This is a genomic window from Kitasatospora sp. NPDC059146 (assembly GCF_042786665.1).
Lineage (GTDB): Bacteria > Actinomycetota > Actinomycetes > Streptomycetales > Streptomycetaceae > Kitasatospora.
Genome location: NZ_JBHZCY010000045.1, coordinates 1 through 55,681 on the forward strand (window position 1 = coordinate 1; position 55,681 = coordinate 55,681).

General features: G+C 73.3%; 52 protein-coding genes, 4 pseudogenes and 1 riboswitch (1 of these 57 cut by a window edge). Of the genes and pseudogenes, 32 read left to right on the top strand and 24 right to left on the bottom strand.

Annotation, left to right across the window (positions count from 1 at the left end; translation table 11 throughout):
- The 12 genes and pseudogenes from ACFXPX_RS20325 to ACFXPX_RS20380 all read left to right on the top strand — a co-directional run.
- On the top strand, positions 1-196 hold a 196-nt coding region (locus ACFXPX_RS20325; RefSeq protein WP_380642585.1), incomplete at its 5' end, for a hypothetical protein.
- 42 nt (positions 197-238) lie between these two features.
- Entirely contained in the window at positions 239-739 is a 501-nt protein-coding gene (locus ACFXPX_RS20330; protein WP_380587992.1) for a hypothetical protein, read from the top strand.
- Entirely contained in the window at positions 736-1,503 is a 768-nt protein-coding gene (locus tag ACFXPX_RS20335) for an NUDIX hydrolase (RefSeq protein ID WP_380528820.1), read from the top strand. Before ACFXPX_RS20330 ends, ACFXPX_RS20335 begins: the two co-directional genes overlap by 4 nt.
- Positions 1,496-2,299 carry a 2-keto-4-pentenoate hydratase gene (locus ACFXPX_RS20340; protein ID WP_380587995.1) on the top strand — a complete coding sequence of 268 codons (804 nt, stop codon included), beginning with the start codon at positions 1,496-1,498 and terminating at the stop codon, positions 2,297-2,299. The genes ACFXPX_RS20335 and ACFXPX_RS20340 overlap by 8 nt, the downstream gene beginning before the upstream one ends.
- Positions 2,300-2,342: 43 nt before the next feature.
- Positions 2,343-3,227 (top strand): acetylating acetaldehyde dehydrogenase, encoded by an 885-nt coding sequence (locus ACFXPX_RS20345; RefSeq protein WP_380642587.1) that lies wholly within the window; start codon positions 2,343-2,345, stop codon positions 3,225-3,227.
- 8 nt (positions 3,228-3,235) lie between these two features.
- Positions 3,236-4,225, top strand: a pseudogene (gene dmpG / locus ACFXPX_RS20350) (4-hydroxy-2-oxovalerate aldolase); the annotation flags it as partial.
- Between the two features lie 63 nt (positions 4,226-4,288).
- Complete coding sequence (locus ACFXPX_RS20355; protein ID WP_380642648.1) at positions 4,289-4,492, top strand: acyl carrier protein; 204 nt, start codon at positions 4,289-4,291, stop codon at positions 4,490-4,492.
- A gap of 8 nt (positions 4,493-4,500) precedes the next feature.
- A complete protein-coding gene (locus ACFXPX_RS20360) occupies positions 4,501-5,361 on the top strand; it encodes an HpcH/HpaI aldolase/citrate lyase family protein (protein WP_380642589.1) in 861 nt (286 codons plus the stop codon).
- Entirely contained in the window at positions 5,358-5,891 is a 534-nt protein-coding gene (locus ACFXPX_RS20365; RefSeq protein ID WP_380528828.1) for a MaoC family dehydratase, read from the top strand. The genes ACFXPX_RS20360 and ACFXPX_RS20365 overlap by 4 nt, the downstream gene beginning before the upstream one ends.
- Positions 5,892-5,902: 11 nt before the next feature.
- Complete coding sequence (gene eis / locus ACFXPX_RS20370) at positions 5,903-7,075, top strand: enhanced intracellular survival protein Eis (RefSeq protein WP_380642591.1); 1,173 nt, start codon at positions 5,903-5,905, stop codon at positions 7,073-7,075.
- Positions 7,076-7,235: 160 nt separating this feature from the next.
- The gene (locus tag ACFXPX_RS20375; protein ID WP_380642593.1) at positions 7,236-8,180 is read left to right on the top strand and encodes a phosphotransferase family protein; all 945 of its coding nucleotides are present in this window, start codon (positions 7,236-7,238) and stop codon (positions 8,178-8,180) included.
- A 147-nt stretch (positions 8,181-8,327) separates the two neighbouring features.
- Positions 8,328-8,465: a hypothetical protein gene (locus ACFXPX_RS20380; protein ID WP_380642595.1), complete on the top strand. Its 138-nt coding sequence runs from the start codon at positions 8,328-8,330 to the stop codon at positions 8,463-8,465.
- A gap of 13 nt (positions 8,466-8,478) precedes the next feature.
- Here the strand turns inward: ACFXPX_RS20380 and ACFXPX_RS20385 are convergent, their stop codons facing one another.
- Positions 8,479-8,997, bottom strand: coding sequence for an NUDIX domain-containing protein (locus ACFXPX_RS20385; protein WP_380642597.1), 519 nt, complete (start codon positions 8,995-8,997; stop codon positions 8,479-8,481).
- Positions 8,998-9,115: 118 nt separating this feature from the next.
- Between ACFXPX_RS20385 and manB the strand changes: the two are divergent.
- From manB to ACFXPX_RS20400, 3 genes and pseudogenes are all read left to right on the top strand, one after another.
- Positions 9,116-9,415: pseudogene (manB, locus tag ACFXPX_RS20390) on the top strand (phosphomannomutase/phosphoglucomutase); the annotation flags it as partial.
- A gap of 319 nt (positions 9,416-9,734) precedes the next feature.
- Positions 9,735-10,256: a hypothetical protein gene (locus ACFXPX_RS20395; RefSeq protein WP_380642650.1), complete on the top strand. Its 522-nt coding sequence runs from the start codon at positions 9,735-9,737 to the stop codon at positions 10,254-10,256.
- A gap of 318 nt (positions 10,257-10,574) precedes the next feature.
- Positions 10,575-10,754, top strand: coding sequence for a hypothetical protein (locus ACFXPX_RS20400; RefSeq protein ID WP_380528832.1), 180 nt, complete (start codon positions 10,575-10,577; stop codon positions 10,752-10,754).
- Positions 10,755-11,054: 300 nt separating this feature from the next.
- On the opposite strand, the gene ACFXPX_RS20405 is transcribed toward ACFXPX_RS20400, so the two are convergent.
- The 7 genes and pseudogenes from ACFXPX_RS20405 to ACFXPX_RS20435 form a co-directional block, all read right to left on the bottom strand.
- A complete protein-coding gene (locus ACFXPX_RS20405) occupies positions 11,055-11,510 on the bottom strand; it encodes a hypothetical protein (protein WP_380642599.1) in 456 nt (151 codons plus the stop codon).
- Positions 11,511-11,567: 57 nt separating this feature from the next.
- Positions 11,568-11,711: pseudogene (locus tag ACFXPX_RS20410) on the bottom strand (AAA family ATPase); the annotation flags it as partial.
- Positions 11,712-11,882: 171 nt separating this feature from the next.
- The gene (locus tag ACFXPX_RS20415) at positions 11,883-12,146 is read right to left on the bottom strand and encodes a histone-like nucleoid-structuring protein Lsr2 (RefSeq protein ID WP_380642652.1); all 264 of its coding nucleotides are present in this window, start codon (positions 12,144-12,146) and stop codon (positions 11,883-11,885) included.
- Positions 12,120-12,644 (bottom strand): annotated as a pseudogene (locus ACFXPX_RS20420) (SMI1/KNR4 family protein); the annotation flags it as partial. The gene ACFXPX_RS20415 and the pseudogene ACFXPX_RS20420, both read right to left, overlap by 27 nt.
- A gap of 59 nt (positions 12,645-12,703) precedes the next feature.
- Positions 12,704-14,170, bottom strand: a complete 1,467-nt coding sequence (gene dacB / locus ACFXPX_RS20425) for a D-alanyl-D-alanine carboxypeptidase/D-alanyl-D-alanine-endopeptidase (protein ID WP_380642601.1) — start codon at positions 14,168-14,170, stop codon at positions 12,704-12,706.
- Positions 14,171-14,450: 280 nt separating this feature from the next.
- Positions 14,451-15,791: an FtsX-like permease family protein gene (locus ACFXPX_RS20430; RefSeq protein ID WP_380528837.1), complete on the bottom strand. Its 1,341-nt coding sequence runs from the start codon at positions 15,789-15,791 to the stop codon at positions 14,451-14,453.
- Positions 15,788-16,543, bottom strand: coding sequence for an ABC transporter ATP-binding protein (locus ACFXPX_RS20435; RefSeq protein ID WP_380642602.1), 756 nt, complete (start codon positions 16,541-16,543; stop codon positions 15,788-15,790). Before ACFXPX_RS20435 ends, ACFXPX_RS20430 begins: the two co-directional genes overlap by 4 nt.
- 303 nt (positions 16,544-16,846) lie before the next feature.
- Here ACFXPX_RS20435 and ACFXPX_RS20440 point away from each other — a divergent pair, with 303 nt between their 5' ends.
- Together ACFXPX_RS20440 and ACFXPX_RS20445 are read left to right on the top strand one after the other, a co-directional pair.
- Complete coding sequence (locus ACFXPX_RS20440) at positions 16,847-17,857, top strand: sensor histidine kinase (protein ID WP_380642604.1); 1,011 nt, start codon at positions 16,847-16,849, stop codon at positions 17,855-17,857.
- Between the two features lie 49 nt (positions 17,858-17,906).
- Entirely contained in the window at positions 17,907-18,572 is a 666-nt protein-coding gene (locus ACFXPX_RS20445; RefSeq protein WP_380588021.1) for a response regulator, read from the top strand.
- A gap of 70 nt (positions 18,573-18,642) precedes the next feature.
- Here ACFXPX_RS20445 and ACFXPX_RS20450 read toward each other — a convergent pair whose 3' ends face one another.
- Entirely contained in the window at positions 18,643-19,572 is a 930-nt protein-coding gene (locus ACFXPX_RS20450; protein ID WP_380642606.1) for a universal stress protein, read from the bottom strand.
- Between the two features lie 113 nt (positions 19,573-19,685).
- Positions 19,686-20,180, bottom strand: coding sequence for a MerR family transcriptional regulator (locus tag ACFXPX_RS20455; protein ID WP_380528845.1), 495 nt, complete (start codon positions 20,178-20,180; stop codon positions 19,686-19,688).
- Positions 20,181-20,451: 271 nt separating this feature from the next.
- Here ACFXPX_RS20455 and ACFXPX_RS20460 point away from each other — a divergent pair, with 271 nt between their 5' ends.
- Positions 20,452-21,597 carry an MFS transporter gene (locus ACFXPX_RS20460; protein WP_380642608.1) on the top strand — a complete coding sequence of 382 codons (1,146 nt, stop codon included), beginning with the start codon at positions 20,452-20,454 and terminating at the stop codon, positions 21,595-21,597.
- A gap of 165 nt (positions 21,598-21,762) precedes the next feature.
- Positions 21,763-22,224: a carboxymuconolactone decarboxylase family protein gene (locus ACFXPX_RS20465; protein WP_380528877.1), complete on the top strand. Its 462-nt coding sequence runs from the start codon at positions 21,763-21,765 to the stop codon at positions 22,222-22,224.
- Between the two features lie 89 nt (positions 22,225-22,313).
- Here the strand turns inward: ACFXPX_RS20465 and ACFXPX_RS20470 are convergent, their stop codons facing one another.
- The gene (locus ACFXPX_RS20470) at positions 22,314-22,985 is read right to left on the bottom strand and encodes a TetR/AcrR family transcriptional regulator (RefSeq protein WP_380588033.1); all 672 of its coding nucleotides are present in this window, start codon (positions 22,983-22,985) and stop codon (positions 22,314-22,316) included.
- A gap of 91 nt (positions 22,986-23,076) precedes the next feature.
- Between ACFXPX_RS20470 and ACFXPX_RS20475 the strand changes: the two genes are divergently transcribed.
- Positions 23,077-24,573, top strand: a complete 1,497-nt coding sequence (locus ACFXPX_RS20475; RefSeq protein WP_380642610.1) for an MFS transporter — start codon at positions 23,077-23,079, stop codon at positions 24,571-24,573.
- A complete protein-coding gene (locus ACFXPX_RS20480) occupies positions 24,570-24,983 on the top strand; it encodes a cupin domain-containing protein (RefSeq protein WP_380642612.1) in 414 nt (137 codons plus the stop codon). Before ACFXPX_RS20475 ends, ACFXPX_RS20480 begins: the two co-directional genes overlap by 4 nt.
- 134 nt (positions 24,984-25,117) lie before the next feature.
- Here the strand turns inward: ACFXPX_RS20480 and ACFXPX_RS20485 are convergent, their stop codons facing one another.
- Positions 25,118-26,167 carry a hypothetical protein gene (locus tag ACFXPX_RS20485; RefSeq protein ID WP_380642614.1) on the bottom strand — a complete coding sequence of 350 codons (1,050 nt, stop codon included), beginning with the start codon at positions 26,165-26,167 and terminating at the stop codon, positions 25,118-25,120.
- 224 nt (positions 26,168-26,391) lie between these two features.
- Here ACFXPX_RS20485 and ACFXPX_RS20490 point away from each other — a divergent pair, with 224 nt between their 5' ends.
- Positions 26,392-26,901 (top strand): hypothetical protein, encoded by a 510-nt coding sequence (locus ACFXPX_RS20490; RefSeq protein WP_380642616.1) that lies wholly within the window; start codon positions 26,392-26,394, stop codon positions 26,899-26,901.
- On the top strand, positions 26,898-27,647 hold the full coding sequence (locus tag ACFXPX_RS20495) for a helix-turn-helix domain-containing protein (protein ID WP_380642618.1): 750 nt from the start codon (positions 26,898-26,900) through the stop codon (positions 27,645-27,647). Before ACFXPX_RS20490 ends, ACFXPX_RS20495 begins: the two co-directional genes overlap by 4 nt.
- An 11-nt stretch (positions 27,648-27,658) precedes the next feature.
- On the opposite strand, the gene ACFXPX_RS20500 is transcribed toward ACFXPX_RS20495, so the two are convergent.
- The 5 genes from ACFXPX_RS20500 to ACFXPX_RS20520 form a co-directional block, all read right to left on the bottom strand.
- A complete protein-coding gene (locus tag ACFXPX_RS20500) occupies positions 27,659-28,354 on the bottom strand; it encodes a class I SAM-dependent methyltransferase (RefSeq protein WP_380642620.1) in 696 nt (231 codons plus the stop codon).
- Between the two features lie 89 nt (positions 28,355-28,443).
- Positions 28,444-28,704 (bottom strand): GlsB/YeaQ/YmgE family stress response membrane protein, encoded by a 261-nt coding sequence (locus tag ACFXPX_RS20505; protein WP_380528859.1) that lies wholly within the window; start codon positions 28,702-28,704, stop codon positions 28,444-28,446.
- 296 nt (positions 28,705-29,000) lie between these two features.
- Positions 29,001-29,936, bottom strand: coding sequence for a GDSL-type esterase/lipase family protein (locus ACFXPX_RS20510; protein ID WP_380642622.1), 936 nt, complete (start codon positions 29,934-29,936; stop codon positions 29,001-29,003).
- 106 nt (positions 29,937-30,042) lie between these two features.
- A complete protein-coding gene (locus ACFXPX_RS20515; protein WP_380642624.1) occupies positions 30,043-31,878 on the bottom strand; it encodes an FAD-dependent oxidoreductase in 1,836 nt (611 codons plus the stop codon).
- Between the two features lie 99 nt (positions 31,879-31,977).
- Complete coding sequence (locus ACFXPX_RS20520) at positions 31,978-32,916, bottom strand: helix-turn-helix transcriptional regulator (RefSeq protein ID WP_380588050.1); 939 nt, start codon at positions 32,914-32,916, stop codon at positions 31,978-31,980.
- A gap of 249 nt (positions 32,917-33,165) precedes the next feature.
- On the opposite strand from ACFXPX_RS20520, the gene ACFXPX_RS20525 reads away from it, so the two are divergent.
- From ACFXPX_RS20525 to ACFXPX_RS20540, 4 genes are all read left to right on the top strand, one after another.
- Entirely contained in the window at positions 33,166-33,780 is a 615-nt protein-coding gene (locus ACFXPX_RS20525) for a hypothetical protein (RefSeq protein WP_380642626.1), read from the top strand.
- A 95-nt stretch (positions 33,781-33,875) separates the two neighbouring features.
- Positions 33,876-34,136, top strand: coding sequence for a hypothetical protein (locus ACFXPX_RS20530; RefSeq protein WP_380588056.1), 261 nt, complete (start codon positions 33,876-33,878; stop codon positions 34,134-34,136).
- 235 nt (positions 34,137-34,371) lie between these two features.
- A complete protein-coding gene (locus ACFXPX_RS20535) occupies positions 34,372-34,776 on the top strand; it encodes an SsgA family sporulation/cell division regulator (protein WP_380529835.1) in 405 nt (134 codons plus the stop codon).
- 133 nt (positions 34,777-34,909) lie between these two features.
- Entirely contained in the window at positions 34,910-35,152 is a 243-nt protein-coding gene (locus ACFXPX_RS20540; RefSeq protein ID WP_380529833.1) for a hypothetical protein, read from the top strand.
- Between the two features lie 81 nt (positions 35,153-35,233).
- Here the strand turns inward: ACFXPX_RS20540 and ACFXPX_RS20545 are convergent, their stop codons facing one another.
- On the bottom strand, positions 35,234-36,775 hold the full coding sequence (locus ACFXPX_RS20545; RefSeq protein ID WP_380529831.1) for a threonine/serine exporter family protein: 1,542 nt from the start codon (positions 36,773-36,775) through the stop codon (positions 35,234-35,236).
- A gap of 221 nt (positions 36,776-36,996) precedes the next feature.
- Here ACFXPX_RS20545 and ACFXPX_RS20550 point away from each other — a divergent pair, with 221 nt between their 5' ends.
- From ACFXPX_RS20550 to metE, 4 genes are all read left to right on the top strand, one after another.
- A complete protein-coding gene (locus ACFXPX_RS20550; protein ID WP_380529829.1) occupies positions 36,997-37,167 on the top strand; it encodes a hydrophobic protein in 171 nt (56 codons plus the stop codon).
- A gap of 442 nt (positions 37,168-37,609) precedes the next feature.
- Positions 37,610-41,002, top strand: coding sequence for a HAMP domain-containing protein (locus tag ACFXPX_RS20555; protein ID WP_380529828.1), 3,393 nt, complete (start codon positions 37,610-37,612; stop codon positions 41,000-41,002).
- Between the two features lie 56 nt (positions 41,003-41,058).
- Complete coding sequence (locus ACFXPX_RS20560) at positions 41,059-43,623, top strand: SpoIIE family protein phosphatase (protein WP_380642628.1); 2,565 nt, start codon at positions 41,059-41,061, stop codon at positions 43,621-43,623.
- A 171-nt stretch (positions 43,624-43,794) separates the two neighbouring features.
- Positions 43,795-43,964, top strand: a riboswitch (cobalamin riboswitch).
- 177 nt (positions 43,965-44,141) lie between these two features.
- Positions 44,142-46,457, top strand: coding sequence for a 5-methyltetrahydropteroyltriglutamate--homocysteine S-methyltransferase (gene metE, locus ACFXPX_RS20565; protein ID WP_380642630.1), 2,316 nt, complete (start codon positions 44,142-44,144; stop codon positions 46,455-46,457).
- Positions 46,458-46,553: 96 nt separating this feature from the next.
- Here metE and ACFXPX_RS20570 read toward each other — a convergent pair whose 3' ends face one another.
- The 6 genes from ACFXPX_RS20570 to aceA form a co-directional block, all read right to left on the bottom strand.
- Positions 46,554-47,282 (bottom strand): hypothetical protein, encoded by a 729-nt coding sequence (locus ACFXPX_RS20570; RefSeq protein ID WP_380642654.1) that lies wholly within the window; start codon positions 47,280-47,282, stop codon positions 46,554-46,556.
- Between the two features lie 20 nt (positions 47,283-47,302).
- Positions 47,303-47,662, bottom strand: a complete 360-nt coding sequence (locus ACFXPX_RS20575; RefSeq protein ID WP_380529820.1) for a hypothetical protein — start codon at positions 47,660-47,662, stop codon at positions 47,303-47,305.
- Positions 47,659-49,857 (bottom strand): glycoside hydrolase domain-containing protein, encoded by a 2,199-nt coding sequence (locus tag ACFXPX_RS20580; protein ID WP_380642632.1) that lies wholly within the window; start codon positions 49,855-49,857, stop codon positions 47,659-47,661. Before ACFXPX_RS20580 ends, ACFXPX_RS20575 begins: the two co-directional genes overlap by 4 nt.
- A 290-nt stretch (positions 49,858-50,147) precedes the next feature.
- Positions 50,148-51,059, bottom strand: a complete 912-nt coding sequence (locus tag ACFXPX_RS20585) for a 3-hydroxybutyryl-CoA dehydrogenase (protein ID WP_380642634.1) — start codon at positions 51,057-51,059, stop codon at positions 50,148-50,150.
- A gap of 27 nt (positions 51,060-51,086) precedes the next feature.
- Positions 51,087-52,697, bottom strand: coding sequence for a malate synthase A (aceB, locus tag ACFXPX_RS20590; RefSeq protein WP_380642636.1), 1,611 nt, complete (start codon positions 52,695-52,697; stop codon positions 51,087-51,089).
- A gap of 202 nt (positions 52,698-52,899) precedes the next feature.
- The gene (aceA, locus tag ACFXPX_RS20595) at positions 52,900-54,195 is read right to left on the bottom strand and encodes an isocitrate lyase (protein WP_380588083.1); all 1,296 of its coding nucleotides are present in this window, start codon (positions 54,193-54,195) and stop codon (positions 52,900-52,902) included.
- Positions 54,196-54,554: 359 nt separating this feature from the next.
- On the opposite strand from aceA, the gene ACFXPX_RS20600 reads away from it, so the two are divergent.
- Positions 54,555-55,681: the 5' portion of a short-chain fatty acyl-CoA regulator family protein gene (locus ACFXPX_RS20600; protein WP_380642638.1), read on the top strand. The gene runs 265 nt beyond the window's last position; only the first 1,127 of its 1,392 coding nucleotides appear in the window; the start codon lies at positions 54,555-54,557; its stop codon lies beyond the right edge, outside the window.

Below are 55,681 nucleotides of genomic sequence, written 5' to 3' on the forward strand. Positions count from 1 at the left end.
CGGCAAGGTGGTGTGGGCCGAACTCGACCTGCCCGATGCGGCGCGGCCCGTCCCCGCATCGGTCGCGGGTAGGCAGGTCGAGTCGCAGGTCGTGGTGGGGTGCACCGGCGCCGCCGTGCGGGTTGGGCGGCACCGGTCCGCTGCTGGTGTGCGGCCCGGTCGGCAGTCGGAGCTCGACCGGATACCGGCGGCGTAACCACCCCATCCGCCCATCGACTTCGTACCGGAGGACTGCGCCGTGAGCGTCGGACCGCGCACCAGAACGCTGACCAGGATCACCAGTGAGGGCCGCAGGTACGAGGTCGCGTCCGCCTACGCGGCCCTGACCCAGGTCTGCGCCGACACCGGCGACAACCCCGCCCAGGCCGAGCTGGTCGGCGAACACCCGCACCACACCTGGTGGTTGCCCGCCTCGAACGCGCTCGCCCTCGTGGATGCCGACGCGGACGAGGCAGGGGCCCTGCTGCGCGGCGCCCGGCTGCTCCACGAGCACCGGGTCGCCGCCGTGGCCCCGTACTACGACCAGGTCCGGATCGCCCTCGGACGCGCGGTCACCTTCTGGCGCAGCCCCGGGCACCCACTGCGCGACGTCGCCGCGAGCGCGCGGCTCACCGAAACCCGTGCCGGCCGCCGGTCACCACCTCAGGAGGCCGGCACCACCACCTTCCGATCCGCAACGATGTTGGACAGGAGCATGGCCTTGATGCCCCAGAACACCCGAAGGGACAAACCGAGTTGAACACCTACTCCACCATCCCCGCCGGCGTCCGGCCCGTCCGGGTCCTCGACGCCGCCGCCCTCCTGCTCGTAGAGGCCCCCGTCCCCGCGCTGGCCGCCGAACACCAGGCGGCCGTGGACCGCGTCTGGGAGAAGGCGGTGAGCGCACAGCCCTCGCTGTTCGACGGTCCGGCCGTGGTGTGCACGGCCCTGGAAGCGGACGGTCCCGCGGTGCGGCTGTCCTGGGCGCGGACCACCTACCGGCGCTTCGCGTTGCGGCGGGTGCCCGGCGCCCCGCTCGTCTCGTCGGTGTTCGTGACCGTGGCCCAGCCCGTTCAGGACGGCCGGATCGTCGTCGGGCGGATGTCCGCCTCGACCGCCGCACCGGGGCGCTGGCAGCTGCCGGGCGGCAACGTCGAACCCCCGCTCCAGGACCGGGTCCTGGACGAGGGCGAGCTGCGGCGCCAGGCCGCGAAGGAGCTCGCCGAGGAAGTCGGTTTCGACACGGCTCCGGACGGGCTCGTGCGACTGGCGGTCACCGTCGGGGAGCACGGCAACGTCGGCGTGCACTACCTCGCGCCGCCGCTGCCCGAGCAGGGTCTCCTCGGCGGGTACGCCACCCTGGTAGACGCCGAGGTCGCGCAGGGCCGCGCCGCCGAGCTGGACCAGCTCGCCCTGCTGGCCTGTCCCGGCGACCTGGCCCGGCTTGACGGGGAGCACGTCGACTACCTGGCGCCCCTGCTGGAGCACTACGCCGTCCAGCGGTCCGGGAGGACCGATGAGTGAGCCCGGCCCGGCCAGCGCGACCACCACGGAGGAGGCGGCGGCGCGTGAACTGCGTGCCGCCGAGCTCTCCGTTTTTCCGACCTTCCCGATGGCCCGGCAGCTCCCTGGCCTGACGCTGGAAACGGCGTACCGCATCCAGCAGCACGGCACGGCCCTGCGGACCGCCGCCGGTGGCAGGCCGGTCGGGCACAAGATCGGCCTGACCTCGGTCGCCATGCAGCAGCAGATGGGCGTCAGCGAGCCCGACTCCGGCGTCCTGCTCGCCGACATGGAAGTCGCCTGTGGGGGCGGACTCTCCACCACGCGGCTGATCGCCCCCCGCGTCGAAGCGGAGATCGCCTTCCGGCTCGGCACCGACCTCACCGGGGACGACATCGGCCTCGGCGCCGCCCAGGCCGCGGTGTCCGAGGTGTTCCTGGCCCTGGAGGTCATCGACACCCGCTACGGCGACTGGCGGATCGGCCTCGAGGACAGCGTCGCCGACAACGCCTCCGCCGCCCGCTTCGTTCTCGGGCCCGCGTCGCCCGCCGAAGACCTGCCGGACCTCGGCGCCGCTCTCGTCGAGGTCCGCGTCGACGGCGAGCACGCCGCGGCCGGCCACGGCCGCGACGTCCTCGGGGACCCGCTCCGCCCCCTGCTGTGGCTCGCCCGGCGCCTGGCCACCCTCGGAGGCGCCCTGCGCGCCGGGGACGTGGTCCTGCCCGGCTCGGTGCACGCCAGCATCCCCCTCACCGCCGCGACGACGGTCAGCGCCTCCTGCGCCGGCCTTGCCCCGGTCTGCTTCCGGGCGTTGTGACGCCCGCGATCCCGTCCACCCTCGTTCTCCTCTGGGGAGAAGCATGTCCGAGCACCCCGTGCTGAACGTCGCCGTCCTCGGGGCCGGTCTCATCGGCGTCGACCTGCTGCACAAGATCCACCGGTCTCCGTACCTGGACTGCGGCCTCGTCGTCGGCCGCAGCCCGAGCATCGGGCTGGCGCGGGCCGCCGAGATGGGCCTTGCCACCACGGACGGCGGCGCGGCGGCCCTGCTGGACTCCGGGAAGACCTTCGACCTGGTCTTCGACGCGTCCAACGCCGACTCCCACGCCGAGTACTGGCGGCTGCTGGAGCCCACCGGGGCCGTGTGCATCGACCTCACCCCGCACAACAGCAGCACCCCGGCGGTGCCCACCGTCAACGGTGCCCAGGCACTGACCGACCGGCACATCAGCCTGATCAGCTGCGGTGGCCAGGCGGCCGTCCCCGTCCTGCACGCCCTCGCCCGGCACCGGACGCCCGCCTTCGTGGAGGTGGTGTGCACCGGCGCCAGCCGCAGCGCGGGGCGCGCGACCCGCCTGAACCTGGACGAGTACATCGCGACCACGCAGGACGCCGTGCGCGCCTTCACCGGGACACCGGAGGCGAAGGTGATGGTCAACGTCACCCCCGCCCTGCCGCCGCCGCCGTTCCGCGTCCACATGACGGTCCTGGCCCCGGACGTCGACCCGCACGTGGTGCGCGACCTCGTCGAGGCCGCCGCCGCCCAGGTACGCCGGTTCGCGCCCGGCTACCGGGTGACCGACTTCGAGGCGACCCGCGAGAGCATCGGCGTCACCGTCGAGGTGTCCGCGAGCGGCGGCCGCCTGCCCGAGCACGCCGGGAACCTCGACATCATCAACGCCGCGGCAATCCATCTGGCCGACCTGCGCGCCACCTCCCTGCTCACGGAAGGAACCCGAGCATGACCACGTCCATGCCCGCCGTGCTGGTCCACGACCCGACCCTGCGCGACGGCCACCACGCCGTCGGGCACCAGCTCGACGCCGACCAGCTGCGCGACTACGCGGCGGCCGCCGACCGGGCCGGCGTGCCCGTGGTCGAGGTCGGCCACGGCAACGGTCTCGGCGCCTCCTCGCTCCAGATCGGCCGCGCCAAACTCACCGACTCCCAGATGCTGGCCGCCGTCCGTGAGGCCCTGACCCGCGCCCGGATGGGCGTGTTCATGGGCCCCGGCTGGGGCACCAGCGACGACCTGCGCGGCGCGTTGCGGCATGGCGCGCAGGTGTTCCGGATCGCCGCGCACTGCACCGAGGCCGACGTCACCGAACGCCACCTCGGCTTCGTCGCCGAACACGGAGGCGAAGGCCAGGGCGTCCTGATGATGAGCCACATGGCCAGCCCCGGCCGGCTCGCCGAGCAGTGCGCCCTGATGGCCAGCTTCGGCGCGACTGCGGTGGGGATCTTCGACTCCGCCGGGTACTTCCTGCCCGAGGACGTCGCGGCGCGGATCACCGCGATCACCGAGGCCGTCGACGTGCCGGTGATCTTCCTCGGGCACAACAACCTCGGCATGGCCGTCGCCAATTCGGTCGCCGCCGTGAAGGCCGGCGCCCGAATCATCGACGCCTGCGCGCGGGGTTTCGGTGCCGGGGCCGGCAACACCCAGCTGGAAGTCCTCGTCGCCGTCCTCGAACGCCTGGGCCACCCCACCGGCATCGACGTGAAGAAGGTCCTGGCCGCAGCCGACGTCGCCGAGCACCGGTTGATGAGCGCCCCGCCCTACACCGACTCGGTCGCCGTGATGAGCGGCCGCGCCGGAGTGTTCTCCGGATTCAAGAACAGCGTCCTCAAGGTCGCGGCCGCCGAGGGCGTCGACCCCGGCGACCTGTTCGACGAACTCGGCCGGCGCCACGTGATCGCCGGTCAGGAAGACCTCATCCCCCAAGCCGCCCGCCGCGTGAAGGAGCAGACCGTGAACGAGAACCCCGCCGCCCCCGTGATCGACCCCGACCTCGAAGACCTCCTGGTGTGCGAGCTGCGGGTCAACCCCGACGCGCTGGCCGCCGACGCCACCCTTGCGGCGATCGGCCTGGACTCCCTGTCCGTCATCGAGCTGGCCGTGATGCTCTCGGAGAACCTGGGCACCAAGGTCACCGAGGACGAGATCACCGACGCCCGCACGCTCGTCGGCCTCGTGCAGCTGGTCGCGTCCAAGCGCCAGGGCCGGTGACCGCGGCCATGAGCACTCTGCTCCTGCGGTCCACCTGGGCCTGGATCAGCGTCCCGGCGCCGGCCGTCAACCGGTACGACACCGCGAAGACCAGCGGCGCCCACGTCGCCCTGGTCGACCTCGAGGACTCCGTCGCCCCCGCCAAGAAGCAGCACGCCCGCACGATCGCCGAGCGGTTCTTCGACAACCAGGCCACGAGCCCGTGCCTGCTCGGCGTGCGGATGAACGCCCCCGTGCTCCTCGACGGGATCAAGGACCTGGCCGCCATGTCCGGCTGGGGCGCCAAGCCCGCCGTCGTGCTCGTGCCGAAGGTCGAGTCCGCGCGGGACATCGAGCTGGTGGCCGGCGTCCTGGACACCGCCGACTACCGGCCCTTCCTGTTCGCGCTGATCGAGACGCCCCGCGCCATCGAGAAGCTCCCCTCGATCGTGAGGGCGCCCAGGATCTCCGGGCTGGTGTTCGGCACCGCGGACTACGCCGCCGCCCTCGGCTGCGGGATGGGCTGGGAGCCGATGCTCCACGCCCGCTCCGTCGTCGCCAACAGCGCGGCCTCCGCCGGCCTGGCCGCGATCGACTCGCCCTACTTCCAGATGGACGACCCGGACGGCCTGCGGGTGGAAGCCGAACGCGCCAAGGCGCTCGGCTTCCACGGCAAGGGCGCCATCCACACCGGGCAGCTCCCGGTCATCACCGAGCTGTTCACGCCCTCGCAGGAGGAGATCGCCCACGCCCGCGCGGTCGTCGCCGCCGCCCAGGACAGCGGCAACAACATCACCTCCGTCGGCGGCCAGATGGTCGGCCGCCCGTTCTTCACCATGGCCCGCTCCGTCCTGGAGGCGGCCGGCACCCGAGAGGAGTCGTCCCGGTGAGCACCGCCTCCCTGCCGCCCGGCTACCGCGAGATCGACGCCCACCGCATCCGCGAGGTCGTCGGCCCCGGCTACCACGACCTCACCGAAGGCCTCGTCATCGAGCACCGGCCCGGCCGCACCATCACCGACACCGACAACACGCTGATCACCTCGCTGTCCGGGAACACCGCACCGATCCACCTGGACGCCCACTACGCCGCCAAGACCCCGTGGGGCCGGATCCTGGTGTGCAGTGGCGTCACGCTCACCTACGTGGCCGGGATGACGGTGCGGGCGGTCAGCGGCCTGACCCCGGCCAACCTCGGCCTGGACGACGTGCGCTTCGAGAACCCCGTCTTCGTCGGCGACACCCTCTACGCCGAGACCGAGGTGATCGGCCGCCGCCTGTCCGAGAGCCGCCCAGGCGAGGGCATCGTGACCTGCCGCACCTTGGGTCTCAACCAGGACGGCAAGCGGGTCGTCGCCTTCACCCGGACCTTCCTCGTGCCCACCGACCCGGACGCCGTCCGTGGCCCGGCCAACTACTAGGAGGCGCCGCCATGGAGGACGACATCGCCTTCGTGCAGGCCGACGACGACCTCACCCAGGAGTACGACGAGCTGGCCGCCCGCTCCTTCGGTCACCCGGTCGGCGACATCACCCACCTGCGCGGCCACGCCGACGTCCGTGTCGCCGTGCGCGCCGGCCGGGTCGTCGCGGGAGGCCTGGGCATCCTCACCTCCCAGTTCTTCGGCGGCACCGCGGTGCCCACCGCGTGCCTGGCCGTCGGGAGCGTGGCCCCGGAGGAACGCGGCGCCCGCCTCGCGGCCCGCATGGTCCACGAGCGGCTGCGGCCCCTGCGCGAGCGCGGCGCCGTGATCTCCACCATCTCCACGATCTCCAACGGCTACGCGCGCCGCATGGGTTGGGAGGCTCCCGTCCCGGTGTTCGGCTGGGCGGTCAGCTCCGACGACCTCAAGCGCTCCTTCCCCACCGGGGACCTCGACATCGAGCACGGCCTCACCAAGGACGCCCTCGACCTCCAGCAGGAACTCGCCCGGCAGTGGAACGGCCCCGTCCAGCGCCCCGACTGGTGGTCGACGTGGACGACCGCGAAGAACGCGCTGACCACCTACCGCTTCACCCGCCCCGGCGAACCGGTGGCAGGCTGGGTCTCGCTCACGACCAAGCGCGGCGACCGGCACGGCATGGAGCTGGTGGTCCACGACTTCTGGTCCTCCGACCCGGACTGCGCGGCCGCGATGCTGGCCTTCCTGGGCCGGCACAACAGCCGCGCCCAGACCGTGCAGTTCCGGCGCGGCGCGCTGCCGCCCTACCCGCTGCTGCTGCACAACCTCCACCGCCACCGGGTGGTCGCCGACGCCTGGCACCCCTGGATGCTGCGCATCCTCGACGTCCAGGCCGCCCTGCGGCTGCGCGGGTGGCCGGCCGACCTCGACCTGGAGATCCCGGTGGAGATCGGCGACGAGCGGCCCGGCTCCAGCCACCGCTACCTGCTGCGGATCTGCGCGGGGTCGGCCGACCTCACACCGGTACGCACTGACGGCGCCGTGGCGTTCACCCGAGGCCAGTTCGCCGTCTGGTACGCAGGCGGCTACCGCAGCCCCGCCGCGGCCCGCCTGTCCGGCGTCCGCACCCGCTGCGAGAAGGCGCTGACCACGCTCGTGCGGGCCACCAGCGGCCAGGAACCATGGCTTCCCGAGCACTTCTGACACCCGCAGAGTCGAGCTCCTCCCGACCGCGCCGGGCGCGGAAATCCTCCGCGGTCAACGCCGGATCGTCCGCGTCCCGCGTCCGGCCGCCGATCGCCTGTGACACAGCGTGGGTCCCAGGCCATGCATCCGACGACCACCCGATCAGGAGAAGCACCTGATGGCCACCACCGTCACGTTCAGCGGCGAGGCGACACAGCGGGCCCTGATGGACGCTTGCGCTCAGACCGGCATCGACGCCACCGGTGCCCTGCTGATTCGCGCACTGGACAATGGCATCTGGCGCCTGCCGGGCGGCATCGTCGCCCGGATCCACCAGCCCGGAACCGAGACCAGCGCACTCAACGAGATCCGTGGCGCTTACTGGCTGTACGGCAACCACATCCCCGTCCCCCTACCGCGCCGACCCGCACCCGTTACGGCTGCCGGACGCCCCGTCACATTCTGGTCAGACCTCGGCGCCGGCGGTCCCGCCAACCCGGCGCAGGCTGCCAGGATCCTGCGCGATCTCCACCGTCTTCCGACACCCACCGACTTCACCCTGCCCTCGTACAATCCCTTCGCCCGCTTCCGCGCCCAGATCGCCGCTGCCCGCACCACCCCCGGAGCGAAGGCCTGGCTCACCGAGCACGCGGCCCGACTCCGTGAGCAGTGGCTCACCCTGGACTGGCCAACTTCCACCTGCGTCATCCACGGAGACGCCGGCCCCGGCAACACCATGTACACCACCACCGGGCCGCACCTGATCGACCTGGAACGGCTCTCGATCGGGCACCCCGAATGGGACCTGGCCACCGCCGCCTGGCACCGCGATGTCTTCGGCGCCGACCCGGACGACTACACGGCCTTCCATCTGGTTTACGGCAACGACGTCACCAGCTGGTCCGGATACCGGCTCATCAGTGACGTCCGCTCCCTGTGCGCCACCCTGTTCGCCCTGCGCCACGCCCCCGCCAGCACAGAGGCCCGAGCCGAGGCCGACCACCGATTGGCCTGCCTCCGAGGCATGGCCGGCTCCGACCCTCGCCCGTGGACCGCCCGCAAGTGGATCTGGACGCAGGCAGGCTCCCACGAGAAGGAGTCGATGCTGTCTCTGCTGATGTAACGCTGAGACAGTGATGTGATGGCTTCGCAGGTGATCGACGCGCGCGAAATCTACGAAGGGCCCCACACCGGAGTGTGAGGCCCTTCGCTATCCACAGACCCCGCTTGGGTCCTTCTTGGCAGTTGCTCTGTGTTCTCTGCTGATGGCGTGAACATCCCACGCGTGTCCAGCGGTGCCGATGTTTGGTGTTGGCCGGCCGCCGCCCGCTCCGCGGCCCTCGGGAAACCGGACGCCGCCCGCCACTTCGCCACCCTGGTGATCGACCGCGCGGGCATCACCCTCTAACCGGCCAGGCAGCTCAGCGCGGGACGCGCCCGGACTCCAGGTACACCGAGCCCGTCCCGCGTTCCAGCGCCGCGTACGCCTCCCGCAGTCGACGGGCGTCATGATCGGCCAGCCGCTTGCAGGCCTCCTCTACGTCGAAGAACCCGAACCCGGACAACTCCTTCTCCGGCAGCCGCACCGCGGCCTGCGCATGCTCGTCCAGCACCCCGCAGTCGAAGACGTAGATCGTCTCTTCGAAGAACCGTCCCTCCTCCGGGATCCAGTCGACCACCAGCAGCCGACCCACCGGAAGGTCCAGCCCCAGCTCCTCCCGCAGCTCCCGCGCCAGCGTCTGCCTCGGGCTCAGCCCGTCCCGGTCCAGTCCGCCTCCGGCCATCAGCCACCGGTCCGCGTGGTAGGTCGGGTTCACCAGCAGCACCCGCCCCAGGCCGTCCCGGATCAGTGCACCCGCCCCCATCGGCCACACCGCCCGTACGTACCCCGGCCGCACCTCCGAGTGCCCGGCCGCAACCGCCTTCGCGTCCTCGCTCACACGCGCTCCCATCCTCGCTGACCACCTACGGCTCGCCACCATCTTTACCCAGCCGGACTGCGGCACGCCCGGGAACCGAGCGGTCGGACACCGCCAAGTCCCTTCACCGGAGGAACAGTTGATCGACACCTGCCACCCGGCCATCAAGACGTACGACATCCGGGGTCCCGTCGCCGACGTCACCCCCGCCTTCGCCCGCACCGTCGGGCAGGCCTTCGCCCTCCTCACCGGCGCGCACAAGATCGTCGTCGGCCACGACATGCGCCCCACCTCGCCCGCCCTCGCCACCGCGTTCGCCGACGGCGCCCGCGCCCAAGGCACCACCGTCCTGTGGCTCGGCCTGGCCGCGACCGACCAGGTCTACTTCGCCTCCGGCGCACTCCACCGACACGCCGCCGTCATCACCGCCAGCCACAACCCGGCCACCGACAACGGCACCAAGCTCTGCCGGCCCGGCGCCGAACCCGTCGCCCGCGACAGCGGCCTCGAAGACCTCCACACCCTCATCCACACAGGATTCCCCGACCGACTCCCCGACCTGTACGGCGCAACCCGCCCCCTCGACATCACCACCCCGTACCTGCGGCACCTGCGCGCTCTCACCGACACCGACCACATCCGCCCGCTGCGAATCGCCGTCGACGCGGGCAACGGGATGGCCGGGCACACCTGCCCGACCCGTCCCGCCCTGCGCCCTCCTCGCCACCCGCTACCTCACCCACCATCCCGGCGCCACCATCGCCCACGACGTCCTCACCTCCGCCGGCACCCGCGAGATGATCCACGAACACGGCGGCCGACTCATCCGATCCCGCGTCGGCCACTCCCACCTCAAGCACGCCATGCTCGCCACCGGAGCCGCCCTCGGCGGGGAGAGCAGCGGACACTACTACTTCGGCGACTTCTGGCACGCCGACTCCGGCCCCCTCGCCGCCCTCCACACCATCGCAGCCCTCGGACACCAACCCCTGCCCGCCTCCCGCCTGCTGAGCCCGTTCACCAGGTACGTGACCTCCGGCGAGATCAACCTGACCGTGCCCGACCCCCAAGCCACGCTCGAAACCGTGAAAGGCCACTTTGCCCACCAGGGAGACCACCTCGACGGACCGACCGTCACCTACGGTCCCGCCACTTGGTTCAACCTCCGCCCCTCCAACGTCTACCCCGTCCTGCGCCTCACCATCGAGGCACCCAGCCGACGGGACGTCGAAGACCTCCGGCAACAGGTACTCGCTCTGCTGATCCCCCTGATCCCCTGATCCCCTGATCCCGCCGCCCGCCCCATTGGCAGGGGACCGGCCCTGCTGGTTCCGCGCGACTGCCGACAGCGCGCCCGGAAGGGCGTCCGACCCCTCCACCGTCACCCGCTCGGGTGATCCGCCGAGAGCTGGCCCCGTCCGCAGACCGAGCACGGACACTGGGGGCACCGGTACTTCCGCGTCACCCAGCCAGCTCGTACGACGCCCTCGACGCGCAGCCCCGACTCCACGACACCCGTACCCCTACGGCAGGAGTGCCATGACCTCACCCAGCACGACCACGCCGGACACCAAAACCCCACAGGGAAGTGAGAGAGCATGAGTAGCAGCACAACCACCCCGCCGCCGGTGGTCGACGTCCACGTGATCGCCCGCACCCCCGACGGAAAGATCCTGCTGTCCCAGCGCGGCGACCCCTACGGCTACGGCCGGTGGCACGCCCCCAGCAGCAAGCTCAACCTCGGCGGCCTGGCGCACCACAACTGGCCCGCCGCATAAGGGCGGGGGAGGCCTGGCGCACCCCGGCCTCCCCCGGACAACTTCGATGTGACGTGGTACCGGGCAGGGGGCGCATCGGAGAGCGGCTTCCGTGTTGATACCGGCAGTCCGGTCGGCGCCGGGAGCCTGGCGCAGTTCATGCCAGGTGCGTGTGTGACGTGGGGCGCGACGACGACCACGGCGGGTCCGCGTCCCCGTATGACATCGGGATGCGGTGATGGAGCAGGGCCGCCTGATGTGTAAGCGCAAGCGTGGGCATCGGGCTTCGTGCGGCCCCAGCCGAACCTGATTGATGGAGAGTCAGGAGTCGGCCTCTGAGTCGCGCGCCCAATCCTCGCGGGGCCGCAGCTTCGCCAGGATCTGTTGGGCTTCGCTGCGGACCCCGGCGTCGGGGTCCGTTGCCAGCTCTCGGTACTGCTTGATCAGCCGGTCCGCGCCTTCGGTCGTCATCCATTCGGGGTTGCAGTCCAGGGCAGCACCGAGATGGTCCACCGAGTCGTAGTTGCCCGCCTGGCTGTAGGCCAGCAGGACGTGGCGCAGGCCGATGGTGTCTTTGCGTTCGAGCAATGCCTCGGCCGTTTCCTGGGTGACCCAAGTGTCCTGGGCGTCCAGGAGAAGGCGGTGGATGACGTCCGCCGCTTCCTCGGTCCTGTCCGAACCCGCGAGCTGCCGCCCAGCCGCCCCGCGGACGGACCAGGCCGGCGAGTCCGCATCCTGAATCGCGGTGCTCAGTTCTTGATCGTCCAGGGGCGCCATGCCCCCAGCCTGCCACGGAATGCGTTGATGGCCGGGAGATTTTCGCTGCCCTGACTGCTGCGTTGCCCCGGTCTGCGCGAGGCGGTATGACTCGGTGCCGGTCTCGATGGTTGTGCCGTTGAGGGTCGGCTGATCGACGATCGCCGCGCAGAGCTGAGGGTCGGTGGAGGTCTTGGTCCAGACTCCAAACGACAGCTGCGAATTCCTGCTGGACGGGTGTTAGTTCGTCCGTCTCGTGTTCGAACCAGGGAATGTCTTCCACGGCCGGTGTCCGTGCCGGCTGGTGCGGGGGAGGTCGTGAGGTCGGGCGATGGCGAGTACGGCATGGCGGACACCGCCGTCCTTGAGGTGGCGGTCTCGCAGGACCGACGGTCAGTGCGGTGTCCCTGCGGAACCCCCTGAGGCCTCGTAGGCCTCGCGGGTGGATGCGGGGATCCGTCCGCGGTCGTTCACGATGAGGCCGTGGGTGTGGGCCCATCGGCGTATCGCCTCGTCCTCGGGGCGGGGTTCGTCGTGCTTGAGGGGACGGGCGGGTGCGCCGGGGCCGCTCCAGTCTCCGGTGCTGACGCCTTCCAGTAGATCCGCCGCCTGGTGGAAGTAGGCGGACAGCGAGGCGTACACCCCTTCCTCCGGCATGGACGCCTCGGCCCACGTTCCGATCGTCCCGTTGGTCGTGTCCAGGAACGTCCCGTAGAAGCCGTCGCGCTCGGCGGCGATCGGCAGCCACTCCTGGCGCCAGAGCGGGTAGTCGGGGTCCTCCGGCGGGTCCGTCCTCTCCAAGGCCAGCTGCCGGAGGTAGACCCGCTGGATGTCCTCCAGGCCGAGCAGGAGGTGGTACCCGCCGGGCAGGGGCACGTCGCACCCCCGCTGCACCAGGGTCTCCCGGCGATCGGTGCGCTCGTCGGCATCCACGTCGTGCGCCAGGAGCCACTGCCGTACCTGCGACGGCAGTTCCAGGCCCATGTGGAGTTCGGCCCGGTCGATGGCCTCCTGGTTCCCCGGACCGCCGAGGGTGGCGAAGACCTCGGGGTCGTTCCGCTCGATCCATGTGGCCACCCGGGCCCACGCCTCCCGGACGTCCTCTGCCTGGCCCATCGGAGTGCCCTTCGTGTGCGACGGCTGCTGAACACGCATGGGAGAACCGTAGGGGTGGCCACTGACAAAGACGCCCGGCCCGGGGGTCGGGATGGCCTTCACGCCTTGGGCGACTGGTAGATGGCGGCGGCCATCGCTCCCAGGTGCTTGTTGGCCCTGAGCGCGAGGTCGATGGCGTCGCTCACGGAGTCGCTGGGCACCGGGATGTTGTTCACGTAGATCGCGAAGGCGTAGCGGTGGCCGTCCTTCGCGTCGATGTAGCCGGCGAGCGCCTTCGTGCCGAGGGCCAGCTTGCCCTGGTAGGAGCTGACCAGGGTGCCGGTCTTCGCGCGGATGTGTCCTGCGGCGGGATCGGTGTGCTCGATGACGTCGGCGAGCGAACCGTCGACGCCCATGCTCGGCATGGAGTCGTAGAAGACGTCGAAGTCGTCCTGTCGTGCCAGGTGCCGCAGCAGCGCCACCTGGGCGGTCGGTGTCGCCTTGTCGTCGGGGAGGCCCTGGGCATCGACGAGGCTCACCGCATGCGGATCCACACCTGAGCGGGTGAGGAAGTCCTTCTCGATCCGCATGCCGTCCGCGTAGGTTCGTTGCCCGTTGTGTGCCGCCATCAGCGGCGGCAGGAGGTTCGCCCCGAGATTGTGGCTGACCTTGTTGATCAGCTTCGCGTACTCCTTGAAGGGCGGAGAGGTGTAGGTCGCCGATACGGGCAGCGAGTTCACTCCCGCCGGCGGAGGAAGCCTGCCGTCGGGGTTAGCTCCCAGCGAGGGGGCGGATACGCTGACGCCGTTTCTGGCGAGTGCCTCGATGAGGACGGTGCGGGCGAACGCCGCCGGGTCGGGGACCTGGTAGGTCGTCACGAAGGGGGCCTTCGCGTCCGCGGGGACGGAGCCTCGGACCCGGATGTGACCGGGGCTCACGCTTTCGGTCGTCACCGTCGGCTTCGTTCCGGCGGGTGTGGTCGTCACCTGCGCGTCGACGTCGAAGGCGGCCGTCTTCGGGCGCCAGTCGGCCTTGGCCGGCTCGCCGGGTGCGCCCGGCGTGATGAGCACGTCGATCAGGTTGTCGTTGACGACGGTCGGGGTGACCGGCAGCCCGCCGATCGACACCGGGTCCCAGAGCCGGTTGTCGATCACCACGTCGCCGTCGACGTGGCGGACTCCACTGGCCGCGACCTGTCGGGCCAGTTCGTCGACACCCGCCAGCGGATCCTCTCCGGTGACGGTCGCCATGCCGGGGACGGCGTTGGCGTCGTAGTGGTCGAAGTCGGGGACGTCCAGTCCGCCTGACGGGGTGGTCCGCCCGCCGAGTGCCAGATCGCCGCTCCCGACCAGGATGAGGTCGCCGGAGAGCCGACCGTCCGCGGAGACCGTACCCGAGTGCACCACGGGTGTACGGAAGCGGTGGTCGTCACCCAGGACGTCGAGCGCAGCGCTGACCGCGAAGGTCTTGGCCGTCGAACCGGTCATGAACTGGGAGTCGGCGCCCTTGGATTGGACGACCTTCCCCGTTTGCAGATCGGCGACCTGCAGGCCCCACTGGCCCGACGACCACGGCGCGGTACTCATGAGCCTCTGCAGATCGGCGCTCACCCGTGTGGCACCCGGTGCCGGAGCGGCTGGGTTGTCCGTGGTGTCGGGGGAGCACGCCGTCATCGCCACGGCGGCCGTCATCGAGGCGGCCAGCGCCAGGGCGGTACGCCGCCGTGCCCGAGGTGTCCTGGTTCCGGCGGGGGAGTTGCTCGACATTCGTTATTCGTTCTTTCCTGTTCGACTTTCGCGCTCGATCGAGCGCTTCCGGCCCTGGCCGAGGGCGATGCTGCCGTTGCGGCTGTTCCCGTACGTCGGTTCACGAGCGCAGGGCCCGGACCGCGACCGTGCGCGACGCCCGGGCCGCCTGCAGGACCAGCGCGAGGCAGGTGGTGACCAGCGTCCCGGCGGCGAGTGCCCCGAGGGTGGCCCAGGGGAGGCCCGCCAGGACGCGGACGACGTCGGTCCGGGCGCCCAGGGCGATGGTGAGGCTCGACACGGCGACGAACAGCGCGCCGAAGACGATCGCCGTCCCCGCGTAGATCGCCCCCTCGTAGACCATCGACCGGGTGACCACGCCCGGCCGCGCACCGGCCACCGTCACGACGGCGGAGTCACGGGCGCGCTCCCGCCCGACGAGGGCGATCACGGCGAGGCCCCCGACCCAGGACACGACGAAGACCCAGCCCAGCACGACCAGGATGTCGTCCAGCCCGGCGCTGCCTCCGGGCATGACCTCCCCCATCACCAGGAAGAGGCCGACGAACGACAGGGAGAGCGCGAAGGGCAGCACCGTGGTGACGCTCCTCGCCGCGCGGGCCCGGCACGACTGCACGGCAAGGTGCCAGGCGACGCCGCGCGAGGGCACCAGCGCCGTCCAGAGCTTCATCAGCGGGGTGAGCACCCACGGCCCCATCAGCAGCAGCAGGCAGACGAGGAAGAGGTTCCCGGCGAACGCGAAGGCCGTCCGCTGGGCGAGCCCGCCCTTGAGGTCGAGGCCCAGGCCGGGGATCCACATCCCGACCACGCCGGCGAGCAGGCACAGGGCGAGGCCGCCGCGGGCGACGCCGGGCCGCGCCGGGGGATCGGAGACGTCCCGGAAGGCGTGCATCTCCGGTGTCCTGGCGGCCCGCCGGGTGACGCCCCAGCCGCCGAGCAGGCACGGAACCAGTCCGCACAGCACGCTCACGCCGACGTACCAGAACCGGAACCCGACCGAGGCCCCGTGCAGTTCGAGACCCGTCCCCTTCCACTGCGCGAGGGTGACACCCGCGACCAGCAGGGCGAGCGGTGCGGCCAGCGCGCCGGCCACCGCGCCCAGCACCACCGTCTCCGTCCGCAGGACGAACCTGACCCGGTGGCGCGGAATCCCGAGGATCACCCACAGGGCGTGCTCGCGCCGCTGGGTCGTCAGCGTCAGACCGACCGCGGAGGCGACGATGCCCACGGCGGCGAGCACGGTGAAGAAGACGATGTTGCCGCCGAGGGCGATCGACGCGGAGACCATCCGTGCGTCACCCGCCGCCCGCGCCGCCGAGACGGCGGTGAACATCGCGATGGCCGAGCCCGCCGAGCACGCCGCGCCGACCGTGGCGCACAGGAGCGTCCACCACCACATCGACGCCTGCCGGCGGATGTCCGACAGCACGAGCCGGATCACGACTGCTCCCCGCCCGCCTCGTCCGCCGACTGCGCGGCGAGGACGGCGTCGCCCACCGCGCGGGAGTCGCCACCGGGGATGACGGCGTGTACCCGCCCGGACCCCATCACCACGACCTGGTCGGCCCGCGCGGCCGCATGGGGGTCGTGGGTGACCATGAGGACGGTGCTCCCCTGCGCGGGGAGCGCCTGCAGCCAGTCGAGCACCACATGACCCGACTTGAGGTCGAGCGCACCCGTCGGCTCGTCGGCGAAGACGATCCGCGGCCGGTTCGCCAGCACCCGGGCCACCGCGACGCGCTGGCGCTCGCCGCCGGAGAGGCGGTCGGGGCGTCGCCGCGCGTGCTTGGCGATGCCGAGCCGCGCCATGGCGTCCTCGACCCGAGCCCTGGGCACCCGGCGGCCGGCGAGCCGCGCCGGCAGGGCGATGTTGTCCTCGACCGTCAGCGAGCTGACGAGGTTGTACTCCTGGAAGACGAAGCCGATGTTCTCGCTGCGGAACGCGGCCTGCTTGCGGGGGCTGAGCGAGCGGACGTCCGTCCCGAGGATCTCGACGGACCCCGCGGTCGCCGGCTCCAGCCCGGCCGTGCAGAGCAGGAGCGTCGACTTGCCCGAACCGGAGGGGCCGACGACGGCGGTCAGCCGGCCTTCGGGAATCTCCAGGTCGATGTCGTGTAGGACGCGCGTCGTCTCGCCCCGGCGGCCGGGAACGGGGAATTCCGTCCGAAGGCCGTGCAGACGAATGCACGGCACGGGAGTGGTAGTGGCAGTGGTAGTGGAAAATGGCATGAATCAAGGAAAGCAGGGCCGGGCAGTGGAGTGCACGGGAGCCTGCACTGCTCTCGGAGGTAGACCTGGATCTACCGCCCGACCGATCCGAACTGTGCGAAAATATTGATCATGGCGCAGATTCGTGTTGCCCGGAGACTGCTGACCGAATTCGTCGCAGCGGCCACCTTTCCGATTCTCCTGATTTCCGTTCTCGCTGCGCCGGTCTCGGTTCCGGTGGTGGCCGAACTGGACCGCTCCAGGGCGCAGTGGTGCGGAGTCCGGACGATGCCGCTGCGACCCGCCGACCGCAGCTGGCCGCAGTGGGTCGCCGGTCGGCTGCGGACACGGTCGGTGTGGCGGACCGACCTCCCGGTGTTCGTCACCGCCGCGCTCCTGTCCGCGCTCTCGCTGCTGGTGGGCTTCTTCGGATTCTTCGGCGCGCTGGCACTGGTCTTCTCCCCCGTCCTCTGGGGTTTCGGCATCGCCGCGGAAGTCGGCCCGTTCACCCCGGCCGCCCTGTGGGAAACCCTCGTGGCGGTGCCCGCGGGATTCGCCCTCGGTGCGGTCACCGTGGGCGCGCTGGCCGGCGTCTCCCTGCTCCGCGACCTGCTCCTGCGGGCCTTCGCGGGGAGCCGCAACCCCGACCTGCTCGCGAAACTGGAGGAACTCCGGGTCAGCCGGGCCTCGCTGACGGCGGCCTTCGAGAACGAGCGCCGGCGCATCGAGCGCGACCTGCACGACGGCGCCCAGCAGGAACTCGTCGCGCTCGTCATGCGCCTGGGAATCCTGGAGGCCGCGGCGACGGCCACCGACCAGGAACGGATCGTCCAGCTGGCCCGCCAGGCCCAGGCCCAGGCCGAGCGCGCGCTCGAACGGCTGAGGGAGACGGTGCGCGACATCCACCCCAGCGAACTGAGCGATCTCGGTCTCGTCGCCGCCGTCCGGGAACTGGTGGCCAGATCACCGTTGCAGGTCGAACTGACCAGCACCGGTACGGACGCCCGGCTCTCCTCGCCGATCGCCGCGGCCGTGTACTTCACGGTCTCCGAGGCCCTGACGAACATCGCCAAGCACGCGGGCGTCGGCCGCGCCCGGATCGAGCTGCGGTGCACCGAGGGCGGCGTCCGCGTCCGGGTGGGCGACGACGGCGCCGGCGGCGCGCGGATCAGCACCGGATCCGGGCTCTCCGGGCTGCGTGAGCGGATGCGGAGCGTCGGTGGGAACCTCGAAATCATCAGCCCGCCGGGCGGCGGAACGGAGGTCGTGGCATCCGCCCCGGCCCAACCCCCGTGGTGACGGAATTCGACGAAGGAATTCGACCGGGAAAAGCGATGGGAAATCGATTGTGAGAATCATCCTGGCGGACGACAGTCTGCTGATTCGCGCCGGAATCCGGGAGATCCTGGTTTCCAGTGCCCATGACGTGATCCGCGAATGCGAGGACGCCGACGAACTGGTCGCCGCCGTCGACGAACTCGCCGCCGCCGGAGCCGCCCCCGACCTGGTGATCACGGACGTCCGCATGCCGCCCGGGAACACCGACGACGGGCTCCGGGCCGCGATCGACATCCGGTCGCGGCACCAGGACCTGCCGGTCCTGGTCCTCTCCGCCTACGTCACGGGCCCGTACGTGCGCGAACTCCTGAACGGCCCGGGCGCCGACGGGGCGGTCGGCTACCTGCTCAAGGAGAAGGTGGGCAGAGTGGCGGACTTCCTGCGGGCCGTCGAGACGGTCTCCGACGGCGGAGTGGTGATCGACCCCGAGGTGGTTCGCCACGTCACCCGCGCCGACCCGCCCCGGGGCCCGCTCGCCCGGCTCACGACCCGCGAACAGGAGGTGCTCGCCCTCATGGCCGAAGGCCGCTCCAACGCGGAGATCGCGGCGGAGCTGTTCCTCTCGGGCGCCGCCGTGGCCAAACACGTGGGGAACGTCTTCCTGAAACTCGGCATGCCCTCCGGCGAGGACAACCGCCGGGTGAAGGCCATCCTGACCTGGTTCGCATACAACTAGGACTTCGACGCCGTGGCGTGCGGCGCGGCGCTGTCGTCGGCTTGCGGAGGTCGCGGGTGGTCGCCGGCGGTCAGCCGTAGGGGATGACGGCGAGGGGGCAGTGGACGTGGTGGATGGCGGCGTGGGCGACGGGGCCGAGGTGGTGGTGGCGGAGGGGGAGGTGGCGCAGGCGGCGGCCGAGGACCAGGAGGCGGGCGGTGGCGGCCGCGTCGACGAGTTCGACGGCGGGCTTGCCGCGGACCAGGTCGGTGGTGACCTCGACGTCGGGGTGGCGGCTCCGGAGCGGGGCCAGGGCGGAGGTGAGGCCGTCCCGTTCGACGCCGGAGACCTCGCGCTCCAGGCCGCCGATGGCGTCGAAGGCCATGTACTCGCTGCCGGCCGGCGGGGACCAGACGTGGACGACGCGTAGGGGGGCGGAGCGCAGGGCGGCGGCCCGGAACGCGAACTCCAGCACCTCCTCGGCGGGGTGGGTCAGGTCGAGGCCGACGGTGACCGGGCCGTCCGGTTCGTCCTGGTCGGCGCGGACCAGGACGACCGGGCAGGCGGAGCGGCGCAGCACCTCCTGGCTGACCGAGCCGACCAGGAAGCCGCGCAGGGTGCCGAGCCCGCGGGAGCCGAGGACGAGGAGGGCGGCGCGGTGCGAGGCGGCCTCCAGGGCCTCGACCGGGTCGGCGGACACGGCGGCGGAGGCGACGGGGAGGCCGGGCACCAGGGCGGTCAGTGCGGACTCGCGCTCGGCGAGGTGGGCCAGGGCGCGGTGGTAGGTCTGGTCGCTGCCGACCACGTCCCGCTTGGGCCAGGGCCAGGCCTCCAGGACCTCCAGGGGGACGGCGCGGCGCTGCGCCTCGTGGGCGGCCCACTCGGTGGCGGTGAGGCTCTCGGGGGAGCCGTCGAAACCGACGACCACCGGGCCGGTGGGGCCGACGGGGCCGGTGGCGCCGGTGGCGCTGGGGTCGACGGGGCCGGGGCCGGTGGCGCCGGCCGGCGGGGGTTCGGACACGGGGAGCTCCTCGGGTTCCGCGGCGCGGGGAGGGCCGTACCCGGCCGCCGGGGCCGCCTCGGGACTGCGACCCCAGTATCGGCGGTGGGCGGGGACGGCACCTCCCGGGGCGCTCAGGCCTGCTGCGGGGCCGGGTCCGAGGGGGCCGGGTCCGAGGGGGTCGGGTCCGAGAGGGGCGGGAGGAAGCCGTCGGCGAGGGGTTCGCCGGTCAGGGCGGCGTCGACCCGGGCGTGGATGTGGGCGAGGGTGGTGGGGCAGGTGAGCGGCTGGTCGCGGTGGCAGTTGAGCATGTGGGTCAGGACGGCCGCAGCGTGCTCCAGGCGGCGGGCGCGGGCCAGCATCCCGGCGCGCTGGGCCTCCAGCAGGGCCCGGCGTTCGGCGGCCTGTGCGGTGGCGAGGACGGCGCTGGTGCCGGCCACCGGGATCATGCCGTCCACGTGCCAGAGCTGGACCAGGGCGAGGCGTTCCAGGGCCGCGCGGTCGTAGTAGCGGACCCGGCCGCGGCGGGTGGTGGGGGTGACCAGGCCGCACTCCTCGTAGTAGCGCAGGGCGGGGACGGAGAGGCCGAAGGCCGCCGAGACCTCGGTGATGGAGTGGAGGTCGGACATCCGTGGTTCCTTTCCGGGCTCGCCGCTTGCGCAGTCGCTCGCACCGCCCGCTCGCACTGTCCGCTTGCACCGCCCGCTTGCACTCAAGCGCACTTGAGCGAGAACGCTTAGGCAAGCCTAACTTCCGTGATGCGAAGGGTATCCGCCCATGCCTTCTCCGACCGCCGCAACGGTCAGCACGACCACACCGACACCGCCAGGGACAGGGACAGGGACAGGGGAAGCGACACCGACGGCGACTCGCGCGGCGCCGGCCTCCGGTGCGCTGCTGGTGCTCGGCTTCGTCCTGCTCAGCCTCAACAGCCGGGTCGCCTTCGGGCAGGTCGGCCCGCTCGCCCCGGTGGCCGGCTGGGGCGCGGGCACCGTCACCGTGCTGGCGCTGATACCCCCGCTCTGCATGGGCCTGTTCGCGCCGCTGGGCGCGCTGGCCCGGCGGCGGCTCGGCGAGGAGCGCGGGTTGTTCTGGGCGAGCGTGCTGCTGGTCGGCGGGGCGGTGGTGCGGACGCTGGGGATGCCCGGACTGTACGTGGGGACGGCGTTGGTGGCCGCCGCGGTGGCGGTGGTCAACGTGCTGATCCCGGTGTTCGTCCGGACCCGCTTCGCGCCCCGGCGGGTCGGCACCATGATGGGCGTCTACGCGCTGTCCATGGGCGCCGGTTCGGCCGTGGTGGCCGCGCTGGTCGCGCCCGTCGCGGGCGCGTGGTCCTGGGAGGCGGCGATCGCACTCGCCGTCGTCCCGGCGGTGCTCGCCGTGGTGGGCACGGCCCCGCAGCTGCGGGGCCCGCGGCCTTCCCCGGTGGCGATCGCCCCCGGGGTGCGGCGGCCGGTCGGCCGGACGGCGCTGGCCTGGAGCCTGACCGCCTACTTCGGCATCCAGACCCTGGTCTTCTACGCCACCCTGGCCTGGCTGCCCACCATCCTGGTCGGCGCGGGCGTGAGCCGGACCACCGCCGGCACCGACCAGGCCGTGATGATCCTCGGCCTCGCCGTCGGCGGCTTCCTCGCGCCCGTCCTGGCCGCCGCCCGCCGGGACCAGCGTCCGCACATCCTCGGGGTGGTCGCGGTCTGCGTGCTCGGTCTGCTCGGCCTGCTGCTCGCCCCCGCCGCGGGGGCGCCGGTCTGGGCCGGGATCCTCGGCATCGGCATGGGTGGCGGGCAGGCCCTGGCCGGGGTGTTGTTCACCCGCCGGGGCACCGACCACGACCACGTCGCGGCGCTGTCCACGATGGCTCAGACCGGCGGCTACCTGATCTCCGCGGCGGGCCCGGCGCTGCTCGCCGTCCTGCACGGCTCCACCGGGGCGTGGACGGTTCCGCTGCTCGCGCTGATCGGCCTGCTGCTGGTGGGCGCGGTGCTGAGCATGCGGGCGGGGCACGACGGGGGGTACGGCGGTGGGCGCGGTGGGGAGCATGATTGAAGGATTTTCTCGTCGCGCTGTCACACTCGGGCGCCGGGATCCGTCGGGTCGGTGAGAGCACGCCGGACGCCCGAGAGGAACACGACCATGAGCACCGACCCGAGCACCGACCGCGCCGACCGCACTGCCCGCTCGATCACCGCCGAGATCCCGCTGCGCCCCCGGATGGCCACCGACCCGAGCGCGCTGGTCCCCGAACTCGCCGACGTGTCGGCCGCGTTGTTCCGGGCGGTCGGCAACCGCTCGCTCCCGCGCGGCACCGTCAGCCTGGTCCAGCTGCGGGCCGGGCAGCTCGCCGGCAGCACCTACCTGACCGTCCTGCACACCGGGTTCCTGCGCAAGGCCGGTGAGTCGGAGGAGCGGATCACCTCGGTGGCCAGCTGGCAGGACTCGCCGTACCTGACCGCACCCGAGCGGGCGGCCCTGGCGCTGGTGGACGCCGTCCTGCGGCCGAACCCGGACGGCGAGCGGGTGTCGGACGAGCTGTACGCCGAGGTCGCCGCGCACTACGACGAGAAGGCGCTGGCCACGCTGATGCTGGCGATCGGCCAGGTGAACTTCTTCACGGCGATCGCGCTGATCGCCAAGCCCGTCCCCGGGAAGGCGTTCACCGACCCCTGGGCCTGAACTCCGAGGGTCTGAACTCCGGCCCGGGACCGGCCCGTCGGGCGTTTCGCCCGGCGGGCCGGTCCCGCGTTTCAGCGTGCGGCCGCGTTTCAGCCGGCGGCGAGGAGGCCGGAGACCAGGGCGCGCAGTCCGTCGCGGTAAGTGTCCTGGGCGGTGAGGGCCTCCCAGTGGCCGGCGACCTGGGCCAGGCGGGGGTGGACGGCCGGGTCGAGGCCGGCGAAGACCTGCTCGCGGTAGGTGGGGCGGTCGTCGGCGGTGCGGCGCCTGGCGGCGGTGGTGCGGACCACGATCTCCCCGGCGGTGTAGTACCAGATCGCGCGGTAGCCCTGGGCGGCGCGTTCCGGGGTCAGGCCGCAGTCGACCAGTCCGTCGACGATCTGCTCGACGAACCAGAGGGCGTGGGTGGAGAACAGGTCGTCGGCGGCCAGGACTTCGACGATCCAGGGGCAGGCGGCGAGCGCGTCGTGGATCGCGGCGGCCGCGGTGAGGACGCGCTCGCGCGGGTCGGCCGGGAGTTCGACCGGGTGGAGGGTGCGGGCGGCGTAGTCGTCGAGCAGCAGGACGAGCAACTCCTCCTTGTTGCGCACGTGGTGGTAGAGCGCCATCGGGGTGCTGCCGATGTCGGTGGCCAGGCGGCGCATGGTCAGTCGCTCGACGCCCTCCTCGGCCACGATCCGGCGGGCCGTCTCGACGACCTCCTCCCGGGAGATGCGGGGAGGACGGCCGGTGGCCTTGCGGGGAGTGGGGGAGGGCTGCTGCATGCCCTCATCATGCCCCGTCCGGGGGGTCCGTGGTGCCTCGCCCGCCCTGTGCGGCTCGACAGGGGAGAGCCTCCGGGGGTACTTTCCTTACATGTACAGAAACTCGCGAGGCCGACCCGGCCTGGTGCTCGCGGCGGTCACCGTCGCCCAGTTCGTCTTCGCCCTCGACATGTCGGTGGTCAACGTCGCGCTGCCCGCGATCCGCGACGCCCTGGGCTTCGCCCCGCTCGACCTCTCCTGGGTCGTCCACGTCTACGCGCTCACCTTCGGCGGGCTGTTACTGCTGGGCGGCCGCGCCTGCGACCTGTACGGGCGGCGGCGGTTGCTGGTGCTGGGGCTGGCCGTCTTCGGGCTCTGCTCACTCGCGGGCGGGCTGGCCCAGCACCCGTGGCAGCTGGTCGCCGCCCGGGCCGGGCAGGGCGTGGGCGCCGCGCTGGCCGCTCCCGCCGCGCTGGCGATGCTCACCACCGCCTTCCCCGAGGGCCCCCGGCGGGTCCGCGCCCTGGGGGTGTGGAGCGCCGCCAACGCCGCCGGGGGCGCGCTGGGAGTGCTGGCCGGCGGGGTGCTGACCGAGTACGCCAGCTGGCGCTGGGTCATGCTGGTCAACCTGCCGATCGTGGCGACGGCGCTCGCGCTGCTGCCCCGGGGGATCGGGGCCGGGGCGCAGCCCGTCCGGCGGGAACGGCTGGACGTGCTCGGCGCGGTGCTGGCCACCGGGGGAGTCGGGCTGCTGGTGTTCGGCGTCGTCCGGACCGAGAGCCGGGGGTGGGGCTCGCCGGCCACCCTGGCCGCGCTGGGCGCTGCCGTCGCGCTGCTGGTCGCCTTCGTGGTCACCGAACTCCGTTCCCCCGCACCGCTGTTGCGGCTCGGGCTGCTGCGCAGTCGCTGGGTCGCCGGGGCGAACGTGCTGGTGTTCCTGGCCGCCGCCGGGCAGTTCGCGGCCTTCTACTTCGTCTCGCTCCACCTCCAGCAGGTGCTCGGCCTGGGCGCCGCCGCCACCGGGGCCGCGTTCCTGCCGTTCTCCGCCGGGCTGGTGGCGGGCTCGCTGCTCGCGACCCGGATCACCGCGCACCGCAGCCCGCGGGTGGCCCTGGTGCCCGGGGCCGTACTGGCCGCCGCCGGGCTGGGCTGGTTCGCGCTGATCAGCCCGGACGGCGGGTTCCTCGGCGACGTCCTGGGCCCGTCCCTGGTCACCAGCCTCGGCACCGGGCTGGTGCTGGCCCCCGTCGCCGCCGCCGCGACCACCGGTGTCGCACCCCGCGAGGCCGGGGCGGCCTCCGGCCTGCTCAGCAGCTCGCGCCAACTCGGCGGCTGCGTCGGGCTGGCGGCCCTGGCCACCCTCGCCGCCCACCGCACCGCCTCGGCCGCTGCCTCGACTACCGGATCGACCACCGGCTCGGCCACCGGCCGGGCCGCCCTGGACGCCGGGTACGCCCTCGGGCTGGCCGCCGGCGCCGTGCTGTTCGCGCTGGCGGCGGTCGTCGCCGTCACCGTCCTGCCCCGGCGGCGGCCCGGTGCGCCCGAGGGGCGTCCGCTCGCCGGCGGGGAACGCCACGAAGAACTCCGACTGGAAGGAACCTCCTCATGACCACCACCCCGATCGCCGTCGTCGACCTGTTCGCCTCGGCGCTGCACTTCCGCCCCGACGGCGAACTGCGGTCCACCGAACGGCGGATGGCCGGCGGTGGTGCCGGCACCGAGGGCGCCTGGCAGGTCGCGGCGTTCCACGTGGAGACCGACGCCGACGTGCACGCCGACCACTGGGAGATGCACCCGGAGGCGGAGGAGGCGGTGTGCTGCCTGGCCGGCGGTGCCCGGGTCTTCTTCCGGCAGGTCGAGCCCGGAGCGGCCGAGGAGTCGGTGCGGCTGACGGCCGGGAGCGCCGTGGTCGTCCCGCGCGGCCGCTGGCACCGACTCGAACTCGACGGCCCCAGCGACCTGATGTCGATCACGCGGCGGGCGGGGACCCGGTTGGAGCGGCGGGGCGCCGAGGACTGACCGCCGGGCCGGGGCGGCCGGTAGGCGCGGCGCGGATCCCGGGAGGGTTACTGGAACGCGGCGACGGCCCTCCGCCCGTGGGGTGGAGGGCCGTCGTGTGGCAACCTGCGGCGTCCGGGTCGGATGACGGATCGTCAGACTGCGGCGCGGGCGGCCTTGGTGCGGGCGGAATCGAAGACGGCGGCCGGGTTCCCGTAGTACAGCCACGGGCCGGCGATCTCCCGGCCCATCCCGCGGAAGAGGTCCAGGGCCTGCGCCGGGCGGCCGTTCTCGATCAGGGCGTGGGCGATCCAGCCGCGCGCCGCGACGATGCCGGGGTGGGCGGGATCGGCGGCCGCCAGGTCGAGCAGGGCCGCGTCCACGGCGGCCGTGTAGGCGGGGGAACGGTAGAGCGAGGAGGCGGACCTGTCGCGCAGGATCTGCTCCCAGTACGCCCGCAGCTTGAGTGCTGTCAGCAGGCTGCCGGCCGGTGCGCCGGCGATCGCCTTGTCGGCGAACTCGTGCATCAACTCGTTGCTGCCGAGCCACTTCTCGCACCAGTACTGCAGGGCGGAGGTGTGCGCGCCGATGTGGTGGGGCTCGCGGGCCACGATCTCGGCCCACAGCGCACGGTAGCGCTCGTGCGACCAGCCCTGGCCCATCGCGATCGACTGCTGTGCCACCCAGGCGTTCGGGTCCCCGGCCGGGGCGAGCCGGACCGCCTCGTACGACACCTCCTCGGCCTCCTGCAGCACCTGGTGGAAGCCCATGGCCTGCTCGCGGGTCACCTGCGAGGCGTACTTCGCGGTGCGGATCTGCCACGCCCGCTTGACCAGCGCCTCGGTGTGCACCTGGGCGGCCTGGGGGTTGTCCGGCTGCTCCTCGCGCCAGTCCCGGAGCCAGCCGTCGTCGGTGGCCGCGAGGCCGCTGAACGGGCCCATCCGGGAGTAGCGGGTGCTCCAGTCGCCGTCGCCGCCCGAGAGGTGGGCGGCGGCCGGGCGCCAGTCCCCGGCCCTGGCCGCGTCCAGCGCCGCCCGCGCCGCCGGGTCGGTGGGTTCGTCGCCCACCTCGACCAGTTGGGCGCGCGGCACCAGACCCGCCGCGGCCGCTTCGAGCCCCCTGGAGGCCTTGCGGCGCTTGTTGAGCCAGAGGCCCAGCCTGACGAGGAGGATGACGAGGGGGACGATGACGAACGGGTGGGACATGTACCTGCTTCTCCACGGAACTTCTTCGCACAGGTGTGCGTTCGGTGAAGATCGTACCGTTCGGGTACGGAGCCGTGAACGGCGTGCGCATCGAAGGACCGTCCGGGTTTCCGCTGCTCCTCGCACGTGCGTCCGGCCCGGGGGGTGAACGATCGCCGGGTCGCGCCGATCCCCGGGCGGAGGAGGTAAGTTGGCGGCTGCCGATTGTGGGGAGGACCACTGACGTGAGCACCGACGAGGCTGCGCTCGGCAGCGCCGTCAAGGCCGTCATCGCCGCCGTGAGTGCCGATGACGTGGCCGGGCTGTACCAGGCGGTGATGCCGCCGGCGGGTGAGGACACCCCTCCGGCCGAGGTCGCCCGATGGTTCGGGCTGCTCCTCGTCCACCTGGCGCTCACCGCCGCGTCCGCTTCGGAGCTGGAGCGCGGCAGTTCCCGGGAGACGGTCTCGGAGTGGCTCGGGGAGGTGCTGGGGCCCGTACCGACCCCGGCGCTGCTGCGCGCCGGGGATCCGAGCCGCATCGACCACGTCGAGGCGGTGAGTGCCGCGGAGAGCTACGCCCGGTGCCGGGAGTACGCCGTCGACCTGATCCGGCTGGGCCTGGTCGACCCGACCGAGGAACCGGACGAGCGGGGCGTCGACGCCCACTGCGCGGTGACGAACGACAAGCAGATGCGGATCACCGTGATGGCGATGCTCGGCCGCCTCGGCGCCGGTCGCGGCGTGCGCGGTTGACGGAGCCGCGCTTCGTCGTGGGGCCGGGCTACGCGCTGTACCAGGGGCCGCTGGCGGACAGTGCGCCGCACCGGCACGCCGCGTTCCAGGTCGCCGTGGCGGCGCCGGGCGGCGAGGTGACGATCGCGGACGGCGCCGGGGTCAGGCACCGGGGTGAGGCGGTGGTGGTGGCGCCGATGGTGCGGCACCGGATGGCGCCGACCCGCCGGGTGCTGGTGTTCTACGTCGACCCGCGCTGCGTGTTCGCGGACCGCCTGCGGGCGGAGCAGGTCGACGGTGTCCGGGTGGCGCCCCGGTGGCGGGAGTTGACGGAGGAGGACGTCCGTCCGTCCGGGGTGCTGCCGTCGGCCGAGGTGGACGCCCGGCTGCGGGCGGCGATGGAGGCGCTCGCGGGCGACCGGGTCGCGCTGCCGGGGCTGGCCGCGCAGGTCGGGCTCTCGCCGCAGCGGCTACGGGCGCTGGCCCGGCGGCAGTTGGGGGTGCCGCTGGCGCGCTGGCGGATCTGGCTACGGCTGGCCCGCGCGGCCGACGCGCTGGGCGAGGGGTGCACGCTCGCCGAGGCGGCGGTGGCGGGCGGCTTCGCGGACCAGGCGCACTTCACCCGGCAGATGCGGGAGATGACCGGGCTCACGCCGTCGCAGGTGCTGCCGGTGCTGCGCGCCTCGGGCCCGGGCCGAAGGTCGTCGGGCCCGAGCGGTTCGCGCCCGGCGGCCTGCTCGCTTCCGGCCTACGCGCGGTGGGCCTAGGCGCGCCCGGCCTACCCGCGGTGGGCCACGTAGATCGACATCGAACCGGTGACCGTCGCGACCGTCTCGGCCTCGCGCACGCCGTGGAACCCGGCCTCGGCGATCAGCCGCGGCAGGATGCCGTCCGCGTTCGGCTGGGTGTCCTCCTTGCCGTCCGCCAACTGCACGATGCGGAAGGCCAGGCGCATGGCCGTCGTGCGCTGGCGCCCGTAGTCGGCGATCACCAGCTTGCCGCCGGGGCGCAGCGCCGCGTGCACGGACGCGAGGACGGCCCGCTTCATGGGGACGGGGCACTGGTGCAGGACGAGGCTGGAGACGACGGTGTCGGCGGCCCCGGTGCCGACCAGATCGGCGACGGCGTCGCCCATGCCGGTCAGCCACTCGGGGCCGGGGCCGGGGACGGGCGCGGGGCCGGAGCCGGGGCCGGTGGTGGAGCCGGTGGCGGCGGCCTTGCGGCGGGCCAGTTCGAGCGTGCCCGGGTCGGGATCGACGCCGATGACGCGGGCACGCGGCTCGACGCGGTTGAGGAGCAGCGCCAGCGAGCCGGTGCCGCAGCCGACGTCGACGATCACGTCCTCGGGGCGCGGGGCCGCGTGCATGGCGAGCAGGCTGCGCCAGAGGCGTTCGCGGGTGAGGGAGACGATGGGGTCGTAGAGGCGCAGCGGGACGAGGCGGCCGGCGGCGGGGGTGAAGGCGCGATCGGTCATGAGGGCCAGGCTCGGGGGCGGTCGCCGTGAGGTCTTGAACGAATCGCTCGCCCACCACGCCGGCAGCGCGGGGGAGCGGCCGCCGCGGGTCAGCGGCGCCGGCCCGCGTAGGCGGGGGAGACCAGCGCGATCAGCACCGCGGCCACGCCGACCTGGAGCAGGTGCCGGATCCAGTCGATCCCGCCGGTGTGCCGCACTCCGAAGTACGAGGCGGCGGCATTGCCGAGCACCGCTCCGGCCGCGCCGACCAGGATGGTCAGCCACAGGGGCACGGGCTGGCGGCCGGGCAGCACGAGCTTCGCCAGCAGGCCTACCACCAGTCCCGCGACCAGGGCCCACAGAATCGTCATGGTCTCTCCTTCGGGTCGTTGTCGTTCTTCGTCGTTCTTCGCCAACGCCCGCCGTCTGCCCCGTCCTTGGGACGTCATGCCCGTCGCCCTGAGTTTCGGGCCGGGGGGTTTGGCCGGCCGGATCGGGGTCACACGAGGAACGGGTCGGCAGGGAACGGCCCGGACGGCACGGCCTCCTCCCCTCGGGGCCGCCGTTCGGGCCGCCGCCGACAGTTCAGAGCCCGGCCACCGTGACGACCGCACCCGGCGGCCGGGCGGCCCGTGCGTCCCGGGGGACGCACGGGCCCGTTGGACGGTCAGCCGAGGGCGTCCAGGTGCCGGTGGAGTTCCTTGTGTCCCGCCGCGTCGGGGTGCAGGCCGTCGACGAGCAGGTGGGGCTGGTCGCGGAGCGGCTCCCACAGGTCGAGGAAGTCGATGTGGTGGTCCGCGCACCAGGCCCGCAGGGCCGTGCGCAGGGCGAGCGCCCGGTCCGTGGTGAAGCGCAGGCCCTCGTAGTCGCCGGTGCGGGTCTCGTCGAGCCAGACCGGCCCGACGACGACCAGGCGGGCGTTGTGCCGCCGGGCGGTCGCGGCCAGCGAGTCGAGGTGGCCGGTGAGGTGGGCGAGCCCGTCGTGGCCGTCTCCCGGCGCGGCGAGCGGCACGGCGGAGTCGTTGATCCCCGCCGCCACGATCAGCGTGTCCGGGTGACGGGGAGGTAGGAGCGCGGGGGTCTGCGCGCTGACGTCCGCCAGGGTGCTGCCGGGGACGGCGAGGTTGAAGACCCGGTTCTGGGTCTCGTTCGCCGCGATGTGGGCCGCCGCCAGGTGCCCGGTCCAGCCGCCCTGGGGGTCGCAGCGCCCGTAGGCGATGCTGTCGCCGACGATGACGATGCGTGCCGCCGAGCGCAGCGGGTTCGCGTCCAGGTAGGCCCAGGCGGTCTCGCCCGAGGTGAGCAGGACCTGTCGCCGGGCGTAGTCGGCGACCTCGTACGCGTCGGCCGCGGCCAGCTCCTCGTCGGTCAGCCGCAGGACGGCGCCCTCGACCGTGCTGCCGAGCCTGCGTTCCAGGGTCAGGTGCACGTCCTGGCCGCTGGTGGCGATGACGGCCTCGTCGGTGATGGCGAGGGGCCTGGTCGCGTACCCGGCCAGGGCGGCCGGGGTGGTAGCGACGGTGCGCCCGAAGAGGGCGGTCTGGACCTGCCGGTCCAGCAGCGTGCCGAAGGAGAACAGGAGGTGGGGCTGGGACTCGGTCACCGTGACGCCGTGGCCTTTCACTTCTTTCGGAATGATCAACTCACTGTAGGCGGCCTGCCCGGCGGCTCGCACGCCCCCAGTTCTCGCGGGGGCGGGAGCGTGCCCGTCAGCCGTGGTCGAGGGCGTTCGGCAGCCCCTGCCGGTAGCGGACCTCGTCCTGCTGCTGGAGGGCGGCCAGCTCCGGCGGCTGGTACAGCGGCCACACGGTGCAGCGCGGGGTCGGTGAACCGTCGGCGTCCAGCAGGGCGTTGACCGCGCGGCGGGCGGATTCGTTGGCGCCCTCCATGGTGGCCAGGTCGATGTCGGTGGCGACGTAGTCGCCGGCCAGGAACAGGTTGGGTACGGCGGTCGCGGCGGCGGGGCGGTGGTCCAGGGTGCCCGCCGGGTGGACGAGCAGCTGCTCGCGGTTGGCCGGGGCGGGGCCGCCGAGGCCGGTGACGGCCGGGTCCATGAACCAGCCGACCAGGTCCGCGTCGTCCAGGACGGTCCGGCCGCCGGTGTTGAGGGATTCCTTGAGCTGGGCCCAGGTCTCGCGCACCACCTCCTCGCGCGAGCACTTGAGCGCGGGCCTGCCGTACAGGATCCCCGGCGCGTCCCACTGCGAGACGATCGCCGAGAGGCACTCGGCCGCCTGCCCGTCGCCGTAGTCGCGGCGGAAGTCCCGGCCGGGCCAGAACTGGGCCTGGCCGATGCAGGTGACGGCCCAGGGCGAGTCGACCAGGTCGACGTGGCCGTGCACGATCGGGGTGCGGCCACGCAGGTAGAACTGGACGCCGACCATCCAGTCGGTGCGCAGCAGGTCGCAGCGTGCGAGCTGGGGGTCGGCGGCGCGCAGGCCGGGGCCCCAGGTGGCCCGGGCGTGCTCGACGGGCATCGCGCTGACGTAGTGGTCGGCGACCACGGGGGCGCCCGCGCCCCGCAGCCGGACACCGCTGATCCGGCCGTCCCGGTACAGCAACTCCTCGACCTCGGTGTCGAGTTCGAACCGGACGCCGAGGGCGCGCAGCCGCTCCTCCCAGGGGTCGATCCAGGCCTCGCTGGTCGGGGCGTTGAGGACGCGGTCCGGTTCGCCGTCGTTGCCCCGGCCCAGGACGTTGTAGACGAAGGCCTGGAGGACCCGGGCGACGGTGCGGGTGCTGGCCTCCTCGGCCTTGGTCGCGACGATGTTGCGGGTGATGCCGACGCCCAGCAGGCGCTGGTAGTCGTACGACATCTCGCCGGCCCGGATGAACCGCCACCACGGGACGTGCTCCCACTGCTCGCGGCGGCGCGGTTCACAGCTGGTGAAGTGGACCAGCAGCCGGTTGACGAAGTAGGCCACCTCGGTGGCCGGCAGGTGCAGTGCGGTGTCCAGCAGGCCCGTCAGCGTCTGGAGCAGCGCGTCGGGCGTCAGCTCGCCGAGCGCCGGGGGAGCGGTCACGGTGCGGAACGGCAGCCGCAGCGCGGGGCGGTCGCCGGAGCGGGGGAACAGCTCCTCGGTCGCGTTCACCAGGTTGTCGTGGACGGTGCTCGCTCCGGTTGCGCCGGCCGACCCGCCCGGCAGCGGGATCCGGCGCAGGGTGTCCGGCAGGTTGCGGTAGAAGCCCGGGAAGAAGCGGAAGCCGTGCTCGCCCGGCAGCGGGCGCCGGCCGCCCCGGGCCGTGCCGGGCACGGCCATGCTGCGGGCCTTGCCGCCGAGCACGTCGTTGCGCTCGTACACCGTCACCCGGTAGCCGCGCTCGGCCAGCTCGTGCGCCGCGCTCAGCCCGGCGACCCCGCCGCCGAGTACGGCGACCCGCCGCCCCGCCCGCCCGTCGGGCCGGTCCGGGGCGGGGCGGTCCGGCGCCGGTCGTTCCGCCGCCCGGGCCGGTGCGGTGGCGGTGAGGGTGAGGCCGGTGGCGGCCCCGGCGGCCGTGGTGAGCAGGGCGCGCCGGGTGGGGGCGGCCGTGGTGGTCGTTCGCATGCCCGGTCAACGAGCCCGCGCGAGTGCCGGGTACGGCCGGGCCCGTGGTGATGCCCGGGCCCGGCTCCACGCCGGGACCGCCATGACCCCGGGGGCGGTTCAGGCCCGCAGGGTGTCGCCCGGGGCCTGTCCGTAGGCGGTGCGGTAGAGGCCGGCGAAGTGTCCCTGGTGGGCGAAGCCCCAGCGCATGGCGATGCCGGTGACGGTGGCGGTGGCCGGGTCGGCGGCGAGCAGGTCCCGATGGGCCGCGTCCAGGCGGACCAGGCGGAGGTGGCCGAGCGGCGTGGTGCCGAGGTGGCGGCGGAAGGCGTACTGGAGGGCCCTCGGGGTGACGAAGGCGGCCCCGGAGATGTCCGCGAGGGTGACGTCCCGCTCGGCGTTCGCCTCGATGTAGGCGATCGCCCGGCGCAGGGTGGCCGGGGTGGCGTCGGTCCGGTCGGCGGGCACCGGATCCGTGCGGCCGGTGTGGGGCAGGGCCGCCAGGGTGGCGGCGGCGAGGTGCTGGGCGGCGGACGCGACCAGCAGTTCGCTGGCGCAGGCGGCCGGATTGCCCAGGACGTGGTCGCGTACGTAGGCGACCACCGCGCCGAGTTGCCGGTTGGAGGCCTCGTCGACCGGCCGGAGCCCGGTCAGCCGCACCGGGCCCCGGCCGTCGGCGCCCACTGGGTCGACGGCCTCCAGCAGGCTGCTGTCGAACATGGCGATGGTGTAGCGGGCCGTCCGGACCTCGCCCCGGTACGGGGCGTCCGGCGGGGCGACCAGGAAGGTCTCGCCGGGGCCGAACACCGTTTCCCCGCCCGGCCCGGTGCGGTCGGCGAGGGTCCCGGTGTGCATGCTGATCAGGCAGACCCGGCCGAGGCTGTCCGCGGTGTAGGCCAGGTCGTAGCCGAAGGACAGCCGGTCCACGCTCAGCGACCCGACCGAGCGGCGGCTGATGCTGGTCCGGGCGTCCGCCACCGACTTGCCGATCCGCATCGGCGTGTAGGCCGTGGACAGGAACTCCTCCGTGGCCTCCCTGCTCGCGCTGTCGAACGACAACGACTCGACCATCCCCACCACCCGTCGTCGGCGCGGCAGCCCCGAGCTGCGCGGTCGGTGCCGACGCTACGCGCCGGGCGGCGGGACGCAAAGCCGGGCCGTCGCGCTCCTGGCCGGGCCCGTTTCGTTTCCGGCGCTGTCCGGGGTCCGCTGCTTCGCTCCCGCAGCTGCGGGTGGAACGGACGGTGGAACAGGGTGGGATCGGTGCCCTCCCCCCCGGGCGCCGAGTGCCCATCGGGAAGGATCGCCATGACCGTGCGCAGGGCACAGCAGGCCCGGCCGCCGAGCTCCGGCGCCGACCTGTCCGGACAGCTCGCGGAGCTCGTGGCGGAGGCCGAACGACAGTTCCAGGAAGGGCTGTTGGCGTTCACCGCGCAGGACGCGGCGCTGGCCCGGAGGATCGCCGACGACCTCGTCCGGGCCGTCGGCACCGCTGCCGGGCAGGAGCGGTTGCCGGTGATCGACCGGCTGGAGGACGTCCGTGAAGCGCTCGCCGTGATCGCCGTCGGCATCGCCCGCACCCACGGCCAGCTGGCCTGGTTCCTCGCCCGGGCCAGTACCGTGCTGACTCCGGTGCTGGCCTGGCGGTCGCTGCCCGCGGACCGGCAGCGGTCCTTCGGCACCGTCGTGCCCGGTATCGGCGAACTGGCCGACGCCGAGACCGCCGTCCGTCGGCTGGCTGCGGGGCTCACCCGGGTCGGCACGGCGGGCGTCGCTCCGCAGCCCGGCCCGAAGGTGGGTCCGGACGGCGTGGGTCCGGACGGCGTGGGTCCGGACGGCGTGGTGCCGGACAGGGTGGTGCCGGACGAACCGGCGTCGGACGGCCGGGTGCCGGGCAGTCTGGCGCCGGACGCGGTCGCGTGACGTCGGCGGGCGGCCCGTCCGGCTGATTCAGAGATAGATGATTCGGGCACCCGCCCAACCGTCCGACCACGGCCACTCAGGAAGGGGCGCTGATCATGACCACGCGTGACGACCACCGGACCCAGCCGGACGAACCGGCGGAGGAGCGGTTCGCCGAAGAACGTTCGATCACGGCCCCCACCCCGGCCGACGTCCGGGAGAAGGCGGCCGGGCCGGTCGGGGACCGGGAGCGGTCCGCCGAGGAGCGTTCGATCATCGCCCCGACCCCCGCTGACGTCCGGCGCAGGGCCGAAGGGCAGCACGATGCCGACGAGGGTGCACCGGAGCCGCCCGGAGCGGACGCCGTGTCGCCCTGACGAGCCGCCGCCGACTCCCGCTCCGGCATCCGTCCGGCATCCGCCGCCGGACGGATGCCGGACGTGCGCATGCGGGGAATGTTCGCGGGAGCAGTGCGCAACGGGCGCGGAATCCATGGCGATCCGGGGCGGTGGACCGGCCCGGAGAGGGTAGCCGAGCGCTGCCGCCGTCGGGTGCTCAACGCCGTGACGGACGACCCCGAACCCCTCGGTCACCGAATGGAGAGCTGTCCGCATGTCCGTCGCCACCTGCCGCCCCACCGCCGTCACCCTGCCCGAGGGCCCTTTTCCGCACGTCTCGTTGGAAGCGCATCTCCGGTTCGACGCCTCGCTCCCGTACGCGATCTGCCTGGCCTTCCCGCCGGTCGACGACGGGGACGAGGAGGTCCGCTGGTTCTTCGCCCGGGAGCTGCTGCACGAGGGGCAGCACGCGCCGGCCGGGCACGGGGACGTGACCGTCGCCCCCGGGCCGCGGGGGCGGACCCTGGTGACGCTGCGCAGCCGTGAGGGCAGGGCCGTCATCAGCGTGCCCTCGGAGGCGGTGACCGCGTTCCTCCTCGACGCCTTCGCCCTGGTGCCGGCCGGCCGCGAGTCCGAGCACCTGGACGTCGACGCCGTCCTCGCGCGGCTGCTCCCCTGACCCCGAGCGGGCCGACCGTGCGGGGATGACCGTGCGGGGCCGACCGTGCCGGCACGACCGCGCATGGGCCGGGTCGGACGGGGTAGCCGGAAGGGCCGGGCACGACGGCAACCGGACGGAGCGGAGCACACACATGACCGCACCAGCGATCACGGCCGCAGCCGGCGTAGCCCCCTGGCCGGCCGTCCTGCTGCTGTCCCTGCTCGTCGCCGCGCTGCTCATCGGAGCCTTCGCCTGGTGCGGCCACCGTCTGGCCCGCCGTCGCCGGTTGCGGACGGAGCGGGGGGCCGCCCGCGCGGAGATCTGGCACACTCCCGACGGCACCGGCCCGCGCGGGCTCGGGCAGCGGCCCGACGAGCGCCCTCCGGGCCGGTGAGGGCGCCCGGCGACCGGAGGAGCGGCAGACGGGCCGGGCCGGTTCGTGGGCGGACGTCCTCCGGCGCACCTCGGCCGGGCCTCAGCGCCGGTGGCGGCCCCGGGGCCGGGCGGGCGCGGGGGAGGGCCGCGCCGGGAGGAAGAGGCGGGCCGCCTCCCGGCCCAGGTTGACGCCGATGGCGAGGGACAGCGCGGTGGCGGTGGCGTGCCCGAGGCCGCTGAGCCCGGCCTCCGGTTCGCCGCGGACGAAGGCGAGCAGCCCGAAGTACAGCAGCGAACCGGGCAGCAGCGACCCCAGGGCCGCCGTGACGTACGGCAGCACCGAGCTGCCCCGGTGGCGGGCCATCAGCTGGCCGGACAGGCCGACCAGGACGGCGGCCAGTCCGGTGGCCATGATCGGCTCCGCGCCCGCGTCGGCCAGCACGGAGTATGTGGTCCAGCCCGCGGCGCTGTTGACCAGGACGGCCGGCAGGGTGGCCGGCTCGGTGTTGAGCAGCACCGCGAAGGTCAGCGCGAGCAGGACGGCGGCCGCGAGTTGCAGCGGCGGGTTGGCGGGGGCGGCCGGGTCGCTCTGGGCGGCCAGGTCGGCGCCGTTGTTGACCCCGATGTACAGCACGGTCATCACCCCGACGACCACGCCCGCCAGGAGGTACAGCACCTCCAGCAGCCGGGCGGCGGCGGTGAGGTAGAAGCCCGCGAGGCCGTCCTGCACGGCCGCGACCATCGGCCAGCCGGGCAGCAGCGCGTACAGCCCGCCGGTGATCACCACCGAGCCGCGCAGCTGCAGGTGGTTGAAGGACATCAGGATGCCGACCACCGCGGCCGGGGTCGCGGCGGCCGCGATCCGGTAGAACTCCGGCAGGTCGTGCCGTTCGACCCGGGCGGCCAGCAGACCGCCCACCATGGTGGTGACCACGGCGCTCACGAACACCAGCCAGGCCCGGGCGTCGGCCCGGCCGCCGACCAGCAGGGTGGCGACGCCGGCCAGCAGTCCGGAGGAGAGCACCAGGACCCAGGCCGGGTAGTGGCGGCAGTGCCGGCGCACGGCGCGCAGTCGTCGGTGGGCGTCGTCCACGGCGAGCCCGCCCGCGGTGATCTCGGTGACCAGCCGGAACAGCGCGGCCAGCCCGGCGTAGTCCCCGGTGGGGCGGCGGACGAAGCGCTCGGCCGTCACCGGCGGGTCGCCCTGCCCCGGTAGGTAGGAGATCGCGACCCGGGTGAAGGCGACCTGGGGGTCGCAGGGACGGACCCGGTACGTTCGCGCCACGGCGAGCATGGCCGCTTCGACGTCCTCGGCGCCCTCACCGCAGGTCAGCATCAACTCGCCGACCAGCAGGGTCAGTCCGAGCACGGCGGCGACCACGGCGGGCCCCGGATCGGCCGCACCCTCGTCCTCCTCCTCGCCGTGCCCGGCCGCCGGGTGGGCGGAGTTCGGCGAACGCAGCAGCGGCAGCATCTGCTCCGGCCAGCGGACCGCGCCGCCCGCGGGCCGGGGCGGTCTTCCGGAGAGGGGATCGCCCTCCTCCGTTGCGCCCGGTCCGCCCTGCGGCGGCACCCGCGGCCCGTCCGGCGCGCTCGGCCCGCCCGTGTCGGCCCGCGCACCGCTCTCCTCGTGTTCCGGCATCGTCGCTCCCTGACCACCCCCCAGATTCGGCTACTTTCGGCTTCCATTCGACTACCCAAGGCCATCACTTCGTGAACGTCACACCCGGAGTGCGGAAAGATCCGCGCGCCCTGACGGAGTCGGCTGTCGGGTGGGTGCCCGGGCATGTCGCGAACCGGGGCATTCTTTCGCGATCCGGGGGCAGAAGGCCGGGCACACAACCCCGACCGAGGAGGCCGGACATGCTCCCGCTGCTGTTGGTGCTTCTGCTCGCACTGATCCTGTTCGGTGCCGGCTTCGCTCTCAAGGTGCTCTGGTGGGCAGCCGTCATCGTGCTGGTCGTCTGGTTGCTCGGCTTCGTCGCCCGAGGGACCTCGTCGACCGGCGCGCGGGGCCGTTGGTACCGCTGGTAGCCGCTCACGGAGCGGCCGGCGGCGGTCGGCCGCTCCGCGCCGAGGGGCCGTCCGGTCGGGCGGCCCCGTTGTCCTTGCGCCCAGGCGGGCGGGCCCGCAGCGGCTCCCGTGCGACGGTATGACGGGACCTCCGGTACCCCCGCCCGACGGGGTGGTGCGCCCCGGTCGCGTGGAGGTCCGGTGGAGGGCCGGGCCGGCGTCTCCGGCGGCTTCTCCCGGCCTGGTGGCGGCCGTTCCCGGCGGAACGGCCGCTGGGGTAGCCTCCGTCGGGGTACCCACCGCACCCGGAGCGCGGACCGGCCACGTCCGGTCCGCCCGGCGGTGTTCACGACCGGATGCCGGGCCGAGGCCCCGCGTTCTACGGAGGCGACGTTCGATGGCTGTCCCGACCACGACCGACGGCCCACGGCAGCGCCCAGCGGGCGAGCCGGAGACGGCATTGGTGAACGAGCCCGAACTGCGCCAGCTGCTCGCCGGGTTGACGGCCGTCCGGGACGGTGACTTCAGCACGAAGCTGCCCGACGACGAGCACGGGTTGCTGGGCGAGATCGCCTCGGTGTTCAACGGGATGGTCGACCAGCTGTCGCACTTCACCTCGGAGGTGACCCGGGTCGCCCGGGAGGTCGGCACCGAGGGCCGGCTCGGCGGGCAGGCCAAGGTGCCGGGCGTGTCGGGCACCTGGGCGGACCTCACCGACTCGGTCAACGCGATGGCCGGCAATCTCACCTTCCAGGTGCGCGGGATCGCCCAGGTGACCACGGCGGTGGCCCGCGGCGACCTCACGCAGAAGATCGAGGTCGACGCCCGGGGCGAGATCCTGGAGTTGAAGAACACCGTCAACACGATGGTCGACCAGCTCTCCTCCTTCGCCGGGGAGGTGACCCGGGTGGCCCGGGAGGTCGGCACCGAGGGCCGGCTCGGCGGGCAGGCCAAGGTCGAGGGCGTCTCGGGGACGTGGCGGGACCTCACCGACTCGGTGAACTCCATGGCGGGCAACCTCACCGGCCAGGTCCGTGCGATCGCCCAGGTGGCCACCGCGGTGGCCGAGGGCGACCTCTCGCAGAAGATCACCGTCACCGCGCGCGGGGAGATCCTGGAGTTGAAGGAGACCATCAACACGATGGTCGACCAGCTCTCCTCCTTCGCCGACGAGGTGACCCGGGTGGCCCGGGAGGTCGGCACCGAGGGCCGGCTCGGCGGGCAGGCCAAGGTCGGGGGCGTCTCCGGCACCTGGAAGCGGCTCACCGAGAACGTCAACGAGCTGGCGGGCAACCTGACCCGGCAGGTCCGGGCGATCGCCGAGGTCACCAGCGCCGTCGCGGCCGGCGACCTGACCCGCTCGATCACCGTGGATGCCTCCGGCGAGGTCGCCGACCTCAAGGACAACGTCAACTTCATGGTCGAGTCGCTGCGCGAGACGACCCGCGCCAACGAGGAACAGGACTGGTTGAAGACCAACCTGGCCCGGTTCTCCGCGCTGATGCAGGGCCGACGCGACCTGGGCGTCGTCGCCGAGTCCGTGATGGACGAACTCGCCCCGCTGGTCGGCGCCCAGTGCGGCGCGTTCTACCTCGCCGAGGACGGCGGCGGGGGGACGGTGCTCCAACTGGTCGGCTCCTACGCGTTCCCCGACGGCGAGCGGCCCACCCGCTTCCGGCTGGGCGAGTCCTTCGTCGGCCAGGCGGCGCGCAGCCGGCGGACCATCGCGGTGGGCGCCCTGCCGCCCGGCTACCTGGCCGCCTCCTCCGGCCTCGGCCGCACCGAGTCGCTGTCGCTCATCGTGCTGCCGATCGTGGTCGAGGGGCAGGTCCTCGGCGTCATCGAGCTGGCCTCCGTACTGCCGTTCACCCAGGTCCACCGGGACTTCCTGGACCAGCTGATGGAGACCATCGGCGTCAACGTGAACACCATCATCGCCAACGCCCGGACGGACGAGCTGCTCGGCGAGTCCCAGCGGCTCACCGCCGAACTCCAGGCCCGGTCGGCCGAGTTGCAGGCCCGGCAGGAGGAGCTCCAGTTCTCCAACGCCGAACTGGAGGACAAGGCGGAGCTGCTGGCCGCCCAGAACCGGGACATCGAGACCAAGAACCTGGAGATCGAGCAGGCCCGCCAGGAGCTGGAGGAGCGTGCCCACCAGCTGACCCTCGCCTCGAAGTACAAGTCCGAGTTCCTCGCCAACATGAGCCACGAACTGCGGACCCCGCTCAACAGCCTGCTGATCCTCGCCCAGTTGCTGGCGCAGAACCCCACCCGCAACCTGAGCGCCAAGCAGGTCGAGTACGCCGGCATCATCCACTCGGCCGGCTCCGACCTGCTCCAGCTGATCAACGACATCCTCGACCTGTCCAAGGTCGAGGCCGGGAAGATGGACCTCAGCGTCGACGCGGTACCGCTGCAGACCCTGTTGGACTACGTCGAGGCCACCTTCCGCCCGATGACCGGGCAGAAGAACCTCGCCTTCGCGGTCCGCACCGCCAACGGGGTCCCCGGCGAACTGCGCACCGACGACTACCGCTTGCGGCAGGTGCTGCGCAACCTGCTGTCCAACGCCGTCAAGTTCACCGAGCACGGCCGGGTCGAGCTGCGGATCGAGCCCGCCACCGCGGCCGAACTCCCAGACGGCGTACGGCGCGGCGTGCCGGTGCTCGCCTTCCGGGTCACCGACTCGGGGATCGGCATCGCGCCCCAGCACCTGGAGACCGTGTTCGGGGCCTTCCAGCAGGCCGACGGCACCACCAGCCGCAAGTACGGCGGAACCGGCCTCGGACTGTCCATCAGCCGGGAGATCGCCTACCTGCTCGGCGGCGCGATCACCGTCGAGAGCAGCCTGGGCCGGGGCAGCGTCTTCACCCTCTACCTGCCCGTGGTCCACGCGGAGGTCGCCGTCCCCGAGGCCCCGACGGCGGCCGTGGAGCCGAACGACGGCGTCTGCGCACGGCCCGCCGCGGACCAGGCCCACGAACCGGCCGACCGCTCGTCCGCGGGCCGGCCGCGTCGGCTCCTGGTGGTCGAGGGGCGGCCCAGCGGGCTGCTGACCCTGGTGGCGGAGAACGCCGTCGCCGACCTCGCCCGCTACTCCGCCGGGCACCGGGAGGTCGAGATCATCACCGCCGTCGGTGCCCAGGAAGCCGCCACCGCGCTGGCCACCGCCCCCTGCCACTGCGTCGTCCTGGAACTGGACCTACCGGACGGCACGGCAGCGACCCTGCTGTCCGAGATGGAGGGCGACCCGGCGCTGCACACCGTGCCGGTGCTGGCGCACAACAACCGGAGCGTCGCCGTCCAGCACCCGGACGCGGTCACCCGCCCAGGCGGGCGACCGCTGGAACTGCTCGCCAGCCTCGACGAACTGCGCGAGCGGATCGCCCTCCACATGAGCGCCGACCACCCCGGCGGCGCGCTCCCGTCGGTCCGCGACGGGGACCGGGTCCAGGCCTGGAGCCCCGCCACCGGGCCGGCCCTCGCCGGGCGTACGGCGCTGGTGGTCGACGACGACGACCGCAACCTGTACGCGATCACCAGCATCCTGGAACTGCACGGGATGCGGGTCCTCCAGGCCGAGAACGGGCGCGCCGCCCTGGAGTCGCTGACCGCCCACCCCGGCATCGACGTCATCCTGATGGACGTGATGATGCCCGAGATGGACGGGTACACGGCCACCGCGGCGATCCGCGCGATGCCCGAGCACGAGGGGCTGCCGATCATCGCCGTGACCGCCAAGGCGATGCTCGGCGACCGGGAGAAGAGCCTGGCCGCAGGGGCGAGCGACTACATCACCAAGCCGGTGGACGCGGACGAGGTGATCAACCGGATCACCCACCACCTCACCCGGTAGCCGCCGTCCGGAGTCGCCGTCCGGAGCCGCCGTCCACGACCCAGGAGCCCACCACCGTGCAGCACCCACCGGAGCAGCCCGCAGCCGATCGCGCTCGGGCGGCGGACCCGGCCACCGTCCTGCCCAGGGTCGGCGCCCAGCGCACCCCGGCCGGTCCGCAGCCGGTCGGCGACGCAGCCCCGCCCGGCGAGGCGTCCCCGTCGTACGGTCCGGAACCGACGGCCCGCCCGGCAGCCCCGGGCGGCCCGGACCCGGACCCGGACCCGGACCCGGACCCGGACCCGACGGCGACCGCCATGGGCCGGCTCGCCAGCACGGTGGAGTGGCTGCGCCGGGAACTCGACCAGGCCCAGGCCGACTCGGCGGGCCGCGCCGTGGTCGAGCTGGCCGTCGGCGTCCTGGTGGAACGGCTGCGCTGCGGCCCCACCGAGGCCGCCCGCCAGCTGGAGGGCCTCGCCGAGCAGGCCGGGGTGACCACCCTGGCGCTGGCCGCCGACCTGGTCAACCAGGTCGCGGCCGACCGGATCTCCGCACTCGCCCGTGACTTCGTCGCCGGTACGGCCGTCCGTACCACGGGCCCGGTCGCCCGCCGGCTGCGCAGCATCGAGGCCGACACTGTCGCGGGCGGCGACGCCGAGAGCGCGGCCCGCTCCATGCTGGAGCACGCCCTGCGGCCGCTCGGCGTGGCCGCGGTGGCCGTCTGGGCCGCCCATCCCGACCTCTCGCTCTCCCTCGCGGGCAGCGCCGGGTTCCAGCCGGAGGAGGCCCGCCGCTGGCGCCACGTACCCCCGGGCGTGCCCACGCCGGCCCGCCGGGCGCTGGACGAACGAGGCACCGTCGCCTACCCCGTGCTCGCCGACGCCTCGCTGCCCTCGATCGGCCAGCACGACGTCCGCGGCGGTCGGCTGGCCGTGCCGGCCGGGGTCGGCGGCCGGCTGATCGGCGTGCTGGAGCTCTGCTGGAACGAGGAACTCCCCGAGCGCTCCCAGCCCCTGCAACGGCAGTTCGAGGCGCTCGCCGAGGTGGCCGCCGCCACCCTGGAGTCCTGGGACGGACGGGAGTTCTCCGCCAGCGATCCCGCGGACGCCCAGTTCGACGAACTGCGGCAGCTGGCCGACGGACTGTTCGACCCCTGCCTGGTCCTGCGGCTCGCCCCGGACCACGACGGACTCCCGCCCCGGTTCGTGATCCGGCACGTCAACCCGTCCTTCGCGGACTTCGCCGGCCGGCCGACGGTGGCCATCGTGGGTCGCCGACTGCTGGAGGCCTACCCGCTGGCGGCCGCACCGGGCGGTCTGGCCGAGATGGTCGAGCACGTCTTCGCCACCGGCGAGCCCTTCCGTACCCAGGACATGCGGCTGGCCGCCCTGGTCGACGGGGTGCCGCTGACCGCCCGGGCCCAGGTGGGCATCAGCCGGCACGGCACCCACCTGGTGGTCGTCTGGCGGCTCGACGACGGTACCCCGCGGGTCGCCCGACTGCTCCAGCACGCCCAACGCCTCGGCCGCATCGGCGGCTTCGAGGAGAACCTGGCGACCCGTCGGATCGACTGGAACGAAACCCTGTTCGAGCTGCACGGGCTCGCGCCGACCGACCGGCCGATCGCCCTCGACCAGCTCGCCGAGCACGCCCACCCGGACGACCGGCAGACCATCGGCCGCTTCCTGCGGACGCTGCTGCACCACCGGCGGCCCGCCTCCACCGCCTTCCGCCTCCAGCGCGCCGACGGGGTCACCCGGCACATCCGGGTGGTGGCGGAACCGGTGCACGACCCGGACAGCGGACTGCGCGTGGTCCGCGGCGCCTACCAGGACATCTCCGCCCAGCACTGGACCGAGGTCGCCCTGGCCGCCACCCGCGACCAGCTCGCCCAGAGCGAGCAGCAGGCCGCCGAGCGCAGCCGCCTCGCCCTCCAGCTCCAGCACGCCATCATGCCGCCCGCCCGGGGGCCGCTGGACCTTCACGACCTGCACGTGGCGGTGCGCTACCGCCCCGCCGAGAAGGACCACCTGGTCGGCGGCGACTGGTACGACGCCCTCGTGCTGCCCACCGGCGACGTCCTGATCTGCGTCGGCGACGTCGCCGGGCACGGCATCGAGGCAGCCACCGGCATGGTCGCGTTGCGCAACGCCCTGCGCGGCCTGGCCGCTACCGGTGCCGGACCGGGCCAACTGCTCAACTGGCTGAACAGCGTGACCCACCACCTCACGGACAACGTGACCGCCACCGCCGTCTGCGGGCTCTACGAACCCGCCACCCGGCGGCTGCGCTGGGCCCGCGCTGGCCACCCGCCACCGGTCCTGCTGCGCGAGGGCCGGGCGCGGACCCTCCCGCAGCTCGGCGGGATCCTGCTCGGCGCCGTCGACCAGGCGGACTACCAGGAGGAGGAGATCGTGCTCCGGCCCGGGGACACCCTGGTGATGTACACCGACGGGCTGATCGAGCGCCGCGACGAGTCCCTCCAGGCGTCGCTGAGCAACCTGACGACCCTCGCCGAGCGGGCGCACCGGCTGGCCGCCGAGGGTGGGGACGGCCTCGAGGGGCACCTGGACCACCTGTTGCAGTACAGCGGTGCCGACACCGACGATGACACCTGCCTGGTCGGGGTGGCGGTCGGCTGACCCGGGCCGTCGCAGCGGCCGGAGGCTGACCCCGGTCGCAGGCCGAGGTCGTCGGCGGCTGACGTCGTCTCATCATGTGGACGGTTGTGCGGTTCTCCGACCGGAAACCGGCGGGCTGCCCGTAGGGTGGCGGGTGCAGCTGGTTCGCCCCGTCCGCCAGGCGGGGTGTCGTAAGAGGGAACCCGGTGACGCCTTTCAACTGGCCAGTCCGGGACTGCCCCGCAGCGGTGAGTGGGAACGACCGCCGTCATACGCACTGGGCCCGGTTCGGGTCTGGGAAGCGACGGCCAGTAGGTGCCGGTCCTCGAGGAGGACGGGCGGGCCCGCGAGTCCGAAGACCTGCCACTGCCCGGGTGCGACCGTTCGCGCCCGGCCATCCGGTGACCTCGAGGGCGGGTCGGCGACCACACCTGGCGGAGCCGTACCCGTGTGCGGGGGCCCGTCCGGTCCGTCGTCCCTTCGCGTCCTCGTCCCCGTCGCCGGGCACTTGAGGAACCAGACTCGCGAAGGAGAGTCCCTTGACCACGAAGTCCGCAGCCGCGGCGACCCTCGCCACCGCCCACGGCTACCCCCGCCAGGGGCGGGGCCGGGAGTTGAAGAAGGCGATCGAGGGGTACTGGAAGGGCGCCGTCACCGCCGAGGTGCTGCTGGCCACCGCCGCCGACCTGCGCCGGGGGAACTGGCAGCAGCTCGCCGACTCCGGCATCGAGGAGGTCCCGACCGGCGACTTCTCGCTCTACGACCACGTACTGGACACCACCGTGGCGGTCGGCGCGATCCCGCCGCGGCACCGGGCGGCGGTCGACGCCGACCCGCTGGACGGCTACTTCGCCATGGCGCGCGGCAACCAGGACGTCGCTCCGCTGGAGATGACCAAGTGGTTCGACACCAACTACCACTACCTCGTCCCGGAGCTGGGGCCGGATACCGCCTTCGCCGCGAACCCGGCCAAGGCCGTCGCCGAGCTCAAGGAGGCGCTCGCGCTCGGCCACGGCGCCCGTCCGGTGCTGGTCGGGCCGGTCAGCTACCTGCTGCTCGCCAAGCCGGCGCCGGGGGTGGCCCCCGACTTCCAGCCGATCACCCTGCTGGACCGGCTGCTGCCCGTCTACGCGGAACTGCTCGCGGCGCTCCGGGCCGCCGGCGCGGAGTGGGTGCAGCTGGACGAGCCCGCGCTGGTCCAGGACCGGACCCCGGCCGAGCTGAACTCCGCCGCCCGGGCCTACCGCGAGCTGGGCGCGCCGACCGAGCGCCCCAAGCTGCTGGTGGCGAGCTACTTCGACCGCCTCGGCGACGCCCTGGCGGTGCTGGCCAAGGCCCCGGTGGAGGGCCTGGCGCTGGACTTCACCGGACCGGCCGCCGCCAACCTGGCGGACCTCGCCGCCGTCGGCGGGCTGCCCGGCAAGCGCCTGGTCGCCGGGGTGATCGACGGCCGCAACATCTGGATCAACGACCTGGGCGCCTCGCTGGCCACCCTGGCCACCCTGCTCGGGCTCGCCGACCGGGTCGACGTCGCGCCCTCCTGCTCGCTGCTGCACGTGCCGATCGACGCCACCCTCGAACGCGACATCGACCCGCAGATCGCCCGCTGGCTCGCCTTCGCCAAGCAGAAGGCCACCGAGACCGCGCTGCTGGCCCGCGCCCTGCGCGAGGGCACCGGCGCGATCACCGCCGAACTCGCCGCCAACCGCGCCGACCTGGCCTCCCGCGCCACCTCGCCGATCACCCGCGACCCGGCCGTACGCGCCCGCACCGCGGCCGTCACCCCGGGCGACGCCCGGCGCGCCCAGCCCTACCCCGTACGGGCCGCGGCCCAGCGGGCCCGGCTCGCACTGCCGCTGCTGCCGACCACCACCATCGGCTCCTTCCCGCAGACCACCGAACTGCGCGTCGCCCGGGCCGACCTGACCGCCGGGCGGATCGACGCCGCCGCGTACCGGGAGCGGATGGAGGCGGAGGTCCGCGAGGTGGTCGCCTACCAGGAGAAGACCGGCCTGGACGTCCTGGTGCACGGCGAGCCCGAGCGCAACGACATGGTCCAGTACTTCGCCGAGCAGCTCACCGGCTACCTGGCCACCCGGCACGGCTGGGTGCAGTCCTACGGCACCCGCTACGTCCGGCCGCCGGTCCTGGCCGGGGACATCTCCCGCCCGCAGCCGATGACCGTCGACTGGTTCCGCTACGCCCAGGACCTGACCGACCGCCCGGTCAAGGGCATGCTGACCGGCCCGGTCACCATGCTCGCCTGGTCCTTCGTCCGCGACGACCAGCCGCTCGCCGAGACCGCCCGGCAGGTGGCCCTCGCCCTGCGCGACGAGGTCGCCGACCTGGAGGCCGCGGGCGCCGCCGTCGTCCAGGTCGACGAACCGGCCCTGCGCGAGACCCTGCCGCTGCGCGCCGCCGGCCGCCCGGCCTACCTGGACTGGGCCACCGAGGCCTTCCGGCTGGCCACCTCGGGCGTGCGCGCCGACACCCAGGTGCACACCCACATGTGCTACGCCGAGTTCGGCGCGATCATGACCGCGATCGACGAACTCGACGCCGACGTGATCTCCCTGGAGGCGACCCGTTCGCACATGGAGGTCGCCGGGGAACTGGCCTCCGCCGGGTACCCGCGCGAGGTCGGCCCGGGTGTCTGGGACATCCACTCCCCGCGGGTGCCGAGCACCGAGGAGGCCGTCGAGCTGCTGCGGGCCGGACTGGCGGCGATCCCCGCCGAGCGGCTCTGGGTCAACCCCGACTGCGGCCTCAAGACCCGCGGCTGGCCCGAGACCCGCGCCTCGCTGGAAAGCCTGGTCGCCGCCGCCCGCCGCCTGCGGGCCGAACTCGCGGGCTGATCGGGCGGGTTGATCAGATGGGCTGATCAGGCGGGCCGATCGGACGGGTTCGGGGGCGGGCGCGGCACGGCTGCCGGGCCCGCCCCCGTGGGGTGGTCAGCCCGCGCGCTGGGTGCGGGCCAGGGTGCTCGCCTCGGTGCGGCGGTCCGGGGAGGCCACGTCCACCGGGGTGCCGGCGCCCGCGCCGGGGCGTTCGGCCCAGCCGCGCAGGCGGTCGGCGAGCCGGTTCACCCGGCGGTCCTGCGGGCCGAGGGCGAGGTAGAACAGCGACTCGTCCACCTCGTCGTCGTCCCCGCCCCAGCGCACCACGCCCTGGCAGTCGGCGAGGATGTCGCGCAGCACCAGTTCCTGGTGGGCGAAGAGGCCGCCCTTGGCCGAGGCGCCGGGGCGGATGCGGACGGCGGTGCCGGAGGCGAGGTTCGACTCCGGCAGTGCCGTCCGCAGGCCGCCGATCTCCTGCCAGCCGAGCAGGTCGCCGTCGGGGAGTTCCTCCACCTCGTAGTGGAAGCGCCGGATCAGGTGGACGAGGATCTCCTCGACGTCGCCGATCCGGAGGTCGACCGAGAGCCCGGTGCCGGCGACCTGGCGGGTCCAGACGGTGGAGACGTGGTTGGCCTCCTTCTCGATCGTCCAGCCGTTGGCGCTGGTGGGGAGCTTCCGTTCGGTGAGTTCGGGGAGCCCGGGAGCCTGCGGCGGGGTGGTGCCCGGGGCGGCCGAGGCCGTGCCCGGGAGCAGGGCGGCCGTGGCCGCGGCCGCGCCGAGGACGGCGGCGCCCCGGACGGCGGTCCGTCGGGTGACGGTGCGCCGGGTGACGGTGGTCTGCACGTTTTCCAACTCTCTTTCTCCTACAGGACGACGATGAGCACGAAGGTGGGCACCAGGGTCAGCAGGACGCTGGTCGGCCAGTACACCGCGCGGCGGCCGTGCGGGGCGGTGCGGCGCCGCAGGGCGCGGTTGGCGAACCACCACAGGACGGCGGAGCCGAGCACCAGGGGGCCGGGCAGCAGCAGCCACGGCAGGACACCGTCGTTCTCCGTCGGCTCACGGCTGGTCCAACCGAGCGCGGCGAGCGGCCAGTTGGCGGCGAAGTAGTAGAGCAGCCAGACCGGGACGATGCCGGGCACCCCCAGCAGGAGGTTCACGACGGCGGCGGTGGGGGAGTAGTCCCGGGGCCGTTCGGCGTCCGCCGGGGCAGCGGAGCTCACTTGGTGCGGGAGAGCAGGTTGTAGCCCTCCAGGACGTTGTACAGGCCGATCAGCTCGCGGCCGTACTGCTGGGCGTCCTCGCCGAGGCCGTTGTACCGGGCGAGCAGGGCCTGGGTGTCGGCCGGGCCGGTGGTCAGGTCGGGGCGGGCGATCTTGAGCTGGTGGGCGTTGTAGACCGTCAGGTAGGCGACCGAGCGGATGTTGTAGGCCGGGTCCTGGAGCTTGTCCCAGACCTCCCGCAGGTTGGGCTCGGCCAGCGGGGAGCCGTTGATCAGGCCTTCCTTGAGGCAGTAGTTGCGGGCGGCCATGGCGACCCGGGCGAAGATCTGGCCCCAGCCCGTGCTGCAGTCCTCCAGGATCCCGTTGCGGACGCCGGCGTCGGAGACCGCGTCGAGCGGGTTCAGCTTGCGCAGCTCCCACAGGACGGGGGCCTGGATCAGGGCCTTGCGCAGCTTCAACTCGCGGGCCAGCGCGGTGAACAGCCAGTCCGCGCTGAGCACCAGGTCGTACGCCTTGGTGGTGGAGACCCCGCCGAGGGTGACCCAGTCGGAGTCCGTCCAGCCGGAGCCGCCGGTCTCCGGCACGCCGATCGAGGTGAGGTACTTCTGCACGTCGCGCAGCATCGGGTCGCGGTAGGCGGTCTTGTCCAGGTCCACGTCGAGCCCGGCGACGCTGGGCAGGCCCGGGTCGAAGTCGCCCTGGCCGGTGTCCCGGCCGGAGGCGATGTTGTTGTCGATCTCGATGGCGCCCGCGCCCGAGCCGACGGTGACGGTGGCGATCTGGTCGAAGGCCCAGTTGGTCGGCATCGGGTAGCCGAGGTTGCCGGAGAAGCCGCTGGACATGTCGGAGACGAAGCTGGTCTCCGCGTAGCCCGCGTCGGCGACCCGCTGGCAGACGTTGCGCGGGCCGTAGATCCCCACCCGGTACGGGGAGTTCTCGCTGATGGTGTGGTGGACGCCCCGGAAGTGCGGGACGATCTTGGCGGTGACCTCGCCGTCCATCGCGTCGTAGTCGACGGCGAAGTAGATGGTGGTGCCGGGCTTGAAGCCGTGGAAGCGCGCCCACTCGACCGCGCGGAAGGCGTCGTTGTTGCCCTGCTCGTAGCCGAAGTAGTCCGCCGACCGGCTCCAGGTCTGGTAGATCGGGAAGCAGCGCAGGCCGTACTGCTTGATGGTGGCCAGCTCGCCCGGCTGGATCTGCTTCTCCGGCAGGCTGGTGGTCGAGGCGTTGGAGAGGTACCTGCCGATGTACTGGTAGCCGGCGTCCTTGAGCGCCTGGGCGCGGGCCGGGGTGATCTTGGTGACGCCGTCGCAGGCCGTGCCCCGGCGGGTCTGGTCGCCGTAGGAGACCAGCAGCGAGGCCCAGGTCTGGAAGTCGCCCGTGCCGGTGACCGGCAGCTTCACGAAGGACTGGAAGGCCTCCACGCCGCTCTTCACGGTGGCGGTGAAGTCGCCGAGCGGGACGTCCCGCTTGTTGAGGATCATCGCCGCGGTGAACAGCGTCGGCCAGGTGCCGGTGGCGCCGACCGTGAGGGTGCGGCCCTTCAACCCCGCCTGGGTGCCGGGGCCGAAGGCGCCGTTCGCGGTGCCGTCGGCCATGCCCAGCTCGTACTGGATCGCCAGCAGCATGGACTTGGCGACGTCCCGGGAGTGGTGCCCGTCGCAGGGGATGACGAAGAAGTCCTTGCGGTTGACGTAGCGGCCGTTCAGCCACCGCTGGATGGCCCGGACGCCGTCCGTGCCGCCGTTGACGGTGACGTAGGCGTCCATGGTGAGCAGGCCCTTGACCACCTTGGGTTCGAGGGCGCCGCCCGGGAACACCGACTCCAGGCCCATGTGGGTCTTGAGCCTGCCGACCGCGGCCTTCACCCGGTCGTTGTACTTCCCGTCGATCTCGCCGCCGTCGTAGCCCTTGCAGTACAGGGCGGCCTGGAGGATACGGCAGAAGTTCGCGGACGGGACGGTCGACTCGTCGAGCCTCGGGTACTTGGCCTGGAGGGTCGAGAGGGTGGTCGGGCCGAAGGAGTTCGACAGCGCGGTGATGCCCATCTCGTACTGGAGCGCGCGGGTCAGCGCGTACATGGTCGGCCAGCCGGTGCGGCCGTCCTCCTCCAGCTTCGAGATGCCGAGCATGGCACCGCTGTTGTAGGTCGTGTTGATGAACTTCTGAGCCAGACGAACCATCTCGTCAGCCATGAGCTGTCTCCCGTGTTCCGGTGGAGCGCCGCCACCCCTCTCCGGGGCACGGGGGAGACCGCGGGGCGGCCGGGCGCGAGCAGGGCGGCACCTCCGCCACCGTGGCGGTCCGGTGGAACGAGGCCGGCGGTGATGCCCCCCCTGGAAACGGCCGCGGTCCCCCCGTTGCGGCACGGGGAGGAACTTTACCAGGGCTTTGGGGAGAATTGACCTGCTGTTTGGTTCTGCTCGGCTCGGCCTGGTTCGGCCCGGCGCGGCCCGGTGCTCTTCTCGGGCCCGGTGATCCGGGGTCAGGACGTCCGGTGGGGGTGGAAGCCGTGGCCGCTCTTGCGACCGAGGAGGCCGGCCTCGACCATCCGGGAGAGCAGTGGCGGCGGGGCGTAGAGGGGCTCCTTGTACTCGTCGTACAGGGAGCGGGCGATGGCCTCGACGGTGTCCAGGCCGATCAGGTCGGCGAGGGCGAGCGGGCCCATCGGGTGGGCGCAGCCGTGGACCATGCCGGCGTCGATGTCCTCCGGGGTGGCGTGGCCGGCCTCGGCCATCCGGATCGCGGACAGCAGGTAGGGCACCAGCAGGGCGTTGACGACGAAGCCGGCCCGGTCGCGCGAGTGGATGACGTGCTTGCCGAGGGCGTCCCGGGCGAAGGCCTCGACCCGGCGCAGGGCGGTGCGGTCGGTGTGCAGCGAGGAGACGAGTTCGACCAGCGGCATCACCGGCGCCGGGTTGAAGAAGTGCAGGCCGAGGACGTGCGAGGCGCGGCCGGTGGCGATGCCGAGGCGGGTGACCGGGATGGACGAGGTGTTGGTGGCGAGGATCGCCCCGTCGTCGACGAGGACCTTGTCGAGGGTGGTGAGCACCTCGGTCTTGGCGTGCTCGTCCTCGACGACGGCCTCGACGACGAGCTGGCGGTCCGCGAGCGCCGCCGGGTCGTCGGCGAACAGCAGGTGCGCCCAGGCGGACTCGCGCTCGGCCGGGTCGATCCGGCCGCGGTCGACGGCGCGGTGCAGGGAGCGGTCGATGCGGCCGCGGGCGGCCCGGAGCGCGGCCCGGTCCTTCTCGCAGACGACGGTGTCCAGGCCGGCGCGGGCGAAGACCTCGGCGATGCCCGCGCCCATCTGTCCGGCGCCGACGACGGCGACGCGGCGGATCTCGTTCGTTCGGGTCTCGTCCGTCGGGAGCTCGGTCGTTCGGATGTCGTTCATGGTGCGGTGCCTCCGTGGTGGTGTGGCTCAGGCCGTGGCGCGCACGCGGACCAGGTGGCGGGCGTAGGCCTCGGTGGTGAGGAAGGCGGGCAGTTCGTCGCCGAGGGAGGTCTCGGTGAGGACCCGTACGGCGGCGTCGAGGAGCTCGGGGTCGACGCCCTCGGCGAGGAGGGCGGCGCGCTCGCGGTCGATCAGCCGGCGCACCAGGTCCGGGGTGGCGAGCGAGCCGCCGGTGAGCCGGGTGCAGTGGTGCTGCCACTGCCAGATCTGGCAGCGGGCGATCTCGGCGGTGGCGACGTCCTCCATCAGGCCGAACACGGCGACGGCGCCGGCGCCGCCGAGCCAGGCGGTGAGGTAGCGCAGGGCGACGGCGACGTTGGCGCGCAGCCCCTGGTCGGTGGGCAGGCCGGCGGACAGCCGGTGCACGCCCAGCAGGTCGTCGGCGGTGACCTCGACGTCCGCGCGGGTGCGGTCGAGCTGGTGCGGGAACGCGCCGAGGACGGCGTCGAAGGCGGTGCGGCAGGTGTCCACCAGGCCGGGGTGGGCGACCCAGGAGCCGTCGAAGCCGTCCCCGGCCTCCCGCTCCTTGTCGGCCCGCACCTTGGTCAGGGCGACGGCGTTGGCGGCCGGGTCGCGCTGGGGGATCGCGGCGGCCATCCCGCCGATGGCGTGGGCGCCGCGCCGGTGGCAGGTGCGCACGAGGAGGTCGGTGTAGGCGCGCAGGAAGGGCTGGGTCATGGTGAGGGTGGCGCGGTCCGGCAGGACGTAACGCGGGCCGTGCTGGGCGAAGTTCTTGATCAGGCTGAACAGGTAGTCCCAGCGGCCCGCGTTCAACCCGGCGGCGTGGTCGCGCAGTTCGTAGAGGATCTCGTCCATCTCGAAGGCGGCGGTGATGGTCTCGATCAGCACGGTGGCGCGGACCGTCCCGTACGGGATGCCCAACTCGGCCTGGGCGGCGGTGAAGACGTCGTTCCACAGCCGGGCTTCGAGGTGGTTCTCCAGCTTGGGCAGGTAGAAGTACGGGCCGCTGCCGCGTTCGATCTGGCGCCGGCCGCAGTGGAAGAGGTAGAGGCCGAAGTCGACCAGGGCGCCGACGGCCGGGCGGCCGTCGATCAGCAGGTGGGCCTCGTCCAGGTGCCAGCCGCGCGGGCGGACCACGATGGTGGCCGGGTCGGTCCCGACGGAGTAGTGCTTGCCGTCCGGGGTGGTCTCCTCGATCCGGCGCTCGATCGCGTCGGCCAGGTTCAGCTGGCCGGTCACCAGGTTGTGCCAGGTGGGGGAGGTGGCGTCCTCGAAGTCCGCGAGCCACACCTTGGCGCCGGAGTTGAGGGCGTTGACGGCCATCCGGCGCTCGGGCGGGCCGGTGATCTCCACCCGGCGGTCGGTGAGGCCGGGGCCGGCGCCGGCCACCCGCCAGCTGGCGTCCGCGCGGACGGCGGCGGTCTCGGGGCGGAAGTCCAGGGTGCCGCCGGACGCCAACTCGGCGGCGCGGCGCGCGCGTTCGGCGAGCAGCTCGGTGCGGCGGACGGCGAACCCGTCGTGCAGCCGGGCGAGGAAGGCGAGGGCCTCGGGGGTGAGGACCTCCTCGAAGCGGTCCTCGGGCTCTCCGAGGACCTCGACGCGACGGGACTGGCTCATCCGGTTCTCCAGGGAAGCAGGCGGGGCGGGTCAGGTGGGGACGGGTCGGGCGGGGACGGGTGGGGCCCGGGGCCGCGTCCCTCAACGCGGCCCCGGGCGGGTGGGCGGCACGGAGCTCCCTCGCTCCGCCGTACGGGCCGCCGGGGTGGCACGCTCCGGTGGGTGGACGACCGAACCCACCGGGCGGGCGGGGATCGGAGGATCAGTGGAACTGCTCGGCCTCGGTGGAGCCGGTCAGCGCCAGGGTCTCGGCGTCGGGGTTGAGCGCGGTGGAGACCTGGTCGAAGTAGCCGGTGCCGACCTCGCGCTGGTGCTTCACGGCCGTGTAGCCGTCCGGCACGGCCGCGAACTCGGCCTCCTGGAGGTCGACGTAGGCCGTCATGCCGTGCTCGGCGTAGCCGCGGGCCAGCTGGAACATCGAGTGGTTGAGGGCGTGGAAGCCGGCCAGCGTGATGAACTGGAAGCGGTAGCCCATCGCGCCCAACTCCCGCTGGAACTTGGCGATCCGGTCGTCGTCCAGGGCGGCCTTCCAGTTGAAGGAGGGCGAGCAGTTGTAGGCCAGCATCTTGTCCGGGTACTCGGCCTTGAGCGCCTCGGCGAACTCCCGGGCCTGGGCGAGGTCCGGGGTGCCGGTCTCCACCCAGATGAGGTCCGCGTACGGGGCGAAGGCCAGGCCGCGGGAGATCACCGGCGCCATGCCGGGCTCGACCCGGTAGAAGCCCTCGGCGGTGCGCTCGCCGGTGCAGAAGCGGGCGTCGCGCTCGTCCACGTCGGTGGTGAGCAGGTTGGCGGCCAGCGCGTCGGTGCGGGCGACGACCAGGGTCGGCACGTCGGCGATGTCGGCGGCCAGGCGGGCCGCGTTGAGGGTGCGGACGTGCTGGGCGGTGGGGACGAGCACCTTGCCGCCGAGGTGGCCGCACTTCTTCTCGGAGGCCAGCTGGTCCTCGTAGTGGATGCCCGCGGCGCCGGCCGCGATCATGGCCTTGGTGAGCTCGAAGGCGTTCAGCGGGCCGCCGAAGCCGGCCTCGGCGTCGGCGACGATCGGCACCAGCCAGTCCGGGCCGCCGTCGGTGCCCTCGGCGGCGTCGATCCCGTCGGCGCGCAGCAGCGCGTTGTTGATCCGACGCACCACCTGGGGGACGGAGTTGGCGGGGTAGAGGCTCTGGTCGGGGTAGGTCTGGCCGGCCTGGTTGGCGTCGGCCGCGACCTGCCAGCCGGACAGGTAGATCGCCTGGAGCCCGGCCTTGACCATCTGGACGGCCTGACCACCGGTCAGCGCGCCCAGGGCGTGCACGTAGTCCTGCTCGTGGAGCTGCTTCCACAGGCGCTCGGCGCCGCGCCGGGCCAGGGTGTGCTCCTCGCGCACCGTACCGGACAGCCGGACGACGTCCGCCGCGCCGTACGTGCGCTCGATGCCGGCCCAGCGGGGGTCGGACGCCCACCGGGCGGCCAGCTCCGCCGCCTGCTGCTCCTGCTGCTGCCGAACCGACTGGGTCATGGTGATCGACTCCCGGGGATGCTCTGCGAAGGACGTTGCGAAGGATGTGAGCGACCTCTCACGAGGTGGCGAGAGGGCGGCCGGGTGGCGCCGGGCAGCGGTGGAACACCGCGGGACGTGGTCACCCGGACGACAGGTCAGGGCAGTTGACCTGCCCGTTCGCCACCGTTCTGGGCGCCTCCCGGCCGCAGCACCGACTCTGGCAGCCGACGCGGCCGCCGTCACCGGTGGAGCCGTGCCAAGTTCCGCGAAGCCCGCCCGGCGAATCCGCGAAGCTTGCGAAGGCCTGCCCGGAGGCGTTGCGGCTAGGCTGCGCCGCACCGGCCCGACCCGACGGCCGGACACGGAGGTGCGGGACGATGGGGAAGGCCTTCGCCGGGGCCAGGCTGCGCCGGCTCCGGGAGGAACGCGGACTGAGCCAGGCCGCCACGGCGCGGATGATCGACCTCTCGCCCAGCTACCTCAACCAGCTGGAGCACGACGCCCGCCCGCTGACCGTCCCCGTCCTGCTGCGGCTCACCGAGGCGTTCGGCGTGGAGGCCGGGTACTTCGCCCCGCCGGACAGCGCCCGGCTCGCCGCCGAACTGCGCGACGGCCTCGGCGAGGAGCTCGCGTCCGGCCGGATCACCCCCGGTGACCTCGACGAGGTCGCCACCCGACTGCCCGCCGTGGCACGGCTGTTGACCGACCTCGGGCGCGGCCGTCGCACCCTGGCCGAGCAGCTCGCCGTCCTCGCGGGGGACCGGGGCCCGGCCGCCGACACCCGGACCCCGCACGAGGAGGTCCGCGAGTTCTTCTACCGCCGGCAGAACTACGTCCATGAACTCGACACCGCCGCCGAGGAGTTGGCGGGCGAGATCCGGCTGCGGCGCGGCGGGGTGCGGGCGGTGCTGGCCGAACGGCTGGCCGACGTGCACGGCGTACGGCTCGCCTCCGGCGGGGAGCAGCTGCACCGGTACGAGCCGCGGACCCGGACGCTGCGGCTGTCGGACCGGCTGCGCCCCGGCCAGCAGGCCTTCCGGCTGGCCACCCAGCTCGGCTACCTGGAACACGACGCGCTGCTCTCCGAACTCGCCGCCCAGGACAGCCCCGAAGGCTCGGCCGCGCACTCGCTCACCCGGATCGGCCTGGCCAACTACTTCGCCGCCGCCCTCGTCCTGCCCTACGCCGCCTTCCACGCCGAGGCCGAGTCCGCCCGCTACGACATCGAGCACCTCGCCGACCACTTCGGCGTCGGCTACGAGACGGTCTGCCACCGCCTCAGCACCCTCCAGCGCCCCGGCCTGCGCGGGGTGCCGTTCTCCTTCGTCCGGGTCGACCGGGCCGGGAACGTCTCCAAGCGGCAGTCCGCCACGCCCTTCCACTTCTCCCGCACCGGCGGCACCTGCCCGCTGTGGAACGTCTACGACGCCTTCGCCGCCCCGGGCCGGGTCCACGTCCAGGTCGCCGCCATGCCGGACGGGCGCCGCTACCTGTGGACGGCCCG

What these genes read in the sequence shown, in the direction of transcription:
- ACFXPX_RS20580 (WP_380642632.1), bottom strand. Translation starts at nt 49,857, where the DNA reads ATGGCTGACGAGATGGTTCGTCTGGCTCAGAAGTTCATCAACACGACC.
- eis (WP_380642591.1), top strand. Translation starts at nt 5,903, where the DNA reads ATGGAGGACGACATCGCCTTCGTGCAGGCCGACGACGACCTCACCCAG.
- ACFXPX_RS20485 (WP_380642614.1), bottom strand. Translation starts at nt 26,167, where the DNA reads ATGTCCCACCCGTTCGTCATCGTCCCCCTCGTCATCCTCCTCGTCAGG.
- ACFXPX_RS20360 (WP_380642589.1), top strand. Translation starts at nt 4,501, where the DNA reads ATGAGCACTCTGCTCCTGCGGTCCACCTGGGCCTGGATCAGCGTCCCG.
- ACFXPX_RS20545 (WP_380529831.1), bottom strand. Translation starts at nt 36,775, where the DNA reads ATGCCGGAACACGAGGAGAGCGGTGCGCGGGCCGACACGGGCGGGCCG.
- ACFXPX_RS20345 (WP_380642587.1), top strand. Translation starts at nt 2,343, where the DNA reads ATGTCCGAGCACCCCGTGCTGAACGTCGCCGTCCTCGGGGCCGGTCTC.
- ACFXPX_RS20470 (WP_380588033.1), bottom strand. Translation starts at nt 22,985, where the DNA reads ATGCAGCAGCCCTCCCCCACTCCCCGCAAGGCCACCGGCCGTCCTCCC.
- ACFXPX_RS20500 (WP_380642620.1), bottom strand. Translation starts at nt 28,354, where the DNA reads ATGACCGATCGCGCCTTCACCCCCGCCGCCGGCCGCCTCGTCCCGCTG.
- ACFXPX_RS20540 (WP_380529833.1), top strand. Translation starts at nt 34,910, where the DNA reads ATGACCGCACCAGCGATCACGGCCGCAGCCGGCGTAGCCCCCTGGCCG.
- aceA (WP_380588083.1), bottom strand. Translation starts at nt 54,195, where the DNA reads ATGACCCAGTCGGTTCGGCAGCAGCAGGAGCAGCAGGCGGCGGAGCTG.
- ACFXPX_RS20535 (WP_380529835.1), top strand. Translation starts at nt 34,372, where the DNA reads ATGTCCGTCGCCACCTGCCGCCCCACCGCCGTCACCCTGCCCGAGGGC.
- ACFXPX_RS20475 (WP_380642610.1), top strand. Translation starts at nt 23,077, where the DNA reads ATGTACAGAAACTCGCGAGGCCGACCCGGCCTGGTGCTCGCGGCGGTC.
- ACFXPX_RS20340 (WP_380587995.1), top strand. Translation starts at nt 1,496, where the DNA reads ATGAGTGAGCCCGGCCCGGCCAGCGCGACCACCACGGAGGAGGCGGCG.
- ACFXPX_RS20400 (WP_380528832.1), top strand. Translation starts at nt 10,575, where the DNA reads ATGAGTAGCAGCACAACCACCCCGCCGCCGGTGGTCGACGTCCACGTG.
- ACFXPX_RS20515 (WP_380642624.1), bottom strand. Translation starts at nt 31,878, where the DNA reads ATGCGAACGACCACCACGGCCGCCCCCACCCGGCGCGCCCTGCTCACC.
- aceB (WP_380642636.1), bottom strand. Translation starts at nt 52,697, where the DNA reads ATGAGCCAGTCCCGTCGCGTCGAGGTCCTCGGAGAGCCCGAGGACCGC.
- ACFXPX_RS20550 (WP_380529829.1), top strand. Translation starts at nt 36,997, where the DNA reads ATGCTCCCGCTGCTGTTGGTGCTTCTGCTCGCACTGATCCTGTTCGGT.
- ACFXPX_RS20585 (WP_380642634.1), bottom strand. Translation starts at nt 51,059, where the DNA reads ATGAACGACATCCGAACGACCGAGCTCCCGACGGACGAGACCCGAACG.
- ACFXPX_RS20530 (WP_380588056.1), top strand. Translation starts at nt 33,876, where the DNA reads ATGACCACGCGTGACGACCACCGGACCCAGCCGGACGAACCGGCGGAG.
- ACFXPX_RS20455 (WP_380528845.1), bottom strand. Translation starts at nt 20,180, where the DNA reads ATGTCCGACCTCCACTCCATCACCGAGGTCTCGGCGGCCTTCGGCCTC.
- ACFXPX_RS20525 (WP_380642626.1), top strand. Translation starts at nt 33,166, where the DNA reads ATGACCGTGCGCAGGGCACAGCAGGCCCGGCCGCCGAGCTCCGGCGCC.
- ACFXPX_RS20415 (WP_380642652.1), bottom strand. Translation starts at nt 12,146, where the DNA reads ATGCCGGAGGAAGGGGTGTACGCCTCGCTGTCCGCCTACTTCCACCAG.
- ACFXPX_RS20505 (WP_380528859.1), bottom strand. Translation starts at nt 28,704, where the DNA reads ATGACGATTCTGTGGGCCCTGGTCGCGGGACTGGTGGTAGGCCTGCTG.
- ACFXPX_RS20480 (WP_380642612.1), top strand. Translation starts at nt 24,570, where the DNA reads ATGACCACCACCCCGATCGCCGTCGTCGACCTGTTCGCCTCGGCGCTG.
- ACFXPX_RS20375 (WP_380642593.1), top strand. Translation starts at nt 7,236, where the DNA reads ATGGCCACCACCGTCACGTTCAGCGGCGAGGCGACACAGCGGGCCCTG.
- ACFXPX_RS20465 (WP_380528877.1), top strand. Translation starts at nt 21,763, where the DNA reads ATGGCCACCGACCCGAGCGCGCTGGTCCCCGAACTCGCCGACGTGTCG.
- ACFXPX_RS20405 (WP_380642599.1), bottom strand. Translation starts at nt 11,510, where the DNA reads ATGGCGCCCCTGGACGATCAAGAACTGAGCACCGCGATTCAGGATGCG.
- dacB (WP_380642601.1), bottom strand. Translation starts at nt 14,170, where the DNA reads ATGAGTACCGCGCCGTGGTCGTCGGGCCAGTGGGGCCTGCAGGTCGCC.
- ACFXPX_RS20440 (WP_380642604.1), top strand. Translation starts at nt 16,847, where the DNA reads ATGCCGCTGCGACCCGCCGACCGCAGCTGGCCGCAGTGGGTCGCCGGT.